Origin of the sequence: Acidiluteibacter ferrifornacis (assembly GCF_009909615.1) — a bacterium.
GTDB classification, from domain to species: Bacteria; Bacteroidota; Bacteroidia; order Flavobacteriales_E; family Vicingaceae; genus Acidiluteibacter; species Acidiluteibacter ferrifornacis.
The window spans coordinates 347,183-404,853 of the sequence record NZ_WWNE01000003.1 but is presented as its reverse complement, the minus strand read 5'-3'; the positions used below and the strand labels follow the sequence as shown (position 1 = coordinate 404,853).

The window sequence follows — 57,671 nt, the reverse complement described above, 5'->3', positions numbered from 1 at the left end:
ATTAGAGAAGGCGACACGAGTTGCAGACTTCTTAGAATTGGGTGAATTGTTTGCAAGAGATGCACTGGAAAGAGAAGAATCTTGTGGTGGTCACTTCCGTGAAGAACACAGAACAGAAGATGGTGAAGCGAAACGTGATGACGAAAATTTTGCATACGTAGCTGCTTGGGAATATACCGGACAACCATCAGAAGCGATCTTGCACAAAGAAGAATTAAAATTTGAAAATGTAGAACTGAAAACTCGTTCTTATAAATAATATACGATCATGGCTGCAGAAAAAGGAATGAATATAACATTAAAAGTTTGGCGTCAGAAAAACGGTCAATCTAAAGGAGCATTAGAAACTTACCAGATTAATGACGTTTCTCCAGATAGCTCTTTCTTGGAAATGATGGATGCCTTGAACGATCAAATCATTATGAAAGACGGTAGTCCCGTAGTATTTGATCATGATTGTAGAGAAGGGATTTGTGGTTCTTGTTCTATGTACATCAATGGACAGCCTCATGGGCCTGCACGTTTGGTGACTACTTGTCAACTGCATATGCGTGAATTTAAAGATGGTGAAACAATTTATGTGGAACCATTTAGAGCAAAGGCATTTCCAGTTATTAAGGATTTAGTAGTTGATAGAAGTGCTTTAGATAGAATTCAGCACGCTGGAGGATATATTTCTGTAAATACCTCAGGAAACACTCAAGATGCTAATGCTATTCCAATTGAAAAGGAAAAGGCGGATAAAGCATTTGATGCTGCTACTTGTATCGGATGTGGTGCATGTGTAGCAGCATGTAAAAATGCTTCTGCATCTTTGTTTATGTCCGCTAAAATCTCTCAGTATGCTTTATTGCCTCAAGGTCAAGTGGAAGCTAAAAATAGAGTATTGGCAATGGTAAAACAAGCTGAAGAAGAGGGGTTTGGTCCTTGTTCAAACACTGGTGCTTGTGAAATTGAATGCCCTAAAGGAATTTCTTTAGAAAATATAGCAAGAATGAACAGAGAGTATTTGTCTGCTTCATTGACTTCGAAGTAAGCGATTACAAACGATTATATTTAGAGCCTCATTCCATTTATGGAGTGGGGCTTTTCTATTTTCAGTTATTAGCTATTTTTACTACAGGATCTCCTCATTAGAAGTAGAAGGCATAAATCTTTTTGAAAAGTGAGAAGATTACTTAGATTAAATGGTTACTTAAAATGCTGAAATTAAGTTTGTAAACGCCAAAATCTTTAATATTACTACGGTTGTGGTACAATCTCCTTTATTTCATCAATTGAATTTTAAAGCAGTAGCTAATTTTTGGCAAGACAACTAATAGTTATTGTCCAATGGTCTGGCCATTAATGTGTAAAGAAGGAAAGTATTCTCATCAGAGAGCAGAGATTTCGAGTGGATTATTCATAATTTTGTCACCTATAATTAATAGTATGCCGCAATACAAAAATTCAGTCCATTCTAAATTGCCAAAAGTAGGTTTGACGATTTTTAGCAAGATGTCACAGTTGGCTAATGAGCACAATGCCATTAATTTATCGCAAGGATTCCCCGATTTCAGCTGCCATCCAAAGTTGATTGAATTAGTTCATCAATATATGCTGAAAGGCAGTAATCAGTATGCTCCAATGACAGGAGTAATGAGTTTGCGGGAAAGAATAGCTGAGAAAACAGAGATGTTGTACACTGCTAAATACAATCCTGAAACAGAAATCACGATTACAGCTGGTGCAACACAAGCCATATATACTGCTATAGCGGCTATGATTAATGAAGGTGACGAGGTGCTCATATTTACGCCTGCATATGATTGTTATGAGCCTGCAGTAGAGCTAAATGGTGGGCGTTCTGTTTTTGTTCAATTAAACGGTCCAGAGTATAAGATAGACTGGGATCATGTTAAGAAGTTGATTAATCAGCGGACTAAAATGGTGATTATTAATACACCACATAATCCAACAGGAACAATATTTAGCATGCAAGACATGCAGAAGTTAGAGAAATTACTGAGCGGAACTGATATTATTGTATTGTCTGACGAGGTGTATGAACATATTTTGTTCGATGGTTATGAACATCAGAGCGTTGCTCGATTTCCGAAGTTGGCCGACAGGAGCTTTATTGTTTCGTCCTTTGGCAAAACTTATCATACCACTGGGTGGAAAGTTGGCTATTGTTTGGCGCCAAAAGAATTGATGGTAGAATTTAGAAAGGCGCATCAATATACCGTGTTTTCTGTGAATACCCCTTTTCAATATGCGTTGGCTGATTTTATGAATGAAGCAGAACAATACCTAACGCTAGGTCAGTTTTATCAAGAGAAAAGAGATTTTTTTCTAGAGGCCATTAAAGGAAGTCGTTTTAAGTTTCATCCTGCTGCTGGAACATATTTTCAATCTTTATCTTTCGCAGATATAAGCGATGAAAAAGATACTGATTTTGCTATTCGATTAACCAATGATTTTGGCGTTGCTTCTATTCCTATTAGTGTTTTTTACAACATTAACCATGATGAAAAAATGCTTCGATTCTGCTTTGCCAAATCCAAAGATACACTGGCTCGAGCAGCCGAAATTTTAAATCGTATTTAATGAACAGTTTGACGGTCTCTTATTTGCAATTAAATTTAGTTTGGGAAAACTCCCGAGCCAATTTAATGCAGATAGAGAAGCAGTTGTCACTATTAGACCGATCAGTTGATTTGGTTGTTTTACCTGAAATGTTCAATTCAGGATTTTCAATGAATTCTTCCCAACTGGCTCAATCGATGGATGGTGAGTTGGTTAAGACAATGACCAATTTTGCAAAAGAATTTGATTTTGCAATCACAGGTAGCTTTATATGTCAAGAAGGTGGGAACTTCTTCAATCGACTATTATTTGTTTTTCCCGATGGCCAAATTGAGAAATACGATAAACGACATTTGTTTAGAATGGCAAACGAAACAGATTATTTTTCTCCTGGCAACAAACGATTAATCGTGAACTATAAAGGATGGAAAATTTTGCCATTAGTTTGTTATGATTTGCGCTTTCCTGTCTGGAGTAGAAATCAGTTTAAAGTAATAGGAAATAGAGTTAATTCGGAATATGATTTATTGATTTATGTGGCAAATTGGCCTGCAGCTAGGGTTACTGCTTGGGATAAATTATTGTTGGCTCGAGCAATTGAAAATCAAGTTTATGTAATTGGTGTAAATCGAACTGGGATTGACGGAAAAGGAATCGAGTATAATGGTCGTTCCACTGCAATTGATCCTAAAGGAGATTATTTAAAGGCCCCATCGAGTGAGGTGGTTATAGAATCTGTGATTCTGAGAAAAGATGCACTAGAAGACTTTAGAATGAAATTTCCGGTAGGTATGGATGCGGACTCCTTTCAGGTTATCACTTCCCATTAAAATCTGACATTACCCTTTGAACCGCAGTGGTAGTGAAAGCCAATATCATTTTTACAGTTTGCTCCAACCGTTCTGGTAAGTCCAATTGCTGCTCTTTTGTCCATTCGCCCAATACATATTGTACTTGTTGTCCGCGTCCAAAGTCACTGCCAACACCAAATCTAATTCTACAATAATCTTGAGTTCCCAGGGTTTGAAAAATACTCTTCAACCCATTATGACCACCATCACTACCTTTAGGTTTCAATCGAAGAACACCAAAATCCAATGCAATGTCATCAGTAATAATAAGGACTTTATCTAAAGGTATTTTTTCTTGTTGCATCCAATAATTCACAGCCTTTCCACTCAAGTTCATAAAAGTAGATGGCTTCAATAGAATAAGGGTTCGGCCTTTGTGTTTAACTTCAGCTACGTCACCTAAACGGTTAGTAACAAAAGAAGCATTGAACGCACTTGCAAGTGCATCCAATGCTTTGAATCCAATGTTGTGACGAGTATTTTCATACTCAGCCCCAATATTTCCAAGACCTACAATGAGGTATTTCATTGTAAGAAATTTTAAAATTATTCAGCGGCAGCTTCAGTAGCCTCTGCAGTAGCTTCAGCACCTTCTTCTTCCTCTTCTTCATCATCAGTATTAACTGCAACTCTAGAAGTTTTAACAGCTACAACTACTGCGTTTGGTGTATCAAGGAATTCAACTCCATCCATTTTGATATCTTGTACCTTAATAGATTGTCCAATTCTTAATTTAGTGATATCTACTTCAATTACATCAGGCATGTCTGAAGGAAGTGCCTTAGAAACTAATTTTCTTAATTTGTCACTTCTCTTACCACCATTTTTAATACCGATAGAGTTACCAACTACTCTTACAGGAATACCCATAGTCATTGGCTTATCTTCAAATACTTCGTAGAAGTCAATGTGGATAGGCTTATCAGTTACCGGGTGGAACTGAACATCTCTAATTACCGCTTTCACTTTCTTACCATCAAAGTTCAATTCAACAAGGTGAACTTCAGGAGTATTGATTAATTTACCAAAAGCAATTTCCTCAACCGTTAGGTGGGTGTTGTTTTCACCACCATAGAGAACAGCAGGAATATTTCCTTCTTTTCTCAATTGATTCAAGGCGCTTTTATTTCTTATGCTATCTCTTACAGAAGCTTCTAACGCTACAGATTTCATTTTACTACTTATTTACAAAAACGTTTATACTACTTTTTAAAAAATAAAGTATCCACTGATGGATTCATAATTGTGAACCTTATAGATCACTTTCGCGAATAAATCAGAAACGGATAATACTTTTATCTTTTTGCTTTCTTGCTTTAGCGGAATAGTATCAGTAACTATTAATTCCGTAAGCTTTGAATTTTCTATTCTATTATATGCTTCACCTGATAAAATAGCATGAGTACAAAATGCTCTTACGCTATTTGCACCTTTTTCTATCATAATATCGGCTGCTTTGGTCAATGTTCCCGCAGTGTCAATCATATCATCAACTAACAACACATCTTTTCCTTCTACATCCCCTATCAAAAACATTTGCTCAATCTTATTGGCCTCTTTTCGTTGCTTATAACAAACGACTACCTCAGTCTGTAAATGTTTAGCATAAGCATAAGCTCTTTTGGAACCACCCATATCTGGAGAGGCCATAATCAAGTTAGGAAGGTTTAAGCTCTTTATAAATGGGATGGAGATTGCAGAGGCAAATAAGTGATCTACAGGAACTTCAAAGAAGCCTTGAATTTGATCTGCGTGTAAATCCATTGTCATTACCCTAGTTACACCTGCTGCAGTAAGCATATTGGCAACCAATTTAGATCCTATTGGTACACGTGGAGAATCCTTTCTGTCTTGACGAGCAAAACCAAAATAAGGAATAACAGCTACAATTCTTCTTGCTGATGCACGCTTTGCAGCATCCACCATTAACAATAATTCAAATAAGTTATCGGTAGGAGGAACAGTACTCTGTACAATAAATACGTCAGCTCCACGAACAGATTCTTCTAATGAAGGTTGAAACTCTCCGTCACTAAATGTGCTAATAGATGCTTTCCCTAAATCAACTCCATAATTCTGAGCAATTTTTAAGGCCAAGTCTTTTGTAGCAGCACCTGAAAAAATTTTAACTTTTGACGACATCTTTATTTTCCTTCTTTTGTGAGCTTATTAAAGGGGTGCAAATTTATCAAATTAATTAAAGCATCACAAAAAATACACGATTGTTTATAAACTTTTTTTTGAAAATGTTTTATAGAGTCAAAAGTATTGAATAATTTCGCACTCTGTTTGAGTCTAAACACATCTTGCCCGGATGGCGGAATTGGTAGACGCGCTGGTCTCAAACACCTGTGCCTTCGGGCGTGCCGGTTCGACTCCGGCTCCGGGTACGAAGAAAAGCTCCTTGTCTTTCAGGCAAGGAGCTTTTTTATTTAGTAATTTCATCAACCACTTTTAGTTTGAATACACTCATCTCTATGAATCAAATTTTATTCTCTTTAGATCTAATTGGTACATTCGTGTTCGCCATAAGTGGAGTAATTTCTGCTTCGAAAAATAAATTAGACCTTTTTGGAGCTCTTTTTTTGGGTTTTATTACTGCAGTAGGTGGAGGAACAGTTCGTGATCTATTATTGGGAGTAGCTCCAGTAAGTTGGGTTAGAGACACCTATTATTTGTTCATTATTATTCTGGCAGTAGCGGTCACCTATTTATTCAAAAGGCACGTATTGAAATTACGGAAGACGCTTTTCTTTTTTGATACTGTGGGAATTGGGGTGTTTACAATTTTGGGATTGCAAAAAGCTTTAATTCTTGATGTTAGTCCAATTGTGGCCGTAATAATGGGCACTTTTTCTGCTGTGTTGGGAGGAGTTATACGTGATATTTTGGTGAATGATATTCCTCTTATTTTTAGAAATGAGATTTATGCGACCGCATGTATTATTGGTGCCTCTGTTTTTTTATTGCTTGAAAGATTTAATGTATCTTTTGAGGTAAATGTGGTAACTACAATTATGATAATTATTACCATTAGGCTAATCTCTGTTAAATATAAAATTGGCCTACCTAAAATTGAATAAGGAAATGTGGTGTTATACCACTAGACTTGCCTTCATGTTCCAGTATTCTTTAATGCATTTAATGGTTTCAACCAAATCGCTATAAAGGTCTGGCTTTGTAAAATAAGTGTTACTTCCTATTTTATAAGCTCTTGCGATGTCAGATTGAATATTAGAGGTTGTGAATATTAAAACTGGTATGTGTTTTAATGTTTCATCTTTCTGGATTTCACTCAATGTTTCCCAACCATTCTTTCTAGGCATATTTAAGTCAAGAAGTATTAAGGTAGGTTGAGTGGGTTGCTTCGCTTTTAAGAATGTCAATAGCTCTTCTCCATCATTAAAAAACTGGTGATCTCCACACCAACTATTTTCTTCAATAGCATTACGCATTAGCAACTGATCATCTAAATCGTCGTCAGTAATTAGTAAGCAAATCTGGTTGGAACTATTATTGTTTTTTAGCATACAGAATCAAAAAATCGTTTAGTAGGTATTTCAAAGATACTTTATTGCTTCAACAAAAATGTTAAAGAGATCCTAATATTGGAACTATCTTTGATAAAGGATTGAAAAAAATTGATTTATGCGTTTAAAATATTTGATTTTATTGGGATTGGTTTTGTCATTAACGGGCTTAATTGCATGGACCAATTCTAAACCGGAACAGAAGGATTTAATTGTTTATAAGTCTTTTGGAGACTACAAAAAGGAGTGGGTTGAAGTCGATTCTCTATTGATGGTAGGCCTTGATAAAACTGCTGCCCGAAAGGTGGAGCAAATCTTAAACAATGCGGAAAAAACTCAAAATTACAATCAAGTGTATAAAGCCACTTTATACATTGCTCGGTTGAGTAATTCGTTTACCGAAGAAAGTTTAGAAAAAACAATCATCGACTTAGAACAAAAAACGAAACAATACAGTTACCCACTTTCGGCTATTTTTCATTCTACTTTAGGCTCGATTTATCTGAATTACTATCAGCAAAACAGTTGGAAATTCAATCAGCGAACCGAGATTCAAGGCGAACCTACGGATGATATTAAAACGTGGGATTTAAAAACCATTGTTAAGCGCATACAGATTCACTACGACGCTTCTTTAACAGAAAGTGAAAAGTTAAAGCGTACACCTATTAATTATTTTGAACCGATTTTGACAGAGCAAACGGTTAATTATGACGAGGAGAAAGAAGTGCAACGATTTCTGTACGATTTGTTGGTCAAAAGAGCTATCGATTTTTATTCATCAGGACAAGCCAGTTTAACTGATCCAATTGATGTATTCACTATTGAAGACTCTGTTGTGTTTTCATCCAATGAGGAATTTGTAAAAGCTGTATTCCAAACCACTGACACTTTTTCGAATGAATGGAAAGCGCTGAAATTATACCAAGAATGGACAGCCTTTTTATTAGAGGAAGATAACTTGACGGCATTGACTGATGCGACTATAAAGCGATTGCAATTTGCAAAAACCTATTTCCAAGGAGATGGAATTGATGCGCTTTATTTTAGAGCGATTGCTTCTTTGCATGAAACATTAGAAAGTAATCCGGAGTCTGCTAGAACTGCTTTTGAAATTGCTAAATACTATAAGCAGATGTACGATTCTGATACAGCAAGTATTCATAAAAATAAATTAAAAGAAGCGGCTACACTTTGTGAAGAGCACATCAAGCTATATTCTAATAGCTACGGAGCAGTTCAGTGTCGTGCATTGCTGAATCAATTAAAAATGCCATCCCATCAAATTGAGTTGGAATCAGCTCAATTGCCAAATACGCCCATGTTGTTTAAAGCAACTTGGCGAAATGTTTCAACTATGTATTACCGAATTGTGGTTTCTCCTTTTGGAAGAATTTCTGAGAATATGAACTACAATGAGCAAAAACGAAAGTTGTTGGATTCGAAAATGGTCCATAGTTGGATAATAAACTTTTCGGGGCAGGAAGATTTGCGACAGCATACGACAGAGTTTTCTCAAAAAGGATTGCCTACAGGTCATTATTACTTGATGTCTTCTTCTAAAGCTGATTTTTCTAATATGGAATCCATTTCTTTTACAGAAATGTGGGTGTCAGAGATGAGTTTTATCCAACAGAACAATACGAATGGAGGAATAGAAATATATGTTCTAAGCCGTAAAAATGGTCATCCGATCGGAGGTGTTGATTTAGAGGTGTATCAAGATAGAAACTATAGCTCGAATTTAGGGAAGGTTGGAAAATTCAAAACAGATGCCAATGGATTTGTGGCAATTGGGAATACTTATAATAGAAGTATTTCTATTGTGTTCAAGAATGGAAAGGATAGCTTGTATTCTCAAAGTATTTACAGTTATAATAATTATCGATCTAATACAGAGAAGTGGAATACTCGTGTTAATTTTTTCACGGATCGAGCCATTTATCGACCTGGTCAAACGGTCTACTTTAAGGGGATTGTGATAGACTCTAAAGAAAAGGAAGTAAAACTAAATACGAGTTATAGTAGCACTGTGGAGTTGATGGATGTCAACTATAAGAAAGTGGCTTCTATTGATGTAAAAGCAAACCAATATGGCTCATTTAGTGGTTCTTTTCAATTGCCTGTAGGCGGATTAACCGGTTACTACCGATTAAAAACAGACCTTGGACAACATGGCTTTTCGGTAGAAGAGTATAAGCGCCCACAATTTGAAGTGAAGTTTGATCCTGCAAAAGGGAATTTTAAGTTGAACGATTCAGTTGCAGTAGTAGGAAAAGCCATCGCGTATTCTGGATCGAACTTAACGGATGCAGAAGTGAGTTATCGCGTAACTCGCCGAGAAATAATACCATATTATCACTATTATGGTTGGAGAAGATTCCCTCCATCACAAAATAATGAAGCAGAAATAGCCAAAGGAAAAGTAAGTACAAATGCGGCCGGAGAATTTGAAGTGAGGTTCTTAGCGAAAGCGCCAACGAATAGCACATCAACATTCACTTACGAGGTGGTGGCAGATGTGATGGATATTAATGGAGAAACCCAGAGCTCGACAACCTCAGTTAGTATTGGAACGAAGTCGTATCAACTACAAGTTGATTTAGGAAAAGAAATAGAAGTGAACCAATTGAAAGGATTCACCTTTAAAACCACTAATTACTCTAATGAGCCAGTAGCTGCCAATATCGAGTATTCAATTGAGTTGTTGAAAGCATCAGAACAAGTTTACAAGCAAAGGTATTGGGAAATTCCTGAGCAGATTCAGTTGGAAGAAACAGCTTTTAGAAGTGAATTCCCTCATTTTGCTTATCGTGAAAATGAAATAGACCCTAGTTTGTTGGGAGTAGAAAAGCGAGTGGTGGATGCGAAGGGTTCTTCCAATGAATTACTCCAACTGCCTTCGGAATTAGCGAGTGGAACCTATAAATTGAACATCTTAGCTACAGATGAGAACGGTGATGAAATAAAGCAGGAGCGGTATTTTACCATTTTTAGTCTGAAGGATAAATGTCCGACAGTGGCTTCCGTTTTTTGGGTGAAGCAACTGACCAATAAAGTAGAGGTAGGTGATAAAGCCCAATTTGTAATTGGCTCCAGAGCTACTGACGCAAAGGTGCTATATGAATTAGTGTTGGGTGATAAAGTGCTCAAAAAAGAGTGGATTGCTTTGAAAAAGGAACAAAAAGTGATTGAAATCGATGTGAAAGAAAAATTTCGAGGAGGTTTTCGTGTGAATCTACTAATGGTTTATGATAATCGCTCATTCAATCAATCGATGGAATATACAGTGCCATACAGCAATAAACAGTTAAATGTTAAACTGAGCACCTTTAGAAATGTAACCGAGCCTGGAAATAAAGAGGCATGGTCGCTAACGGTAACTGATGTAGAGAAAAAGTCGGTGCAAGCGGAAGTGTTGGCCTCTATGTACGATCAAAGCTTGGATGTGTTTCAAGCCAATAGTTGGAATTTTTTCCCGTACAGTAATAACTATAGTCGTTCTAATTGGCAATCGGATCAGTATTTTAGAAGAGTAAGTGCTGCTAATTACTTTGAGCCAAAGGGTAATAACTTACCCTCCCCTTTAAATTATAAAGGATTGAATTTTTTTGGATTTGAAGGAGATCGACAATATTATAATAGAAACTATGGTGTTCAATATGATGCTGCAATGAGCTTTTCCAAAGGTGAAGTATATGCTGAGGAAGTACAGTCTATGGCTGTTAGGTCAGTAAGTGATGCTGATGTGGAGGTTGTTGAGAAAGAGTCGATGACAAATCCTACTTCTGTTCCAACTACACCTCCTTCCATTCGCTCCGACTTCCGAGAAACGGCTTTCTTTTATCCACATTTAGAAACAAATGAAGACGGTACAGTAGATTTTACTTTTACCATGCCCGATGCATTGACGCGATATAAGTTTATGGCAATGGCGCACACCACCGATTTAAAAATTGGAACAACGTTAGAAGAAATTGTAGCTCAGAAAGAGCTGATGGTCATGCCGAATCCTCCGCGTTTCTTTAGAGAAGGAGATACGTTGGTGTTCAAAACTAAAATGGCCAATATTAGCGACAAGGAGCAAGAAGTTGCAGCCACTATTGCCTTTTTTGATGCTTTAACCATGAAGCCGATTAACTTATTGGCCAAAGATAAAGCGAATAAAAAGATGACTATTTCTTCAAAAGGAAATGAAGTAGTGAGTTGGCAAATCACTATCCCGAAAGGGTTGCAAGCTGTGACCTATAAAATCATCGGCGAAAGCAAAACGCACAGTGATGGTGAAGAGCGAACGATTCCTGTATTGACGAATAGAATGTTAGTGACAGAAACGCTGCCATTGCCAATGAATGGAAAAGGAAGCAAGCAATTCACGTTTGATAAGTTGGTGAATAATACTTCGTCTACATTGACTAATGAGCGATTTACAATAGAATACACCTCGAATCCTGCTTGGTATGCTATTCAGGCTTTGCCGTATTTAATGGAGTACCCTTACGAATGTGCTGAGCAAACGTTTAGCCGATTGTATGCGAATACCATTGCAACACACATCGCTAATTCAGATCCTAAAATAAAACGTGTATTTGAAATCTGGAGACAGTATCAGCCGGATGCTTTGCTTTCTAACCTAGAGAAAAATCAAGAGTTGAAAGCGTTGGTGATTGAAGAAACTCCATGGTTGAGAAATGCAAAAGACGAGAGTGAACGCAAACGACGATTGGGTGAGTTGTTCCAGCTGGATAAGATGGAAAGAGAACTGAGTCGAGCTACCAAAAAGCTGGTTCAGATGCAGTATTCTTCTGGTGCTTGGCCATGGTTTGATGGCGGAAGGGAAAATCGATACATCACTCAACACATCGTAAGTGGTTTTGGACATTTGAAGCAGTTAGGTATGATTGATTTCGAAAAGAACACGGAATTAAGACAGATGCTAGATAAAGCAATTGCTTATTTAGACGCTGAATTAAAAGCGGACTATGATAGATTAATCTATCACAAAGCTGATTTAAGTAAAAAACAGATTTCTTCCTTTCAGATTCAGTATTTTTATGCTAGAAGCTTCTTTATTGAAAAGGAAATTTCATCTGTAAACAAAGTCGCATTCGACTATTATTACAAGCAGTCCAAGCAGTATTGGTTAGATTATAGTTTGCAGTTGAGAGGGATGATCGCACTTTCCGCAAATCGCTATAAGGATGTAGAAGTTGCCAAAACAATCATGAAAGCAGCGAAAGACATTGCTATTTACAATGATGAAATGGGCATGTATTGGAAAGACAATCGAAGAGGGTATTATTGGAATCAAGCGCCAATAGAAACTCAAGCGCTGATGATAGAGGCTTTTGATGAGGTGTTAGATGATAAGACCTCCTTAGAATTATTAAAAGTATGGTTGCTGAAACAAAAGCAAACTCAAGATTGGAAAACCACTAAAGCTACGGCTGATGCTTGCTATGCTTTATTGTTGAAAGGAACGGATGTATTGACAATGGAAAATACAGTGAGTTTAATTGTTGGAGATCAGCAATTAGATCCAGCAAATGATCCATCGTTGAAAACGGAAGCCGGTACAGGCTACTTTAAGAAATCGTGGACTGGTGGAGATGTGTCTCCAAAAATGGGAAACATAACGGTTAAAAAATCAAACGAAGGTGTGGCTTGGGGTGCAGCTTACTGGCAGTATTTTGAGGATTTGGATAAAATTACTTTTGCGGAAACACCATTGAAATTAGAAAAAGAGTTATTCATTGAAGTAAGAACTAATTCAGGAAAACAGCTTCAAAAGGTTACAGAAAAGACTCCTATCAAACTAGGAGATAAGGTGATTGTAAGAGTGGAGTTGCGTTCCGACAGAGATTTAGAATTTGTGCATTTAAAAGATATGCGAGCATCAGGATTTGAGCCGATAAACGTAATATCAAGTTATAAATATCAAGATGGTTTAGGCTATTATGAAAGTACAAAAGATGCAGCTACTAATTTCTTCATCTCTTATTTGAGAAAAGGAGTCTATATTTTTGAATATGAGTTGAGAGCTAATATTTCGGGGCAATTTTCCAATGGGATTACGCAGGTGCAATGTATGTATGCGCCTGAATTTACTTCCCATAGTAATGGGGTTCGTGTTACGATTAAATAGTGTTGTTGGTTGATATAATTGCAAATGATATATTTGCTAAAAAATAAAAGCTATGAAGAATATTACACGAATTGGAATAATTGCTTTTTCTACATTTTTAATGTGGTCTTGTGGTGGCGAAACTAGCTCTCAAGCGGAGGAAACAACTGAAGAGGTAGCCAATGTAGAAGGAATGACGATGGTAAATCTTAGGGACCATGGTTTCGAAGGAGCTATTTATGTCCCTAATGAAGATTTCGGAGCTCCTGAATTTGAGCGTACCAATTGGGGTAGTTTACAGATTCGGGTAGGAGACCGTTTTGGTATGGAGTTGCAACAAGAACCAATATCAATTGAAGAGAAAAAAGCTGAATTGATGGATGAGCAGGTTTATACTGTAGAGTTTGTTGAGGATACTCCAAATTTATTGTTTTGGAAGAAGTCTATTCCTGATAGTGGGATAGACCCTGAATTTCAGTTTTTCTATCTGTATGATGCAGATGGATTTAAAGTTGAGATTAAGAGTTTTGAAAGTGAGCAATTTAGTGAGAGTGCAGTAAAGAAAATGATTCAGTCTGCAAAGTCATATGATAACGCGAAGTAAATTAAATATTATAAAAAAGGCGCTTGAATCTATATTCAAGCGCCTTTTTTATGTTTAGTAGTCCTTATACAGCCTGCTTATTCAATTTTATACCAACTAATTTAGCAGCAGTTTGTGCGATACCTTCAGGATCAAATCCGCATTCTTTGTGCAGTTCCATTTGTGAACCATGCTCTATAAATGCATCAGGAATTCCTAATCTAACAACAGTAGAATTCTTGTATTGATGGTCAGCAGCGAATTCTAAAATTGCACTTCCTATTCCACCCATCACACACCCATCTTCAATAGTGATGATTTTATCAAACTTTCCGAATACTTCATGCAACAGCATTTCATCTAATGGTTTTGCAAATCTCAAGTCGTAATGTGCTGCACTAATATTGTTCTCAGCTAGACGTTCGCAAGCTTCAATAGCATAGTTTCCTATGTGCCCGAATGATAAAATGGCCACATCTTCCCCATTTTTAATTCTCTTCCCTTGTCCAATCTTCATTGATTTCAAAGGAGTTTTCCAGTTGGGCATCACCCCATTTCCTCTTGGGTAACGGATGGAAAAAGGCCCATTATTCTTTTCTTGAGCAGTGTACATCATGTCGCGCAACTCTTCTTCATTCATTGGAGAAGCTACAATCATATTTGGAATAGATCGCATATAAGAAATGTCATACGCTCCGTGATGTGTTGGCCCGTCTGCTCCTGCAAAGCCTGCACGATCTAAACAAAATACTACGTGTAAATTCTGCAAAGCTACATCGTGAACCACCTGGTCATATGCACGTTGCATAAATGAAGAGTAGATGTTACAAAATGGAATCAATCCTTGAGTAGCCATGCCAGCAGAAAAAGTAACTGCATGCTGTTCTGCAATACCTACATCAAAAGCTCTTTCAGGAATGGCTTCCATCATTATGTTCAATGAACTTCCTGAAGGCATAGCTGGGGTAACTCCCACTATTTTTTCATTTTTCTCAGCTAACTCTACAATGGTATGTCCGAAAACATCTTGATATTTTGGTGGTTGAGGATTCTTTGGTGTTACTTTTATTATTTCCCCTGTATCTTTATTGAATAAACCTGGTGCATGCCATTTAGTAGGACTCCCATCTTCTGCTGGTTGATATCCTTTTCCTTTTTTGGTCAAGCAATGCAATATTTTGGGACCAGGAATATCTTTCAAATCCTGTAAAACCTTGGTCATGTGGTTCACATCGTGGCCATCGATTGGGCCAAAATATCTAAAATTCAATGATTCAAAATAATTGCTTTGTTTCAATAAAGCTCCTTTCAAACCATTCTCAATTTTCTGAACTATAGCTTGAGCATTTGGACCAAACTTACTCACTTTACCAAGTAGAGTCCATACCTCATCTTTTACTTTATTATAGGTATGAGACGTTGAAATATCAGTTAGGTACTCTTTTAATGCTCCAACATTTGGGTCAATAGACATACAGTTGTCATTCAAGATAACTAGTAGATTTGAGTCTTCTACTCCACCGTGATTTAATCCTTCAAAAGCCAAACCTGCTGTCATAGCGCCATCACCTATTACAGCAATGTGTTGTCTATCTTTTTGTCCTTTTAATCGTGAGGCCACGGCCATTCCTAATGCAGCCGATATTGAAGTAGAAGAGTGACCCACTCCAAATGTATCGTACTCACTTTCTGATCTTTTTGGAAATCCACTTAAACCCTTATAAATCCTGTTTGTGTGAAATTCTGTTCTTCTTCCTGTCAATAATTTGTGTCCATAAGCTTGATGACCTACATCCCACACGAGTTGATCATACGGTGTGTTAAAAACGTAATGGAGAGCAACTGTCATTTCAACCACCCCTAAACTAGCACCAAAATGACCTCCTTTAACAGAGACCACATCCACTATATATTGGCGTAGCTCTTTAGAAATTTGAAGTAAATCTTCTTCTTTAAACTTCCTTAAATCAGCAGGTACTGTAATTTGACTTAGTAATTCACCGGCTTTAAATTCACTCATATTAATCGAATTGAGAGGAGAAATTTGTAATGAAACAAATGTATGAAATATTTGTTTTTAAAGGCCTTATAGATTGAATACATTCGTTTTTGCATTGTTACTATCACAGCTTATGGCAATTGTCAATTACTTGTTTATTCTAGCCAATACCTTATTAAAGTCAATTTTAAAAAGAATGGGGACAATAACTACTGTTATTATCCCCATTCAACCAAACCTAAACCTCTATATAACCGATACAATAACGGTAGTGCTTTTGGATTGTTATATCATTGTTTCTTAAAATTCCTTAATAGTTCTATTATTTCGCTAAACGTATTTTTAATCGATAGACTAAATAGTTCATAACTGGCACTACTATAAGTGTTAAGAATGTTGCGAATGTTAATCCAAATATTACAGTCCATGCTAACGGACCCCAGAAGATTACGTTATCACCTCCCATATAAATCTTGGGATCAAACTCTGTGAATAAGGAGAAGAAATCGATATTTAATCCAATAGCTAAGGGAATTAAACCCAAGACAGTTGTAATCGCCGTAAGTATTACTGGACGTAATCTTGCCTTTCCACCAACAACAATAGCTTCCATTACTTCCTCTCTAGAAAGTAGATCTCCTTTCCCAAGTCCATTTTTCTTTTTTCTTCTCTCAATTAATATATCTGTATAGTCTAGAAGCACTACACCATTGTTTACTACAATTCCTGCAAGTGAAATAATTCCCACCATCGTCATCATGATCACAAAGTTCCATCCAGTAATCACTAGACCTAAGAATACACCAATAAAGCTTAAAAAGATTGCCATCATTATGATGGTAGGCTTAGAAATAGAACTAAACTGAAAGATTAATAATAACATAATCAAACCTAATCCAGTAGCTAATGCACCAAGTAAAAAGGCCATCTGTTTTCCTTGTTCTTCGATTTCTCCGGTAAAAGCGTATTCAACACCCTTAGGAGTCTCAAAGTCGAGCATTTTGTTTTTCAAAATATTCACAATTTCGTTCGCATTTGCTCCTGGTAAAACACCTGAGTATACCGTTACGATACGTTGTAAGTCAATGTGTTTAACGGCACTAAATCCTGATGTGTTTTTCTGTGTTGCAACTGTGCTTATGGGAATTTCTTTAATGGTACCAGTTGCTTGATCTCTAAAGATAATGTTCTGATTAAACAAAGCGCTTGGATTTTTTTTCAAGTCTTCGTTAAATCTAACATAGATATCATAATCATCTCCATCTTCCTTATAAACACCTGCTTTAATACCAAAAATAGAGCTTCTCAATTGATTCCCAACCTGGCCTGCAGATACACCTAATTCTCCAGCTTTTTGACGATCCACTTCAACTTGAATAGCTGGCTTACTTTTATTCACATCAATTTTTAACTCTTCTATACCAGGTACATTTTGAGCATTGATGAAATTTCTTATTCTTTCTGCAACATCAATTAACTCGGTATAATCCTTTCCACTTACTTCAATGTTGATCGGATAGCCTATGGGGGGACCTGCAGCATCTTTTTCTACAGATATAGATACTCCCGGATAAACACCTCTCAATGCATCTTGAACTTTTAGTCGCAGCGTTTCACTATCCTCTCCTCTTCTGTATTTATATTCTCGCATAGTTGCAGTAATTTTACCTCTATGCGGCATTTCTGCTGCTGATCCCCCATCTGTTTGAGGATTTCCTGCACCTTCACCAACTTGAGAAACTACAGATTCGGTCATGAAATTATAACCATCATCGACATATTGCTCATCTCTTAAAACAGCATATACTCTTTTTTCTATGCTTTTAGTAATCTCATTGGTTTTATCTATGTCGGTTCCTTGAGGATATTCGATGTATACGATAATCTGATTAGGCTTGTTGTCTGGAAAAAACTCAATCTTAGTTCTACCTGAACCTACTGAGCCACCAAATAGAAATAAGGAAACAAAAAGCATTACGATTGTTCCGAAAAAGAAGTAATAAGCGTTTTTCTTTCTCAAGGCAAATTTTAAAGAGGATTCATACCAGTTTTCGAAAGTCACCAAAGTTTTACGTTGGAAATTATCTGCCCACTTTTTGAAAACATAGCGATACATTAGAAGCATTATAGCAGTAAAAATCATCAATGTCCCAAGGCCTCTTACTGCTCCACCTACGATCATCATGAATACCCCGAGAACAACTAGAATTATGATGTTTCTAATGAGTTTTTTGAAGGGTAATACTTTTTCATCTACCTCCATAAATTTAGAAACCAGCATCGAGTTGATAAAAATCGCTACAAATAGTGATGAACCCAATACGATGGAAAGGGTAATGGGAAAGTAAACCATAAATTCACCCATTACACCAGGCCAGAATCCTAATGGAACGAATGCTGCTACAGTAGTTGCGGTTGAGATAATAATAGGAACTGCGATTTCACCAATACCTTTTTTGGAGGCCTCGTATCTGCTCATTCCTTCACTCATTAAACGGTATACGTTCTCAACTACCACAATTCCATTGTCAACTAGCATACCAAGTCCCATCACCAACGCAAATAGTACCATAGTATTCATGGTGTACCCTAACAATTCAATGACCATAAAAGACATGAACATGGACATTGGAATTGCGAATCCAACGAAAAGTGCATTCCTAAAACCAAGGAAGAACATCAACACTAAAATTACCAAGATAATTCCAAATATAATATTGTTTACGAGGTCGTTAACTTGATTGATAGTCATCGCTGACTGATCATTCGCAGATGTAATTTGAACATCAGATGGAATGTAGTTCTCTTTTGCTTCTTCAATAATTTTATTGGCCTGCTCGATAGCAGAGATCATGTTTTTACCGGCTCTCTTTTTTACATCAAGCATAACGACTTGCTCTCCCCATTCTCGAGCGTAGGTAGTAGTTTCTTCAGCTTGAAATTTCACAGTAGCAATATCTTTCAAGTATATCGAATTGCCTTTTTCGGACTTTACTACGAAATTTTCCAAGTCCATTGGTCGGTCTATCTCTCCTAAAATTCGAATTGTTCTTCTTTGCCCACTGTTAATTAAATTTCCTGCAGACATAGTAACGTTTCCGTTACTGATTGCATTTTGAACATCTTGAAAGCTTACCTTAGCAGCCATCATTTTGTACACATCAACCGCTACTTCTACTTCTTTTTCTTGAGCCCCTCGAATGTCTACCTGTTTGATTTCTGGTACTTTCTCAATAGCGTCCTCTAGGTACTCTGCATACTCTTTTAATTTTTCAATCGGATAGTCACCAGTAATGTTATAGTTTACTATTGGCATTTCCTCTGAAAGGTTTAAGTCGAACACATTAGGCTCTACTTTGGCTCCATTAAAAGTTGGCCAATCTTCACTAGATTTAGCTGCATCTACCTTATCTTTTACTTTTACTTTTGCATCCTCTACGCTAATATCTTCATCAAACTCTACAGTTATAATTCCGTAATCCTCTTGAGAAGTCGATAGGATTTCTACAACGTTACTTACATCATCCAGCTCGTCTTCTAATGGGTCTACTATAAGTCGTTCTATATCTTCAGCGGTGTTTCCAGGATAGGGTGCACTGATATATATTTTAGTTTCTTTTATCTCAGGAAAGCTTTCTCTTGGTAATCCGAAGTATGAAGAAAGCCCTAGGAATAAGAAAATTGCAATCATCACATAGATAACTGTAGGGTTATCTATTGCCCAAGAAGACAATCCAAACTCTTTTTCTTCTGTATTCACTTCCGAAGGTTGGATTTTTTCTGGTAAATCGTTGTTTTTTATTTCTTCAGACATTTTTTATTGTTTGATGATTTCTACTTCTTGTTGGTCTTTTACAGTTCTTGCGCCTTCCTTTATCACTAAGTCATTATCGGCCAACCCTTCTGTGACTTCAATATAATCGCCACCCTTTTTCCCTGTAGAGATAAAAACCCGCTCTGCAGTAGGTTCAGACTTAGAGGTATTTACCTTATATACATATTGTTTGCCTTCTGAATCTTCGGAAATAATGCTTTGAGGAATCATAATTGCGTTTTCAGCAGTATAATCGTTAATCTTCAAACGAGCAGTCATGTTTGGTTTTATCTTACCTTCCTTATTTTGCAACACGGCTTCAACTCTAAAAGATCTATTATCAGGCTTTATATAATTACTCGCTTGACTAATTACTCCATCAATCGTCTGGTTCAATACAGGGATTTCAACTTGAACAGCTCTTCCTTTTGATATAGCTGAGATAAAAGTTTCTGGCACATCAGACTCTACATACATCTGATTCATGTTGATTACTCTCATCACCCCCATTTGCCCCGGACCTACTACGTTACCTTCTTCAATCATTATTTCATCTACTATACCAGAGAAAGGAGCTTTTATTTGAGTTTTAGCCAATTGGGACTTCAGTTGTGATACTGACTTTTGTTGGGCTTCATAATTGGCCTTAGCTTGTAAAAATTGCATTTCAGAACCAATTTTTTGATCCCATAAACGTTTCTGACGCTCAAAAGTAGTTCGTGATAAGTCCGCTTGTATTTCAGCTTGATTCACTTGTTGAGCCAACCCACCATCTTCTATAGTGGCTAACAATTGTCCACTACTTACTTGTTGACCTTCTTTCACCAAAACTTTCGTCAATACTCCAGCATATTCTGGGTAAAGCACTACATTTTGTTTGGTATCTATATTGCCTTGAACTTCTACATAATGCTTGAATTCTTCAGGTTTGATGGTATAAACAGAGACTAAAGGACGCACTTTGTTATTGTCAAGTTTTGAGATAGCTGTTCCTAACATTTCTATCTGATTGGATAGTTCATGTTCCTGAGCAACCAGTTCATTGTGCTTTTCTTTTAATTCTGCTAAATCATTATTTTCAATAATCTCCTCTACAGATTTACCTTCTTGGGAACCGCCACACGACGCTAATGCTGCACTTATAATGAATGCACCGATTAATTGTTTTGTCTTCATTGTTTAATAGTTATTTAACGCCTTATCTAATTTAGATTTCGCTGAAATGAGTTGTAAAATTGAATTTAGGTAGTCGCCTTGTGTCGACAATAATTGATTGTTTGCTTGAGTTAATTCTAAACTCGAGGAAATTCCTTCTTGATATTTAATTTGTTCTTTGGTAAAAATTCGGTTTGCCAATTCCATATTTGCTTTCTGTGAGTTGTACTGATCAAGTGCATAGGTATAATCAGATCGGCTTGTTATTAAACCCATTTTTAGGTTCTCAGAAACTTGCTTTTTGGCTAAAGTAACCTTCTCAAAGTCCAATTGAGCTTGTTTTACTTTCGCCAGTCTCATACCACTACTAAAGATGGGGACAGAAAGGTTTAAGCCAACATACTGAGCGTTAAACCATGGGGCATCTGAAAAGAAATTAAATTCGTTACTAAAGGAATTCTCCTGAAAGCTATAAGTAGCAGACAAACGAGGTAAAAAAGCGGACTTTTCCTGTTTTACCAGAAGCAAAGAAGCTCTTTCTTGATTCTCTATAATTCGATAGTCGATATGTGATTCAATATTAAAGGTAGAAGAGGCCAAACCTTCTGCGTCAACTTCATTAACGATTTCATCCAATGATTCAGTTAATTCAATAGTATTGGCAATTTCAATACCCATTGAAAACTTAAGTAGATTCTTTGAAATCTGAACTTGACGTTCTGCATTGTCATATGCACTTTTAGTTTGTGAACGCAATAGTTGCAATTGGTCGTAGTCTTGTTCAGCCACGAATCCATTTTCATACAATGCTTTATTATCAGAAACAATCTTATCTATGTTAGAGAGATTTTCTTTCAGAATGGATTTATTTCGCTCGGCAACTAGAACTCCACCATATGCTTGAGTTACTATATCTTTAATTTCAATTGCTGATTTTGCTTGGTCATTGATTGAAATTTCTTTATACACTTTAGCTGCTTGCAGTCCTACAATGTAGCTTCCATCAAAAATCAATTGATTTACATTGATTGCTGCACTCATACTTTGTTCTGTTCCAAAGGTCAACTCTTGAAAAGTTCCTGGCTGCCCACCTGGGAAGGCATCTCCTGGTACTAACTGAACGGGGAGTTTAATGTTATACGTATAACCCGCACTAGCAGAAATTTGTGGTAGACCAATTGCTGTAGTTTCCCACACTTTCTTTTCTGATTTCTCTACATCCAAGGTGGCAGTTCGAGTTTGATAGCTATTTAAGACGGCATAGTCTTGCGCTTGCTTCAGCGTGAATTGAAATGTCTGTGTGCTGTCTTGTGCAATTGCTGTTGCAAACAAGCAAGAAAACAGAGACAATGTAATGAGCTTATTCAGCTTCTTCATGATTAATAGTTATTAATTGTCTTCTTTAAATTTCTGTTTTAAGTATTCCCTTCCTTTCCCATTGGCGATGCCTCTGATGTGATAACGCATTAATTCCAGGTGCAATTCTTGAAAATTAAATTTCCCCGGTAGCGCTAATTGATTAGACATCATTGCTTCTGTCATCACCATGTAGGCTTTGGTTAAAACTTCTGGGTTGAGGTTATCTCTATACAACCCCTCTTCTATTCCACGCTTCAGGTTCATTAACATTTTATTGAACACAAATTCTTCTTTATGTTCCATTAATACTTTCCAAGCTTGGGGGTAATATTTCTGAATATCATACATAATGGAAGGGTGCGCATCCGAAAGACCTTCATTTACTTTACGCCCGATCCCCATTAATTCATCAATGGCATTTTCTCCCTCAATACACTCATTTTCCACATCACACTGTACCGAGCTAATTTGATACTCTATTACTTTCTTTACTAAATCTCGTTTATTGGCGAAAGAAATGTAAAGTGTCTTTTTTGATATTCCCAACTGACGAGCAATATCATCCATGGTAAGACTCTTAATTCCATACTTCAAGAATAAGTCTTTGATACTATCGAAAAGTTTATTTTCTGTAGTTAAATTTTTCACGATGCAAACGTAAGAAACAAAATGAACATCGGAAACGTTTTTTGTTAATAATGTTTCCAATGTAGCAACATTTTATTTTATTTCACATTTTTTAAGGCATTACAAGGAAAGTTATCCTGAGAATTTTCATTCAAAATTTCATCAAAAAAACGTTCCTTTGCGGTTCTATTCGTTAGAATTGAAGCATTTTGAATCTCAATAATTTTTAATCAGATAATTGAATGGCACGTCAAACAGTAAAGGCACTTTTAAACAGCACAGAGAAAGACATCGAAGTAAGTATAAGTGCTTGGGTGAGAACAAAAAGAGGGAGTAAGAATGTAGCGTTTATCGCTGTTAATGATGGCTCTACACCCCACAACCTCCAAATTGTGGTTGATTTAGAAAAAATGGGCGAAGCTGTAGTAGACAAAGTAACTACTGGATCTTGCATCAAAGCCATAGGAAAATTAGTAGAATCTCAAGGTAGTGGGCAAAAGTATGAATTGGAGGCGTCAAGTATTGAAGTATTAGGTGAAGCCGATGCCAATGAATATCCATTGCAACCAAAGAAACATTCATTAGAGTTCTTGAGAGAAAATGCTCATTTAAGATTTAGAACGAGTACATTTAGTGCTGTTAGTAGAATCAGGCATACCTTAATTTTTGCAGTACACAACTTCTTTAATAGCCGTGGATTTTACAATATCCACACTCCTATTATTACTGGTTCTGATGCTGAGGGAGCTGGTGAAACATTCAACGTTTCTACCTTAGATAAGAAAAATCCACCCTTAACAGAAGAAGGTGAGATTGATTACAAAAAGGACTTTTTTGGTAAGTTAACAAACTTAACAGTTTCTGGGCAGCTGGAAGCAGAAGCGGCTGCAATGGCTTTGGGAAAGGTCTACACGTTTGGACCAACTTTTAGGGCAGAAAATTCAAATACCACAAGGCATTTAGCTGAATTTTGGATGATTGAACCTGAGGTAGCCTTTAATGAATTGGAGGATAACATTGATTTAGCTGAAGACTTCATGAAATATTTGATTGCATACACTTTAGAGAATTGTCATGATGATTTGGTTTATCTCGAAAATAGAATCATAGAAGAAGAAAAAAACAAAAAGGCCGAAGATCGTCAACCAATGAATTTAATTGAAAAATTGAAATTTGTGGTGGATAACGATTTTGAGCGTTTAACTTACACAGAAGCCATTGAAATTTTAAGAAATTCTAAACCAAACAAAAAGAAAAAATTTCAATATCCTGTAGAAGGATTTGGAACAGATTTACAGTCGGAGCATGAAAGATATTTAGTGGAAAAGCATTTCAAGAAACCAGTAGTTTTAACCGATTACCCGAAAGAAATTAAGGCATTCTATATGCGTCAAAATGAAGATGGAAAAACGGTTAGAGCTATGGACATCCTTTTCCCAGGAATTGGAGAAATGGTTGGAGGTTCTCAGCGTGAAGAGCGATTAGATCTGCTTGTGAAACGAATGGAGGAAATGCACATAGAAGCGGACGAACTTTGGTGGTATTTGGAGTTGCGTAAGTTTGGAACTGCTCCACACAGTGGATTTGGGTTAGGTTTTGAGCGATTAGTACAATTTGTAACAGGTATGGGAAATATACGTGATGTAATTCCATTTCCTAGAACACCGAAGAGTGCAGAGTTTTAAAAAATTAGTTAAATTTAGTTCCAACCTTTCAACTTTGGAAATATGTTAAAGCAGTCGTTACAACAAAAGATGCTTCAGAAGCTATCTCCTCAGCAAATTCAGCTGATGAAGCTGCTTCAATTGCCTACTGTTTCTTTGGAGCAGAGAATCAAGGAAGAGTTAGAAATCAATCCGGCATTGGATGAAGGGAAGGAAAATGATGAGGAATTCGAGGAGAAAGAAGAAGATTACGAAGAAAGAGATGATGCGACAGAAGCACAAGAAGACTTCGACTTTTCTGACTATATGGATGATGACGGAACTCCTGATTACAAATACAATATTTCCAATCACAGTAAGGATGATGAAGAAAGACAAATACCTCTAAGCGGTGGAAAAACATTTCATGAACGATTAGAAAATCAATTATCATTGCAAAATCTGAGTGATGCTGAGTTTAAAATTGGACAGCACCTAATAGGTAGCCTAGACGATTCCGGCTATTTAAGAAGAGAACTATCAGCCATCGAAGATGATTTAGCTTTCACTCAAAATATTATGACTACAGAAGAAGAACTGCTTAAAGTTCTTCGAATAATACAGCAATTGGATCCTGCCGGAGTGGGCGCTCGTGATTTACAAGAGTGTTTGTTGATTCAAATTCATAGAAAAGATAGAAACAAACTTTCGATTGTTTTTGCCACTCATATTTTAGAAGAATACTTTGAAGAATTCACCAAAAAACATTACGATAAAATCAAGAAGAATGTAGAGATTTCAGACGAGGACTTAAAGGCGGCAATTGAGGAAATTTTACGATTAAATCCTAAGCCTGGAAACTCTATGAATGAATCCGCAAAAAGTGTTCAGGTAGTAGTGCCAGACTTTAATATGGTAATTAAGGATGGAAACATCGAGATTACACTAAATGGTAGAAATGCTCCCGAATTAAAAGTAAGTAGAGAGTATAAAAACATGATGCAAACCTATTCTGAATCCAAAAAGACGGATAAATCACAAAAGGAGGCATTAATGTTTGTAAAGCAAAAGTTAGACAGCGCAAAATGGTTCATTGATGCGATTAAACAACGTCAAGGTACGCTAATCAATACGATGGAAGCGATTGCTGAATATCAGAAAGCTTATTTTTTAGATGGAGACGAAACCAATCTTCGTCCGATGATTTTGAAGGATATAGCCGATATGGTTCATTTAGACATATCCACTGTTTCTAGAGTGGTAAATAGTAAATATGTGAGTACTCCTTATGGCACTTTCCTTTTGAAGTCCTTCTTTTCAGAATCATTGTCTACTGATAGTGGAGAAGAGGTAAGTACAAGAGAGGTGAAGAAAATTTTGCAAGATTTTGTAGATGCTGAAAGCAAGAAAAAACCAATTACTGACGAAAAGCTTTCGCAACTATTAAGAGATAAGGGATACAATATTGCTAGAAGAACAGTAGCAAAATACCGTGAACAATTAGGGATTCCAGTTGCTAGATTAAGAAAAGAACTATAATTAAATGTCGATTCGACTAGCTAATTTTCTGTCCAAACTATTTCATCCTCTTTTCATGCCTGTTTTAGGTATGGCTATTATTTTCAGTAGTCCTACATACTTTAATTACCGTTATCCTTTTCTGTTAAAAGTTATAGTCCTTGGTTTTTTATTTTTAAATACATTCATTTTTCCATTGATATTCAGTTTGCTGCTAAAGCGAAGAGGAGCCATTAAAAGTCTTCAAATGGAGACGTGCAAAGAGCGAAAATGGCCGTATTTTTTTACAACCATTATGTATCTGACCTCGGTTTGGCTTTTTGTTAAATTGAATATTTCCTCCATTATTTTAGACTTTACATTAGGAGCAGCAGTTTCGATTTTTATCCTATTCTTAGCTTCTTTTATTAATTTTAAAATCAGCGCCCACTTGCTAGGGTTAGGAGGATTAATTGGAATGATTCTCGTTCTTTCATTGAAAACTCAAGTAGACCTAACTTCGATCATTTCTGCATTTATTCTTATTAGTGGATTTGTTGGTATTGCTAGATTAATACTAAAAGCACATCAACCAATTGAAATTTACACCGGATTTTTAGTTGGTTTTTTGATTCAGCTGTATTTTGTATAGCAGTAAAAAACAGTAGCGCTTAAACAGGCTTATAACAGTTCTTTTGTGCTCATTCAAAATGAGGTAAGCAATCACAATAATGGATAAAACGCATCTTCAATGTGCTCAATTTCTATTTTGTCTTCTTCCAATAACACACTAATAATATCAAATCGAGCCCCCAGATTGCAATTGGACTGCTCAATAAAGGCGTTGGCTGCGCGTATAATATTCTTTTGTTTTTTTGGTGTTACGGCGTCTTTGGGGTTTTCAAAATAACGAGAAGTTCTTGTTTTGACCTCGACGAAAACTATCTCTGTTTTAGTCTTACAAATGATATCTAACTCCGCTTTTTGAAATGACCAATTGATAGCTTCTATGGAATAGCCTTTATCAATTAATAATTGTTGAGCAATCTGTTCTCCTTGTTCCCCTATGTCATTGTGTTCTGCCAAAAGAATTCTAATTTTGAACTTTAAATTTACTAAAATGAAACCTTTTCTTTTTCTATTATTTGTAATCAATAGTTTCGCTGTAGTCGCGCAAGAAGGTTTTAATGGGAAAATCTCTTGGAAGATAGAACGCGGAAAGGAAACGATTTTCCGAGATATTTATGTGAAAGGAGACAGTGTGAAAGTGGAAGAGTGGAGTAAACTAACTGCTAAAAACAAGAGTATTATCATATTGGACTTAAAACATTCTGTGGCTAATATCCTCAGTGGTGAACGTAAAACCTATTTGGTAGTGAATGCAAATAATGAACCTATAGAAAATATAGAATTCACATTTAAAACAGAAGAGGCAGATAGTCTATTGGGACTTGAAATTACTAAGTGGATTGTCCATGCTTATAACTTGTCTCGAATATCAAATTATTGGTTTTCTGCGTCAGAGTTTTCATTCTACAAGAAAATGCTTCAATTATTACCAGAACTAAATTTTCTCGAAAAACAATTCTTGCAACTTCCTCTTTCAGAAGGAGTAATGCCAATAAAAGCAGAATATTCAAATATAAATAACGTACAAGTGACGATAATGGAAGTTATTAAAATAGAGAGAACGGATCTTCCAATAGAAATGTTTAGAATACCAAAGGGATATAAAGCATTTTAAAAGGTTAGAATTGATTCTCTTTCTCCCACTTTAAGAGTACATTTTCTTCCAAAGTAAAGTGCTTTGTTGGGCTCACAATGCCCTGCGGGGAAATTAAAAGCTACTGGAATATTCAATGTAGAAGTTCTTTTTTTAATTATTTCTAAAGCGCTCATTCCGTAAGGAATTGCATTGTCATTCATATCCGACATTCCCCCTACAACAATTCCTTTCAATCCAGATAGAAAACCAGATTTTTTAAGGTTCATCATCATACGATCAATGTGGTAGAGATATTCATCTAAATCTTCTAAGAATAAAATTTTACCAACTGTATTTACCGTAGAATTTGTTCCACTTAAGCTATAAAGGATTGACAAATTACCCCCAATTAATTCGCCTTCACATTCTCCTAATTGATTGAATTCTTGCGACTCAAATGCGTATTGATCTAATTCACCAAAAAGTGCTTGTTTTAAAGTTTTTGTCGATTCATTTTCGGAACCGTCCTTTGGAAAATTTATAGGCATAATCCCATGAATGGTTTCTACATCCACATTTTGATGAATGTGGCAATGCAAAGTAGTCACATCACTATAGCCAATAACCCATTTCGGATGAGATTTAAATTTCGAAAAATCCAACTGATCAATAATCTGTACCGTTCCATATCCACCTCTAGCGCAAAGAATAGCATGTATATTTTCATCGTCCAAAAATTCTTGCAGACTAGCTGTTCGCTGCTCTTCTGTTCCTGCAAATTGATGATCTACTTCAAATAAATGGTGGGATAATTTAACGTTAAGTCCCCAACTTTCTAATAAGCCAATTGCAGGTTCTAATTCCTCTCTTGAGATTTTTCGAGCGGTAGATACTATCCCTATTGTATTTCCTGAAGTTAGATAAGCCGGTTGAATCATGTGAAATGATGTGTTTTTTTTGCAAAATTGCATCTAAAGTTAAAAGCCAAAGATAATAATCAAAGGAATCAAAGTTTTCTACTTACTCACTTTAAAGTACAATGGGGATAACTTATCTTTGCTCCCTATTAAAAAAAATACATTTTGGAAAAGCCAAAAAAACATCTAATTACAGCAGCCTTGCCTTATGCCAATGGCCCTCTACATATTGGACACATAGCTGGAGCATATCTTCCTTCTGATATTTATACTCGGTACTTAAAATTAAAAGGTGAAGACGCGGTGTTGATTTGTGGTTCAGATGAGCATGGAGCAGCCATCACCATTCGTGCTAAAAAAGAAGGAATTTCTCCTCAAGAAATTGTAGATAAGTATCACGAAATTAACAAAAAGGCTTTTCTAGACTTAGGGATAAAATTCGATATCTACCACAGAACGAGTTCTGAACTACACCATCAAACAGCTTCGGAATTTTTCAAGGTGTTGGATCAGAAGGGAAGCTTTACCAAGCAAACCAATCAACAATATTTTGATCAAACAGCACAGCAGTTTTTGGCAGACCGCTATATTATAGGAACTTGCCCAAAATGTAGTTTTGAAAACGCTTATGGGGATCAATGTGAGAGTTGTGGTTCAACTTTGAGTCCGGAGGACTTAATTAACCCAAAATCTACCTTAAGTGGAGAGCCTCCTATTAAGAAAGAAACCACTCATTGGTTTTTACCAATGGAAAAACACGAAAAGTGGTTGAAAGAGTGGATTGAACAAGGTACGTTAGACGGCCATCCTCATCATGATCCTAAAATATGGAGAAACCAAGTAATTGGGCAGTGTAAATCATGGATTGATAATGGATTGCAGCCAAGAGCAATGACCCGTGATTTAGATTGGGGAGTTAAAGTTCCTGTTGAAGGTGGAGAAGGAAAAGTGTTGTATGTCTGGTTGGATGCTCCAATTGGATATATTTCAGCAACTAAACAGTGGGCAACTGAAAATAACAAAAACTGGGAAGATTATTGGAAAGACGAATCGACCGAAATGGTTCATTTCATAGGTAAAGACAATATTGTATTTCATTGTATTATCTTCCCTATTTTATTAAAAGAGCATGGCGGATTTAACCTGCCAATCAACGTACCTGCTAATGAATTTTTGAATCTAGAAGGAGGGAAATTGTCTACGTCGAGAGATTGGGCAGTTTGGGTTCATGAATATTTGGAGGATTTTAAAGGGAAAGAAGACGTTTTGCGTTATGTATTATGCAGTATTGCTCCTGAGACAAAAGATAGTGAATTTACTTGGAACGATTTTCAGGCTCGAAATAATGGAGAACTAGTAGCTATTTTTGGGAACTTCATCAATCGGGCGGTTGTGTTAACTCATAAATACTATGGAGGGAAGGTGCCAGAAACTTCAACCGATTCAATTAAATATAAAGAGGTGTTTTCTCAGTTGGAAACATTGGTTCAATCCGTAAATGCTAAACTTACAGCGTTTCAATTTAGGGATGCTCAAAATGAGGCAATGGCTATAGCACGACTGGGAAATAAATTTTTAGCAGAAACTGAACCTTGGAAATTGATTAAAACAGATGAAAATGAAGTGAAAACTATTCTAAACATCGCACTTCAAATTGCCGCAAACTTGAGTATTATTTTCGAGCCATTTTTACCGTTTACCTCTATAAAGTTGCAAGAAATGTTGAATATCAAGAGTTTTAATTGGAGTCAGTTAGGCTCTAATAGTTTATTGACTGCTGATCACCAATTGAATCCAGCGACATTATTGTTTGAAAAAGTTGAAGATGAAGTGGTGAATGCTCAAATCGAAAAATTAAAATTGAAAAAAGAAGCGAAAGAAGCTGAGAACAAAAAAATATCTCCAGCAAAAGAGACCATCACTTTCGAGGATTTTTCTAAAATGGATATAAGAATTGGGAAGATTGTGGAAGCCGAAAAAGTAGCCAAAACCAAAAAGCTTCTTAAGCTTAAAGTAGATACTGGGATTGATGTAAGAACGGTGGTTTCAGGAATTGCAGAATCTTATTCTCCTGAAGAAGTGGTGGGTAAGCAAGTTTCTATCCTAATCAATTTAGCTCCACGAGCTATTAAAGGCATTGAAAGTGAAGGAATGATATTGATGGCTGAAAACGCAGCGGGCAAATTGTGCTTTGTATCTCCCGATAAAGAAGGCCTCATAGGAAGTGAGGTGAAATAACTTCAAAATTTGATTTCAATTAGAAATGTTTTATCATTACAGCCTGAAATAAAGGATAATGATTAAGCAATTACTATTTCTTATTGGGTTCTTTTTGATTCAAAGCAATTCTTTTTCACAGTGTGATTCTATATTGATTCACACCAATTTTCAAACCACACCAACCATCTGCAATACAGCAAACGGCTCTATAAGAATCTCTAGATCTAGTGGTGGAACAGCCCCCTACTTATGGGCTCTAAACAACACTGATTTTAGTGCAAATAATAGATTGGATAATTTAACTCCTGGAGCTTATTTGTTATTGACAAGAGATAGTCTTGGTTGTATAGATACAAGTACAGTTTTAGTTGAAAATCGTCCACTGAGGAATGAATTTGGAATTGGTAATGCATTTAGTCCCAATGATGATGGGATTAATGACGAGTTGCGTATCACTATCACTAACAACATTGTAAATGTTGAAATAGTTTTTATCAATCAATATGGTCAACGTGTATTTAAAACCACAACTACCAATGCGTTACAAACATGGGATGGAATTCACAATGGTTTGCCGCTACCAGAAGGTACTTATTTTTATCTGGTAACCGCTAGTACACTCTGTGAAAAAGGTTCTTTTTCTGGTTATATAACTTTATTGAGATGAAAGGCAGAGTTATAGTCGTAAGTTTGTTTTTTATTGTTCAATCTCTATGCTCCCAGCAAATAGCCACCTTTAGCAATTACATTTTAGATCCTTTTTCTTTGAACCCCGCGGTCGCTGGGTTGCAACAGTGTTTTGAAATGAGAGCAGGCAGAAGGGTGCAATGGACAGATTTGTATGGAGCACCAGAAGTCAATTTTTTTAGTATCAATTTCATGCTAAATAAGAGTGAGCGAAATAGTTTTAAAAAGCAAGGGCTTGGACTATATTTTCAAAATCAATCGGTGGGGATTTTTAATATTAATTACCTAAAAATCGGTTATGCCTATCATTTGAGACTCTGGAAGAAATATAAAATGTCAATGGGTGTATTTGGAGGTATGCAGCAGATGGGGTTAGCCGATGCTTCATTTTTGAACACCCAAGATCCAGCCTATAAAAGCAATAGGGCTTATGTAGCTCCAGAAGTATCTCCTGGAATTTTTTTATACACTCAAAAGTCTGGTTTGGGAGTTTCATTGTTTCAAGCCTATCCAAAAGATTGGGGGAAAATAGGAGATCAAGCTCGACTTCGACAGCATTTGTTTGCAACATTTTATCATAAAATAACTTATGGATTCTGGAATTTTATGCCTTCTACATTAGTGCGTATAAACCCTTTCTTAAGTCCGTCTGCCGATATTAACTTTCTTGCGGATTATGATAATGTTATCTCCTTTGGTGCAGGAGTTAGAACTTTTAGGTCGTTACAAGTCAACCTAAATTTTAAATTATGGGATAAGTTCAAAGTTGGTTACACTTATGAGATTCCATTTTTAACAAATAGTCAACAGCTTGGTCCCACTCATGAAGTTATAATAGGATTTGGAAACTGCTTTAAGAATGGACCAAAGCCTAAATTTATTTGCCCAGTTTTTGAATAGTGAGCCAACCTTTTAATTCAATTCAACGTTTTCATAAAAATAGAAAGAAGTTAGAAATAGGTTAGTATCAACTCTCTAATTTCTATATATTTGTTATATAATGTTAAACAACCTTTTTTGATTCCAATTGCTTTTAAGTTGTTGATAGTCAAAATGAAGTTGTGCATTTGTTTTTATTTCAAGCCAACACTTCGATAAGTTATGAAAAGATATTATTCGTTTTTATCTAGCCTACTACCCCTATTTTTTCTCTTAACTGTTATTTACTCACAAAAAGGGTTTGCTGTAAACTCAGCAAAGGCAGCTGTACTTGTTGAAAGTTGGTCTTTTGAAAATAGCTTGAAATTTATAAATCATAATCCCAGCTTAGACTTTGCAAAAAAGTTAAATGCAAACTTAAAGTCTACTCCAGATGCTATGGCACTTCGTGTTGTAGGAGCAGATATTGGGACTAAAAATCCTACATGTAATGGTGCAAATGACGGTAAAGCATGGGTTAATTCTATAACGATATTTGCTGGAAGTCCAGGGCCGTTTACTTATACTTGGACACTGCTTGGTGTGACAGTAGCCACAGGCGATACAGCAAAAAATTTAGGAGGGGGTTCTTATATTTTGAAGGTATTTGATGCCAATGATAATACTACATTTAGCAAAGGTTTTACGATTACCAATCCTATTGATTTAGCTGCAAATATGTTTCCCGTAGACGAAACTTGCTTTGGTTCATGTGATGGAGCGGCATTTACAGGTGCCACTGGAGGTACGCAATTTTCTGGAGGTACCTATAAATACCTTTGGTCAACGAATGAAACCACAGATTTTATAACCGGCTTATGTGTGGGAACCTATACTGTAACAATTACAGATTCTGCAGGATGTACCACAAGCGATAATATTACTGTAGGAGGACCAACCTTAATACAACCCAACGTTACGGTAACTCCGGTAAAATGTAAAGGAGATAATGATGGTACTGCATCTTCTAATCCTAGTGGTGGTGTTGGTCCATACAGTTGGTTGTGGTCTAATTCTGCAACTACTTCCTCAATATCTAATTTAGTTCCCGGAAATTACACCGTTACTGTTACAGATAATACCGCTTGTGCTGTTACCCAAACTGTTTCAATTACTGAACCGGCAACCTTGTTGTCTGCAAGTATTTCAATTGTAAACCCAATTTCTTGTGACGGAAATACAGATGGAATATTGACTGCTAACGGAATTGGCGGCGTTTCACCTTACACCTCATATGTCTGGTCAAACAGTCAAAATACAAAAACTATAATAAATCTTTCAGCCGGAACCTATACTGTAACTGTTACGGATAATAACGGATGTTCGAAAACCGCAATAACCACTTTAGTTAATCCGAGTCCTGTTACTGCATCAATTACGTTACCAGCCACCAATGTTAGTTGTAACGGATTGGCAGATGGTTCAGCGATAGTAGTTCCTGGAGGAGGTATTGGTGCTCCATATACTTTTTTGTGGTCTGATAATCAAACAAATTCTACTGCGACAGGTTTAGCGGCGGGTACTTATACTGTAACTGTTTTTGATGGAAATAATTGTGAAGGTGTTGACCAAATAACAATTACGGAGCCAGCTACACTTGTTGCTTCGATCAAGAATCCTGTTAAAAATATTTCTTGTTTTGGTGGTTCAGATGGTGAAATGGAAGCTGAGGGCACTGGAGGGACATTAAATTATTCATTTCTATGGAGTAATGCTACTACTACAGCTTTAAATTCTGGATTGACTCCTGGCACCTACACTGTTACCATTACGGATGCTAATGGATGTACATCAATAGCTCAAAATACGTTAACTGAGCCTGCACAAGTTAGTGTAAGCATTTCTCAAACTTCAAGTGTTTTATGTAATGGAGGCAATCAAGGTGCTTTGTTGGCAGTAGGTGCTAATGGAACACCTGGTTACAATTACTCATGGAGTAATTCAGTAAATACAGCTGCGAATAGTGGGTTGACAGCTGGGACATACACAGTTACTGTTACAGATGCTAATTTGTGTACTGCAATTAACCAGTTTACAATAGGCGAACCAGCAACAGTGTCAGCAGCTATCAATACATTTAGTCAACCACTTTGTAATGGACAGTCGAATGGTTTTGCTACTGTTACACCAAGTGGAGGAACACCAGGATATACCTACTTATGGAGCACCACAGCTACTACCCAGACGATAAATGGTTTATCTTCCGGAACATATTCAGTTACTGTAAATGACGTCAATAATTGTTCTGCAGTAACGCAAATTACCTTGAATGATTTAAGTACTGTTACGGCTACAATTAATTTGCCAGCTACAAATGTATCTTGTTTCGCTGGGAATGATGGTGTAGCAACAGTTACTCCTGGTGGTGGCGCTGGTGGTTATACTTATTTATGGTCTGATAATCAAACTACCCAAACAGCAAATGGACTATTAGCTGGTAATTATACCGTTACCGTTAGTGATGCAAATGGCTGTACAGCTACTGATCAAGTGGTCATAAATGAGCCTACAGCTCTCGTTGCTTCCATTAAAAATCCCGTAAAAAATATATCTTGTTTTGGTGGAGCCGACGGTGAAATAGAAGCAGAGGCCTCAGGAGGAACTCCAAACTATACGTTTTTGTGGAGCAATGCTACTACTACTGCATTAAACTCTGGATTAGCTCCAGGAACCTATACTATTACAATAACAGATGCTAATAACTGTACATCTACTGCGCAAACAACGATTACTCAACCTTCACAGGTTGGTGTAACGATTTCGCAAACCGCTGCAGTCCTATGTAATGGAGGAAATCAGGGTGCATTATTAGCAACAGGTACAAACGGAACACCGGGTTATAACTATTCTTGGAGTAATGCTGTCAATTCAGCTGCTATAACTGGATTAACCGCAGGCACCTACACTGTAACAGTGACAGATGCCAATTTATGTACAGCAACCAATTCTTTTACTATAAGTGAACCGACTGCACTATCAGCGGCGATCAATACGTTTAATAATCCTCTGTGTAGTGGTCAATCTACTGGTTCTGCTACGGTAACCCCGAATGGCGGAACTCCGGGTTATACCTATTTGTGGAGTAATACAGCAACTACACAAACAATAAATGGACTAGCTGCAGGTACATATACAGTTACTGTAAATGATGTAAACAATTGTACTGCAATAACCCAAATTACTTTAAATGATCTAAGTACTGTTACCGCTAATATTAACTTACCTGCAACTAATGTCTCTTGTTTTGGAGGGAATGATGGTGCTGCTACTGTTACTCCAGGTGGAGGTGCAGGTGGATATTCATACTTATGGTCAGATAATCAAACTAATCAAACCGCTAATGGTTTAATTGCAGGAACATATACAGTTACGGTAAGTGATGTTAATGGATGTACAGCTCAGGATCAAATAGTAATTTCGGAGCCATCTCAACTGAGTGTAAATATCACTGCTTCTTCAAACCCTTCTTGTAACGGCTTGTCAGATGGGAGTGCTACTGCTACTGATAATGGAGGCGGAACAGGAGCGATTGGCTATTTATGGAGTAACACTGCAACAACTTCATCTATTAGTGGATTGGGAGCTGGTACTTATACTGTAACTGTTACTGACGCAAATGCTTGTACGGCAACTGATCAAATTACATTGATTGCTCCACCTTCTTTGAGTATAGCAATTACTTCGCAAATAGATGTTTTATGTAAGGGTAATAATACTGGTTCGTTAACCACTACGATAACGGGTAATGGAACACCGGGATATACTTTCTTATGGTCCAATAGTCAAACTACACAAAATGCAACTAACCTAATTGCAGGAAGCTATACGATTACCATCACTGATGCTAATGCTTGTACTGCAACGGCAACAGGGACTATTACTGAACCTGCAACTGCCTTAACTGGTACGATTACTGGTATCAATGCAACATGTAATGGATTTTCAGATGGAAGCGCAAGTATTGTTGCTTCGGGAGGAACAGTTGTCAGTAATTACAACTATTTATGGTCGAATAATGAAACTACCTCGTCTATTTCAGGAATTACTTCAGGAACATATACAGTTACAGTAACTGATGACAATAACTGTCCTTTTATTGATCAAGTTGTGGTTGGACAGAATTCTGTCATTAATACCTCTACATCAAGCACAAATGTAGATTGTTATGGAGATTCAACTGGAACAGCAAACATTACTGCATTGCCTGCAAACCCGGGATATACTTATTTATGGTCCTCTGGAAGTACCAATACTTCTGTAACGAATTTACCAGCAGGAAAGTTTTATGTAACAGTTACCGACCCGATTGGTTGTTTTGCAATAGACTCTGTCACAATTACTCAAAAAGACAGTATTGAATTCAATATCACTAAATTTGACGCAACTTGTAACTCTTCTACCGATGGTGTTGCATCAGTAAGTGGGACTAGAGGTGGCACCCCAGGTTATTCTTTTGAGTGGAAAACCGGTTCTTTAAATGGTCCAACCATATCAACGTTTAGTACAATATTGAATGTTGCAGCAGGGAGGTATTATATAATAGTATCGGACATAAATGGTTGTTCAAGTGCTGATAGTGTGGATATTTTACCTTCTAACCCGATAAATCTTAGAATAAGTGATACCATTAATGTGAGTTGTAATGGAGGTGCGGATGGAGGTGCCGTTGTAGTTGCTACTAACGGTGCAGGTGGACCTTATACCTATTTGTGGAACAATAACCAAACCTCAGATACACTTAAAAGTGTAGTTGCAGGAACATATACCGTGACCGTTACAGATAACAGTACTTGTACAGGTTCAATATCCATTGCCATTTCAGAGCCTACTCCAATCAATACAGTGTTAACTTCTGATAGTGTTTCATGTTTCGGTTTTACAGATGGTTCTGCAACCGCAACTCCAACTGGAGGAACTCCTCGAGTAACAGCACCGGCTTACGACTTCTTGTGGTCCAATTCTCAAACCACCTCAACAATTAATGGACTAATCGCAGGTAAATATCTTGTTACAATTACAGATGGTAATGGATGTACTAAGAAAGATTCTGTTACGGTTTTTGAACCTACAGTTTTATCAGCCTCTGTAACTCCATCTCCTGCTTTGTGTAAAGATAGTGCAAGTGGTTCAGCGACTGTAACAGCTAATGGAGGGACCCCGTCTTATTCCTATTTATGGAGTAACAATGGGACTAATCAAACTCAAAATAATCTGTTAGCAGGCACATATACAGTAACAGTAACCGATAAAAATGGTTGTTCAATTAGTGTCAATACATTGGTTGGAGAGCCAGCAACAGGTATATCTTCTGTTACTTCCTCTACTAATGCTACCTGTAGTGGTTTCGCAGATGGTACAGTATCAGTAACTCCGTCAGGAGGTACACCTAGTGCACTTCCTCCTGGCTATACATTCTTGTGGTCTAATTCAGCAACTACTCAGTCTTTAACTGGGTTAACATCCAATAGATACTATGTTACCATAACAGATGGAAACGGCTGTACTGCAATAGATAGTGCAGATGTTCTAGATGGTATCTCTATTTTCTTCTCAGTTGATTCTATAAAAATGGTTGATTGTAATGGAGGAAATGATGGTTACATTGAAGTTTCAGGTATCAATGGGACACAGCCTTATTCTTATGTTTGGGCAAACACTACATCAACAACAGGGATTGCGAATAATTTATCCGCAGGGAGCTATACAGTAACTATCACCGATGATAACGGTTGTTTTAAAGACACTACTTTTGTCATTACTGAGCCTGCTCAGCTAGATGTTTCAGTGACTACTAACGATATAAGCTGTAGTGGTAAAACAGATGGAAATGCAACAGCAACTGCTATTAACGGAACTCCAGGTTATTCCTTTGTTTGGTCGAATATGCAAACTGGTTCAACAATAAATAATTTGGCAGCAGGTCCATATTCTGTTACAGTAACTGATACCAATGGGTGTACTGACGTTGCAAACTTTAACATTAATCCTAGTCCTGGTTTCACTATTGTAGATTCTGTGAACCACAATCGATGTTTTGGTGATTGTTTCGGTTCTATAGAAATTATAAATGTATTGAATAGTACAGCCCCATTAACTTATACTTGGAATCCTATACCTCCAAATGGGCAAGGTACCAGTGGTGCTCTTGGGTTGTGTGCTGGAACTTATAATCTTAATATCGTAGATGGAAATGGTTGTGACACCAATTTAACTTACACGATTACAGAACCTACCCAATTAACCACTGTCACCAATTCGACTGATGCAACTTGTAGTGGTTTTGCAGACGGTACAGCAACTGTAACTCCAAATGGAGGAACACCTAGACCAACAGCCCCTGGATATACTTTCCTTTGGTCAAATACATTCACTACTCAGTCCATATCAGGGCTAACCTCTGGAAAGTATTATGTTACAGTGACCGATGGCAATGGATGTACAACCAGAGATAGTGCAGTTGTTCAGGACGGAATCTCCATTTTTGTATCACTTGATTCCATAAGAATGGTAAAATGTAATGGTGGGAACGATGGTTATATAGAAGTTTCGGGAATAAATGGAACAACACCTTATAGCTACTCTTGGTCAAATACGACTTCCACTACAGGTATTGCAGATAATCTATCCGCTGGTGTTTATACGGTTACTATAACTGATGATAATGGATGTTTTAAGGATACGACGATTACAATAACGGAACCTAATGCGATTACAATAGGGGGGACAATAACCAATACGAGTTGCAATGGGACCGCGGATGGTGCTATTGCTGCTTCAGTGTCCGGAGGAATTCCTCCATATAGCTATTTATGGTCAACTTTTAGTACAAATTCTTCAATTTCTAATTTGTCTGCCGGAACCTATACTGTTACTGTAACAGATGATAGTTCTTGTATCGCTACTAATTCATTTACCATTACCCCGAGATCTAATTTTACCTTTGTTGATACCATTTTTAATAATAACTGCTTTGGAGACTGCAATGGTTCTATTGAAATATTTAATCTAGCAGGTGGAACTGCTCCTTACACATATACTTGGAGTCCTGTTCCAGCAAACGGTCAAGGAAATAGTATCGCATCAGGATTATGTGATGGCACTTATGATTTAACTATATCAGACGCGAATGGTTGTGACACCTCTATAAGCTACACTTTGGTATCTCCAAGTGATATATTGGTTAACACTACTTCAACCAATTCCAACTGCTTGGTATGTAATGGTACAGCTACAGCTACTCCATCTGGTGGGACACCAGGATACACATATACTTGGTTCGACGCTTCTTTTGGTCCGATTGGGCAGACGGGATCAATCGCAAACAATTTATGTGCAGGAGTCTATAACGTAGTTACTAGAGATGCTTTTGGTTGTTTGGATACCGCCTCAGTAATAGTTGTAGATAATAATGCACCTGTGATATCAACTTCTGCCACTGATGTTTCTTGCTTTGGATTCTCAGATGGAACAGCTACAGTAACTGGGCCATGTAATCCAGGTGTAAGTTGTACAGTTGAATGGTTAAATAATACAGGGGTCCCAATCGGACAGACAACTGCCACGGCTACTAATTTAGCTTCAGGAATTTACATAGTAGAGGTTACTGCTATAGCTGGTTGTAAAGCATATGATACAGTTTCTGTTGGAACTCCAACTCAGATCATCGCTAATCCCGGATCTACTCCTGTTAGCTGTGCTGCTGCAACTATTTGTGATGCAACTGCATTTGTTGCTCCTACTGGTGGAAATGGGCCATACACCTACTTTTGGTCTACGACGGCTACTACAGATACAATTAAGAACTTATGTGTAGGGACTTACACCGTAACGATTACAGATAATAATAATTGTTCAATAACGACTACAATAAATGCAGTTCTAGGTGGATCATATGTAGTTACAATGAATACTATTCCTGAGACTTGTGATAATTCTTGTGATGGGGAAGCATCTGTATCCATACCGGCCGCATCATTCAATCCTCCCTATTCATATAATTGGAGTCCTGTCCCTGCTGGTCAGCAAGGAAACTCTTCATTAAATGGTCTTTGCAGTGGCACTTATAACGTGACAGTGACTGACGGTTCAGGGTGTACTTTTACAGCTAGTAATACTGTGGGAACACAGTTCCAAATCATTCCTAATGATAATTTTACCAATGTGAGTTGTGGAGCAACATGTGATGGAACGGCCACAGTTATTCCTACTGGCGGTTCAGGGACATATAACTACACATGGACTCCAGTGCCTGCGAATGGACAAGGTAATAATACGGCAACAGGATTATGTGCAGGACCAATAGAAGTACTAATAGAAGATCTTGTCAATGGATGTGATACAATTGTACAATTCAATATCTCCAATTCAATAAAAATATTACCTAATGAAGTTGTTGCAAATGCTAAATGTAATGGTGATTGCAATGGAACAATATCCTTAGCACCAACCGGTGGTAATGGATCAGCATACACTTATGTTTGGACACCTGTTCCTCCGAATGGTCAGGGGACTCCAAATGCTAATGGGCTATGTGCTGGCACATATTCGGTGGTTATTTCTGATAATGGCGGTTGTGATACTACTTTAAATATTACAATCACAGAGCCTCTTGCAATAAGCTCAGGAATTGCGAAGATAGATGCAACTTGTAACGGAAGTTGTGATGGAGTAGCTTCGGTTACCCCAATTAATGGTGTAGCTCCTTATAGCTATGTATGGTCTAATTCGTTAACAACTGATACTATTAAAAATTTATGTGCGGGAACATATACCGTAACAATTACTGATGACAATGGTTGTCAAATAACTGACCAGGTCATCATAACTGAAGATGCACCAATTTTGGCAACTACCAGTTCAACACCTAGTACTTGTGATGTTTGTAGTGGTACAGCAACAGTAACGCCTTCGGGCGCAGGTCCGTTCACCTATGATTGGTTTGATAATATAGGTACTCCGCTAGGCGTAACTTCTCAATCAATCATTAACCGTTGTGCAGGATTATATTCAGTAGAAGTAACCGATCAAAATACAAATTGCACCAATAGATTTATTATCCCAATAAGTGATTTTGGAGGAGAAGTGGTTACTATGAGTTCTACTAATGAATCGTGTATTGGATCATGTGACGGAACCGCAACAGCAAGCTTCACTTGTTCAAGCCCGACTTGTTCAATTGAATGGTTCGATGGTGCAACTGGATTAACAATAGGTCAAACTACAAATACAGCAATCAACCTATGCGCAGGTAACTACTATGTACAAGTTGATAATGGAGTTGGATGTGTTACAATAGAAACCATTGCTGTAGGTTCCCCAAACCCACTTAGCTTAACTGCTACTTCAACTGATGCTACATGTGCTAATAGCTGTGACGGTACTGCTACTGCTAATGCTATAGGAGGAACTGCTCCCTACAGATATGTGTGGTCACCAGCACCTGGTTCGGGGCAAGGAACTGCAAATGTTACCGGATTGTGTGTTGGTACTTATAATGTACAAATATTTGATGCTAATGGATGTGACCTTTCAACTACAGTAACTGTAGGGTCACCACAAGCTGTGGCAGTTTCATTTACTTCTGTTGATCCAGACTGCGGATTAGCTAATGGAAGTATAACTGCCACGATTAATGGAGGTTCAAGTCCATATTCTTTACAGTGGTTTGACGGAGCTAATACTTTGTTGGTTGGTCAAACTAACCCTGTAATTACGGGTTTAGCAGCAGGAAGTTATACTTTAAGGGTTAGAGATAATTCAAGTTGTGAAGACTTTTTCACTTATAGTCTATCCAATACAAATGGACCATCTGTAACTCTGGACTCTACAACAAATATTTCATGTAACGGCTTAAATGATGGTGAGATATTCATTAGTGTATCTGGAGGTACAGCACCTTATCGCTATTTATGGTCTCCTAATGGTTTAACATTCGAAGATATTACTAGTCTTAGCGCTGGTTCATATACTGTTAGAGTAACAGATGCAAATGGATGTATAACATTCGAAACCTATACTATTTCATCTCCTCAAGCAATAACTGCAAACTTTAATACCAATGATGCTGCATGCGGATTGTGTGATGGTAATGCAGAAGTAACTATATCAGGAGGAACAGCTCCCTATCAATATACATGGAGTAACGGATCAGATAGCACAAAAGCAGTGAACTTATGCGCGGGAATCTATGTTTTGAATGTGAGAGATGCCAATGGATGTGCTGAAACTTTTAATATTAATATCAATAATGCAGGAGGTCCAAGTAACGAAATTATTAGTGTGACTGATGCCACTTGTAGAAATACATGTGATGGAACAGCAACCGTAACTCCAATTGGAGGTACTGCACCATATTCATACTTCTGGCCTCATAATGGAGCAACGACTAGCACATTAAATAACCTATGTGCGGGTTCATACTTTGTACAAATAATAGATGCAAACGGTTGTATGAGAGTAGCAAATGTAGTTGTTGATGAACCAAACGAACTTGTATTGAATAGTACAATAACACCTGCGACATGTAATAATTTCCCTTGTGATGGTTCAATATTATTGAATGTGACCGGAGGAACGGCACCTTATTCATTTAATTGGGGACCAATAGTATTACCTGATACCAATTACGTAGATGGCCTATGTGCTGGTAGCTATTCAGTAGATATCTCCGATGCGAATGGCTGTATACAGACTTTCACATTTGTTGTTTCAAATACAACAATTCCAATTAATCCTGTACCAACCGCAACCGATGTGAGTTGCTTCGGAAGTTGCGATGGAACACTTACAGCAAACATAACTTCAGCACTAGTTGACTACCAATGGTTCGATGCAAATAGTTCTGCAGTAGCTGCAGTAAATTCAGACGCGTCAGGGTTGTGTCCGGGGAGATATACTTTAGAGCTAACAACCATTCCTGATGGATGTAAATATTACGAAACAATCGATATTAATGAACCTTCTCCACTAATTTTAACTCAGCCGGTCGTTAGTAATATGAATTGTGCCACAAACTGTGATGGTCAAGTCTCTATAAATGCAATCGGAGGAACTTTACCATATCAGTTTGTATGGGATGACCCGAATAACCAAACTGCTAACACTGCAACTAGTTTGTGTGCAGGAACATATAATGTGGTTGTTACTGATGACAATGGATGTTCTGCAACTACTAACGCAACTATTACTGCTCCTAGTCCTATTGTGATGACTGTGGTTTCTAAAACAGATGTAACATGTAGTAGCAACTGTGAAGGAACAGCAGAAATTTCCGTAGCAGGAGGAATAAGCCCTTATAGTATTTCATGGAGTGGAGGACAATCTTCAAATATTGTTACCGGGCTATGTTTTGGGCCAAACTTAGTTACCATAACTGACGCTAATAACTGCGAGTTTGTTGATACAGTGTTTATTGCTGCACAAGACACAGTAGTTGCATTACCTGGTGCAGACTCTGTAATTTGTGATTATGGTAATATTGTCTTGAAAGGAGCTACATTAGGGACTGGAGTTGTAGATGCAGATTGGTATAATTACCCATCATTCAATCTATTCACAACTTCATTGGATACTACATTTGAGCGTTCATTAGGAATGTATCAATTCGCATTGATCGCAACTAACGGTTTGGGATGTAATGATACAGCAATTAAAACAATTCAGGTTACCCCTAGTCCAATAATTGACGCGGGAAGAAATGTTAGAATCTTTGATGATGAAATTGCTCAGATTGATATTCAAGGTGAAAATGCAACCTATAAATACCTATGGGTGCCGGGTATTAACCTAAGCGACTCAACCATCGCCAATCCAACTTCTGATACGCGAGAAACGATTACCTATACGTTATATGTAACAGATACAAATGGATGTATTGGAAGTGATTCTATGAAGGTTATCTATCAAGAGCCGATAACATTCCCAACTGGATTTACTCCTAATGGTGACGGAACTAACGATGTTTGGAACTTATACTTTATTGCAGATTTCCCAAACACTACCGTTACAATTTTCAACCGATGGGGTGAAAATATCTTTGAATCCAACGGGTATACTAAACCGTGGGACGGAACATACAAAGGGGAGGCACTACCAAGTGGAACCTATTACTACATCATTGATTTAAATGATCCTCAATTTGAACCAATGACAGGACCAATTACGATAATAAGATAATTATGAAAAAATATTTAAGTATCCTCTTTATTCTAGGTATTGGTATATGTACTGAGGCGTTTGGTCAGCAAATGCCTCAGTTTACCCAATATCAATTAAACGATTTTATAATGAATCCTGCTGTTGCGGGTTCAAAGTCTTATTTTGAGGCAAAATCCAACAATAGGTATCAGTGGGAAGGAATTACAGACGCTCCACGGACCTTTACTTTAGGTGTTAATGGACCTCTTAGTAAAGAAAACATGGGAGTTGGTGGGTATGTATTTGTAGATGTTACAGGCCCAACAAAGCGTACTGGTTTTAATTTAGCATATGCCTATCATATTCAATTAGGAACTAATATTAAACTTTCATTAGCCGCAAATGCAGGCGTCGTTCAGTATACATTAGATGGATCTGAGATTATACTTGAAAATGATAATGATAATGCGTTTAACAATAGTTTGCAGTCGACTTTAAAACCAGATGTTGGCTTCAGCTTTTATCTATATGGTAACAATTTCTATTTTGGTGGATCAGCACCGCAATTAATAAAAAGTGATCTAAAATATGATGACACTCCAATACGATCTGGAAAAATTGCTGACCATTATTTCTTAATGGCCGGCTATAAATATGAGATCAATGAAAAGTTCACTTTAGACCCAGGAGCGGTTTTGAGGTATGTAAAACCGCTTCCTTTACAGTATGAATTTACTTTAAAAGCGACGTATAATGATATGTTGTGGGCAGGACTCTCTTATCGCAAAACAGACGCTTTAGCTTTATTAGTAGGTTATACGATGAATAACACATTATCCATTGGCTATTCTTATGATTTTATTCAGTCTAGTATTGCGACTTATAGTACTGGCTCGCACGAGTTAATGATAGGGATTAGATTTAATGAAACAGGAGTAAAAAAAGTGCCGACCGAATAATCTAGCGCTTAATAGATACACCTTTAAAATTATTTTCTCTCATAAAGATTAATGTTTTCTCTAGAGCGTATCTCATATTATTATCAGCTTTTATACTGTCATGAAAAACAACTACCGAACCTGGCTTTAAGTTCCTTTTTACATTATTAAAGCATGCCTCAGGTGATCTATTTTTGTTGTAATCTCCACTTAAAATCGACCACATAATAATATGATAATTTAGTGATTGAATTAGTTTTATTTGAGACTTTTTAATTCGACCATATGGAGGTCTGAATAAATTTGATGAAATAAATTCACCTGCATTTTCAATATCCTTTAGGTAAGTTCCATCGTCTGTGTTCCAACCCTTCAGGTGTTTGTGAGTATGGTTTCCTACTGCATGACCTTCATCTAAGATTCTTTGGTAGATTTTAGGATGCTTTAAAACATTATCCCCAATACAGAAAAAAGTGGCCTTAACGTCGTACTCTTTTAACTTTTCCAATACCCATGGAGTGACTTCAGGAATAGGTCCATCATCAAAGGTCAAGAAAACTTCATTCCCATCAGGAGTTTCATCCCAATTGAGTAGCGGGTAAATTTTCTTTAATACTTTTGGGATGTTAGCAATCATTTTAAGCAAATAATAATTCAAAAACTTGCTCTATTTTAGCTACAAAAACAAGTTCTATTTTATAGTTTTTTTGTTCGATACCCTTTTTGTTGTATTTCGAAAGGAATATCTTCTCAAAGCCTAGTTTTTGACCTTCCATAATTCGCTGCTCAATTTTACTAACAGGTCGAATTTCTCCAGATAGGCCTACCTCAGCAGCAAAGGTATACTTAGAGTTAATGTGAATGTCTTCACTTGATGATAGAATGGCACTAATCACTGCAAGATCAATTGCGGGATCGTCCACGCGTATTCCACCCGCAATGTTTAAAAATACATCCTTGATTCCTAGTCTAAATCCACATCGCTTTTCTAATACAGCAAGCAACATGTTTAACCTTCTTAAATCAAAACCAGTGGAAGAACGTTGAGGAGTTCCATATGCAGCGCTACTAACTAGTGCTTGAACCTCAATTAACAACGGACGAATCCCCTCTACTGTGGCAGCAGTTGCCGACCCACTTAATGGTTCATCTCTACTCCCAATCAACAACTCTGAGGGATTGTGAATAGGCATAAGTCCCATACTATTCATTTCATAAATTCCGAGCTCATTGGTGGATCCAAAACGATTCTTTTGTGCCCGAAGTAATCGATACATAAAGTTTCGGTCTCCTTCAAACTGGAGAACAACATCAACCATATGCTCTAAAACCTTAGGACCTGCGATGCTTCCATCTTTGGTGATGTGGCCTATTAAGAAAACGGGAGTAGCTGTTTCCTTTGCAAATCGCATCAGTTCGGCAGTACATTCTCGAATCTGAGAAATACTACCGGCCGAAGATTCGATTAACTGAGAATGAATAGTTTGGATAGAGTCAACAATAACGATGTCAGCTTCTAGTCCGGCTAAATGCAATAAGATGTTTTGCATGGAAGTTTCCGTGAATAGATAACATTCCTGATTGAGAGAGCCAATACGCTCTGCTCTCATTTTAATTTGCTGTTCGCTTTCTTCACCTGAGATATAGACAATTTTTATTCCTTTCATTTGCATAGCAAGTTGAAGCAATAATGTCGATTTGCCAATTCCCGGCTCTCCAGCAAATAAAATCAATGATCCTGGAACAAGGCCTCCTCCTAAAACTCTACTTAATTCACCATCAGTTAAAGGATACCTTGTTTCCTCGTTAAAGACTACTTCGGTAATTTTGGTGGGTTTAATCGTTTTTTTTGAAGTAATTAAAGCACTTACACTATTTGAAGGAGCTTCCTTTTGAATTATTTCTTCCACATAGGTATTCCACTCGCCACAAGACGTGCACTTCCCAACCCATTTAGGTGATTGCATGCCACAATTTTGGCAAAAAAATGCCTTTTTTAACTTCGCCAATTTATGTTGTTTTAAAAAGTAATATCAATATCTCTTCGTTTACTTTTCTTATTTGAACCACAAAGGTTTTTAATGTTCACATCCGCAGTTTCATATCCTAAATTCAATGCTTTCTGATAATCTAAACAAGCCTCTTCTTTATTTCCTATTTCATATTTTGCCTCTCCACGATAGAAATAAGCCTTACCTAAATTTGCATCTCTAGAAGCGATTACTTGATCAAACCCTTTGATCGCTTCTTCATATTCTTTCAACCCCAAATAACTCAATGCTAAATTAATTTGTCCATCTACCAATTCTGGTTCCTTCTCTAAGGCAATTTTAAAATCCTGCATCCCTTCTTCATAACGATTCAATTCACCTTTTGCTGCTCCTCTATTATAAATAGCTGCGGCGTAATCTGGTTTCAATGAAATGGCCTTATTATACGCTTCAATTGCTGCATTGTATTTAAATAATTCAGCTAAACAATATCCCTTATAATAATACATTTCAGCAGAGTCTGGTTTCATCTTTATAGCAATATTGATATCTGACAATGCCTCTTTATATTCCTCTAAAAAAACATAGGCCGCTCCTCTATTAAAAAATAGAATGGGATTTTCTCTATCATACTTGATCGCTTTACTGTAAAGTTTTACAGCCTCTGAAAATTTATCTTGTTTGTGTTTTGCATCAGCTAACAATTTCAAATAAACAGGGTCTTTTGAATGTTCTGAAAGATAGGCCTCTAGAGTAGATTCAGCTTTTGAGAACTGTTCCGAATTATACTCATTTGTAGCAATCTCTAATGTTGTTTGAGCAACCGAATTATTTAATGCCAAGAAAAAAGATAAAACGGTAATGGTAAATAGAAAATTCTTTTTCATCGAAAAAAGGAATTGAGGTTATATCCTACGAATCTAAGAAAAAGCAGTGTAAATCTATAATCGATTAATCCTTGAATTGCTTTATTTTTTGCTCGATAGAGGTAGTAGAGTGTCCATCTAAGAAATCCACTATTTCCACTTTTCCACCATTCTTTAGCACGATATCGTGACCTGCAATTTGTTCAATCTTGTAATCTCCCCCCTTAGCTAAAACGTCAGGGATAATTGCTTTTATTAATTCATAAGGCGTTTCTTCATTGAAAATAACAATAGCATCTATCATGGACAAAGCAGCCAAAAGAAACGCTCTGTCTTTTTCGTTTTGTATTGGACGATTTGGCCCTTTATTCAATAATTTTACTGAAGAATCTGAGTTCAAGCCCAATATGAGCTTATTGCCTAAATCTTTAGTCTTAGCTAGGTACGAAATGTGTCCGGGATGTAGAATATCAAATACGCCGTTTGTAAAAACTACTTTCTGATTCTTTAATCTCCAAACCTTCACTAATTTTAGAACGTCATCAAGAGACTTTACTTTATTGGAAATAATATCAATCTGTCGCAACATCTTTCTTCTGGTTAATAACACGAATCATAATAATTGAGATAACGCCCAACACGATGATCATCATGGTTTGTGCCGTCCAAATAATCCAACCTAAAGCCAAAGCAGATGTTTTTACTACACCATAAAGCGTTAAGGTTTCCATAACCGCAATGGGGTAAACTCCAATTCCTCCCTGAACAAAAACTATCGAAAGTCCTCCTAAAACAAAAGACGCTAATACTCCTGCAATGGGTACATCTGCAGTATCAGACAAAGCGAAAAAACACACATAGTGCATCGCCAAGTACATGATCCAAATAAAAGCGGTATGCAATAAAAATAACCCCTTCTTCTTCATAGTAGCGATTGACTTCACTCCTTCTAGAACCCCTTTAAATAATTCTCTAATTTTTACAAGAATTGGATTTTTAGATTTAGACATTAAAAGAAAAAGAAAGACACCTCCACCAATAAATAAAATCGACCCAAACAAAATTAATTTCTCCACTGAAAACTTATCACCTCCTTGAGCTATTGTTTCTGACAATAGGTCTCTAAGCATATCCAATTCCATAAAGATAACTGAAATAGTAATTAAAGCTAGAATTATCAAATCAGCAACACGCTCTGCTACAATGGTTCCAAGTAGTTTGTGAAATGGTATTCCTTCATATTTTGCCAAAAGTCCTGGACGAGTAATTTCACCTAATCTGGGAAAGGCCAAATTGGCTATGTACCCAATCATCACCGTGAAAAAGCTATTCCAAAACCCTGGAGTTTTCCCCAATGGCTCGATAGTATATTTCCATCGAATAGCACGAGAAACGTGACTTAAAATTCCAAAAAGTACGGAAAGTATAAGTACAAAATAGTTGGCATGAGTGAATGAGTATGATAAATTGTCTCTTTCTTCTAGTGTTAGTCCATTGTATACATACCAAATTAGAAACACTCCAAAGGCCAACGGGATGGCTAACTTTAGAAAGGTGAGGATGTGTTTTTTCAAAGGAGTTATTTTAATCGATTAGTAGATTCGTCAGGAAAAATTACAGAAGGACGGAACGATTTAGCAGCTTCAAACTCCATTATACCGTAGGATATTATGATAACGATGTCTCCTACTGCGACTCTTCTGGCGGCAGGCCCGTTTAAGCAGATTTCACCTGAACCTCTCAACCCCTTGATAATGTATGTTTCTAAACGCTCGCCATTGTTTATATTAACAATCTGAACTTTCTCTCCCTCTATCATATTGGCAGCATCCATTAAGTCTTCATCGATAGTGATACTACCAATGTAATTCAAATCTGCCTGAGTAACTTTTACTCTATGAATCTTGGATTTTAATACCTGTACTTGCATAAGGGTGCAAAATTAAGCAATAATCGGTAAATTGTCGATTAAACGAACAGAACCAACTTTGACCGCAATAAATAAATGAAGATCACTCGATATGTCAGAAACCATAGGGCTAAGAAGCGTTTTTCTGTTTACCACTTCCAAATATTCCACTTCGAACTGGGGAAATGAATTAATAATGTTAATCGATTGATTGACCAATTCAGCTGAATTCTCTTGGGAATAATTTTTAGAGATAAAGTTTAATTGTTTAAAAATTACAGCAGCATCTGAAGCTTGCTGATTAGTTAATAGTTTGTTTCTTGAACTTAAAGCTAACCCAGAACTTTCTCTACTTATTGGGCATCCCACTATGTTAACGGAAAGCTTTTCTAATTCTACAAGTTTTTGAACAATTAATAGCTGCTGATAATCTTTTTCTCCGAAGTAAGCAGTATCAGGAATCACAATATCGAATAGTCGTTTTACAACTATAGCCATTCCGTTAAAGTGTCCAGGGCGATGTTCTCCTTCCAATACGTCACCAAGCGTGCCGAAATCATAGACTTTATCAACCTCTGAAGGGTAAATTTCGTCAACTGATGGAGTAAAAACTATGGGGCAGCGGACTTCTGAAAGCAATTTTAAATCGGCCTCAATTGTACGAGGGTATTTTTTTAAATCTTCAGGATTGTTAAATTGTTTAGGATTGACAAAAATACTACAAACCACAAGGTCATTATTTGTCATGGCGCTATTAATCAAACTTATATGACCACTATGCAAAGCTCCCATAGTAGGGACAAATCCAACTGTTTTCCCCATGCTTTTTTTCTTTAAGAGAAAGGAATGGAGCATTTCTGCGGATGTAAACTGTTTTATCATTCAATATTTTTAATAAAAATCCTTTATAATTAACCTTTTAGAGCAAGCGAAAAAGTGGGGCAAGGTAAACCTCTTGTTGAAAAATCGCAATAAAATTCGTACTTTTGTATCGCTTTTGTTAATTAATCCATCCTTTATGACTAAGAAAAGAATACTTTTTATCTCTCAAGAAATAACACCATACACAGAAGAAACAGAAATTTCAAAAATAGGAAGATATCTTCCTCAAGGAATTCAAGAGAAAGGAAAAGAGATAAGAACATTCATGCCCCGTTTCGGATCTATTAACGAACGAAGAAACCAACTTCATGAAGTTATTCGACTTTCCGGAATGAATTTGATTATTAATGACAATGACCATCCGCTAATAATTAAAGTAGCTTCAATTCAGCCAGCAAGAATGCAGGTCTATTTTATTGATAATGAAGATTTTTTTCAAAGGAAAGCTGGAGTGGTTGATAAAAAGGGAAATTTCTTTGAAGATAATGATGAGCGATCAATCTTCTTTTGTAGAGGCGTTTTGGAAACGGTCAAAAAATTAGGGTGGGCGCCAGACTTGGTACATTGTCACGGCTGGATGACTAGTTTAATCCCAATGTTTTTAAAAACATCCTATAAAGATGAACCTCTGTTTGAAAACACTAAAGTTGTTTATTCAGCATATGATGATGAGTTTGATGAATCATTAAACAATTCTTTTGCGAAAAAGTCGTTAATGGAAGGGATTGAGGAAAAGGATGTGGCACTTTATGAAAATCCCACACACGAAAATATCACAAAAGCAGCAATCTCTTGGGCTGATGCTTCAATAATTGGTTCGGAAGAAACCTCTGAGGAAATCGTAAGATTTGCCGAAGAGTCAGGCAAACCGTTTTTAACTTACCATTCAGAAGACAGATATGTAGAGGCTTTCTCTGCTTTTTATGATGAAATTTTAACCGAAGAAGAAGTTTTAGCAGAATAATGATACAGCACATATTTTCAAAAGATAACATGCGGAAAGTACATTTACTTTCCGCTCTCTTTTTTTTAGGACTAACTGTAAACTCTTGCAAGAAAGAAGGAGAACTAACGCCTGAATTTGAAGAAAATAACGCGAGCGTTTATTTTCATGACACCAATACCATAAAATCCTTCACAGTTAAAGATGACTCTATTTTAACTAGTAAAACAACCCGATCTCTTATTGGGATTTATCATGACTCTGTATTTGGAGAAGTGAAATCCTCTTTTTTTTCACGACTTTCAATGGTAGGTACCAACTTAAATTTTGGAGCCCCATCTGTTCTCAGAGTTGACTCTGTAGTTTTTGCACTTAAGTATTCCCAGTATTATGGAACTCAGGACGCTCAAAATATCGAACTTTTTGAACTTACAGAAGATATGAATGATGACGGGAGTTATTACTCCAATGATTCAATTGCGTTTTCTAGCTCACCGATTGGTAATACAACTTTTACTCCAACGCTAGATAGTACATATATATCAGGACAAGCTTTTCCTCCTTTACTGCGGATTAGGGTTGATAATAGCATTGGGCAACGGTTTTTAAATGAATCAGGGCAATCCACGTTTACTAGTCAGGAGAACTTTAAAGCTTTCTTTAAAGGTATTCATGTAAAGGTTACCTCGTTAAATAATAATAACACCACTCGAGGAGCTATTACTTATTTTGAACCTACTTCAGTAGTGTCTGGTCTATATGTATATTATTCAGATTTTTCTTCAGGAAGTCCAGTTTCTAAAATAGAAAGGTGGGCTATAGCTACCGATGATCAAAGATTTACTAAGTTTGAGCATAACTATTCAGGAAGTGTAGTTCAATCAGTATTAGATGGCTCCTCAAATGATGGCAGTGTAACTTATTCTCAAGCAATGGCAGGAGTAAAAACATTAATAAAGATACCTTTTGTTAAGAATCTCACGGAAGTTTTAGAAAGGCCAATCATTAATCAAGCAGAGATTGTAATTCCTGCTGTTCAAAGTACTATTAATCAATATGGGTATCCTTCAAAAATGATTTTGATTGCAGCAGATTCATCTGGTTCAGGGGGGGTGTTTTTGCCTGATTTCTTTGTAAGTGAGGCGTATTATGGAGGAGTTTATGACGAATCAACCAAAGACTATAAGTTTAATATAACAAGACATATTCACAATGTTGTCAATAAAAATAGAGCAGATTATGGTTTATACTTGCTTGTTTCTGGAACGTCGGTTTCTGCAGGAAGAGTAATTATAAAAAATCAAACGAATAATTTAGAAGGAATTAAGTTAAATTTGACTTATTCAACAACAGAATAAAACAAAGTATATGTGTGGAATCGTTGCTTATGTTGGAGAGAGAGAGGCTTATCCAATATTAATAAAAGGACTTAAAAGATTAGAATATAGAGGGTATGATAGTGCTGGAGTAGCACTATTAGGCACTAGAATCAATTTATATAAAAAGCAAGGTAAAGTATCTGAATTAGAGAAGTATGCTGAGGGAAAGGAAACTGCTTCTACTATTGGAATTGGGCATACTCGTTGGGCAACCCATGGTGCTCCAAATGATGTAAATGCGCATCCTCATACTTCAGGAGATAGTAATTTGGCGTTAATTCATAATGGGATTATTGAGAACTATGATTCATTAAAAAAGGAATTAATTAATAGAGGACATCAGTTTTCAAGTGAGACAGATACGGAAGTTTTGATTCATTTGATTGAGGAAGTGAAGAAGATTGAAAAATGTTCCCTTTTAACCGCTGTTCAATTAGCATTAAAGGAAGTAATTGGAGCCTATGCAATTGTAATTTTATCAAAAGAAGATCCTGATACACTAATTGTTGCTAAAAAGAGTAGTCCCTTAGTAATTGGAGTTGGAGAGGGTGAATTTTATGTTGCTTCCGATGCTACACCGATTATAGAATATACAAAAAATGTATTGTATTTAGAAGATGAAGATATCGCTGTATTAACAAAGGGTGAAAAAATTCAACTGACAAATATTAAAAACCAACAAAAAACAGCTAATACAATTGAGTTGGAAATGAAAATTGAAGCCATTGAAAAGGGTGGATATGAGCATTTTATGTTAAAAGAGATATATGAACAACCTACTTCTATTAGGAACAGCATGCTTGGCAGGTTAAATACTGTGAATGGTGAAGTAGTAATGGGGGGTATTGAGGAGTACGAGCATAAATTTATGAATGCTAAACGCATCATATTTGTAGCTTGTGGTACTTCCTGGCACGCAGGTTTAGTAGGAGAGTATATGATTGAGTCATTGGCAAGAATCCCTGTTGAAGTAGAATATGCCTCTGAGTTTAGATATAGAAATCCTATTATTAATTCAGATGATATTGTAATTGCTATTTCGCAGTCAGGTGAAACTGCCGATACACTAGCTGCATTGGAAATCGCCAAGGAAAAGGGAGCTTTAATTTATGGAATTTGTAATGTGGTAGGATCCTCAATTGCACGCGCAACTGACGCAGGTTCTTATACCCATGCAGGACCTGAAATTGGCGTGGCATCAACTAAAGCTTTTACTGCCCAAGTTACTATTCTAGCATTGATGGCTTTAACTTTAGCTAAGAAAAAAGGGTCAATCAGTGAAAGTAGATATAGAGAGTTAGCTTTAGAGTTGAATAATATTCCAAATATTGTAGAAAAGGTATTAGAAACGAACGTAGCTGTAGAATACATTTCAGATATCTACAAAGATGCAAAGAACTTTTTATACCTTGGTAGAGGTATTAACTTCCCTGTGGCATTAGAAGGGGCATTAAAGTTAAAAGAGATTTCTTATATCCATGCTGAGGGGTATCCTGCAGCAGAAATGAAGCATGGCCCAATTGCATTGATTGATGCAGATATGCCTGTAGTGGCTATTGCAACCAAAAAGAACTCTTACGAAAAGGTTGTCAGTAACATTCAAGAAGTGAAAGCTAGAAATGGGAAGATTATAGCAGTGGTAACTGAAGGAGATACTGCTGTTAAAGAAATTGCCGATCATGTGATAGAAATTCCTGATGTAGACGACTTCTTTGATCCATTGATTACAGTTATACCTTTACAACTTTTATCGTATCATATTGCAGTTATGAGAGGTTGCAATGTAGATCAACCTCGTAATTTGGCAAAGAGTGTTACTGTAGAATAGAATACATATTGATTTGAACAAAAAAAGCCGCTTGAAATTAATTTCAAGCGGCTTTTTTTATGAAGGTGTATTTCTTTTATCCAAATGATTCAGGAACAAATTCTTGAGTTGGGTTCATTATAATCACCGGAATTTCTTCCTTGTTTCCTATTACTTCTTGCTCGCCTCCACCTTTAAATAAGTCAGGCAGAATACCTCCTTCCTTACTATTTACAATAGCAATAATATCTGCATCAACTTCTTTAGAGTATGAAATGACTTGTTGTAAGTAGTTTGTTGTAGATGGAGCAACTTCTACTACATATGGAATCTTTCTTTCATCCAAGTAGTGTTTGGCAAAAGTTAGTTCTCTATTTACTTTGGTTCTCAAGAATTCATCAGATTCATTGGAAGCGAAAATATGAACGGTACTACCAAAGTGTTTGGCAATACTTGTGGTAATAGATAGTTTTTGTTTTGTCTCTTGCGCAAATCGAATAGGCAATACTATTTGTTTGTAAAGGCCTTTTGCTGTTTTTCGTTGAACAATAACAAATGGCACCTTCGAATTGTTAATCACTTTTAATGCATGACTTCCTGTAATATGCTGTAGACCCTTTACTCCATGAGTTCCCATAATAATCAACATGGCTCCAATTTCTTCTGCAACTTGACCAATATCTTCAAAGATGCTACCCTTTTTTACAACATATTTTGTTGTCACACCATAGTCTGCGTAGGCTTCTTGGCACCATGCGTCCAATTTATCCTTTGCTGCAGATAACGCTTTGTCACTGCTAACTACGTGTAATAGATGGACTTCTCCATCAAAACTTTTTGCTACCATCGCAGCATGATTAATTGCTGTTTTTGCAACATCTGTAAAGTCAGTTGGGACTAGTACTTTGTAAATAGAGTTACTCATATTTGTTTGATTTTATGTTGAGGACGTATTCAAAGATAATTATAATTAGAGAGTTTAAAAATATTATCTTGAAAAACTACTATCAATTAATCATTGAAATAGATGGGATATCAAAAGCCCCTTTTTGGTCATTATACCCAAAAGGGGCTTTTAAAAAAGTTGGATAGGCTTACAAGCTATTTTCTAACTCGATGTCAAATTGAACTAGATCTACAAATTGCTTGACTCTAACGTCTATTTCTTCTTCTGTTAAGCTCTCTATTCTTTCTGTTCCAAACTTTTCTACAGTAAATGAAGCTAATGCGCTACCAAAGATAATAGCTCTTTTCATATTGCCAAATGAGATGTCTTTTGACTGTGCAAGGTATCCGATAAAACCACCAGCAAAAGTATCTCCTGCTCCAGTTGGGTCAAATACTTCCTCTAATGGTAATGCTGGGGCAAAAAACACTTCATTTTGGTTAAATAATAATGCTCCGTGCTCTCCTTTCTTGATGATTAAGTATTTTGGGCCCATTGCCATTATCTTTTGAGCAGCCCTTACTAGAGAATACTCACCAGATAATTGTCTTGCTTCCTCATCGTTAATGGACAATACATCCACTAATTTGATGGTTTCTTTTAAGGCCTCCAACTTTATGTCCATCCAGAAGTTCATTGTATCTGCAACAATTAGTTTGGGACGGTTTGGAAGGCTTTCAATAACTTGCTTCTGAATTTCAGGATCAAGATTTCCTAACATCAAAAATTCACAGTCTTTGTATGATTCTGGAACAATCGGCTTAAATGATTCCAAAACATTTAGCTGAGTGTCTAAAGTATCTCTTGTATTCATGTCATTGTGATAACGACCAGACCAAAAGAACGTTTTTTCGTCTTTTTTAATCTCAATTCCATCTGTATTGATTCCTCTATTTTGCATCATAGTCAAATACGATTCAGGGAAGTCTCCACCCACTACAGAAACCACGTTTACATTTTTAACAAACCTTGTGGCTGCTAGGCCGATATAAGTGGCAGCACCACCAAGGATTTTATCTGTTTTCCCGAAAGGGGTTTCAATTGCATCAAATGCAACGGTTCCAATAGCTAATAAACTCATGAATTATTTTTTTTGTATTTTTTTGCAAATATATTGTTTAATTGAAAACTTTATATAAATTTGCAGCCCCAATCGAAAGAAAGATTGAAATAAAATTTAAATAACAGCGGTTATTTATTCATTTTTGATAATTTTGAATCCAGAATTTACTCCGGTAAATAAAAAAATAAATTCCTCCTTAGCTCAGCTGGTTAGAGCATCTGACTGTTAATCAGAGGGTCCTTGGTTCGAGCCCAAGAGGAGGAGCAACAGAGCTGCACATTTTGTGCGGCTCTTTTTGTTTATAGGGTTCTGTATTTTTTTGATTTATGCCCAACTACGTTTATATATTATATTCGAAAAGCATTGATAAGTATTACGTTGGTAAAACAGAGAATCCAGAGGGGAGATTGAGATATCATAATTCAGCATTAAATCAGATTTGGACGAAACGCGGAAAGCCTTGGGAATTAGTAAAGTTCATTGAATTTGAAAATTCAACACTTTCGTCAAAAGCGGAGCGCTTTATTAAGAAACAGAAAAGTAGAAAGTTCATTCAGGAAATAGTTGAATTAGGATGGAAAGGTTAGCGCATCTGATCCCGATGGGTCGGGAAGT

General features: G+C 36.7%; 40 protein-coding genes and 2 tRNA genes (1 of these 42 cut by a window edge). 22 read left to right on the top strand and 20 right to left on the bottom strand.

Going from position 1 to position 57,671, the window contains the following annotated elements:
• The 4 genes from GQN54_RS01955 to GQN54_RS01940 form a co-directional block, all read left to right on the top strand.
• Positions 1 to 259: the 3' portion of a fumarate reductase/succinate dehydrogenase flavoprotein subunit gene (locus tag GQN54_RS01955; protein WP_160631416.1), read on the top strand. 1,748 nt of this gene lie to the left of the window's left edge; the window shows 259 of its 2,007 coding nt (coding positions 1,749–2,007); its start codon lies off the left edge, out of view; the stop codon is at positions 257 to 259.
• 9 nt (positions 260 to 268) lie between these two features.
• Positions 269 to 1,036, top strand: coding sequence for a succinate dehydrogenase/fumarate reductase iron-sulfur subunit (locus GQN54_RS01950; protein ID WP_235932942.1), 768 nt, complete (start codon positions 269 to 271; stop codon positions 1,034 to 1,036).
• 296 nt (positions 1,037 to 1,332) lie between these two features.
• On the top strand, positions 1,333 to 2,589 hold the full coding sequence (locus tag GQN54_RS01945; protein ID WP_317163928.1) for a methionine aminotransferase: 1,257 nt from the start codon (positions 1,333 to 1,335) through the stop codon (positions 2,587 to 2,589).
• The gene (locus tag GQN54_RS01940; protein ID WP_160631414.1) at positions 2,589 to 3,398 is read left to right on the top strand and encodes an amidohydrolase; all 810 of its coding nucleotides are present in this window, start codon (positions 2,589 to 2,591) and stop codon (positions 3,396 to 3,398) included. The genes GQN54_RS01945 and GQN54_RS01940 overlap by 1 nt, the downstream gene beginning before the upstream one ends.
• Here GQN54_RS01940 and pth read toward each other — a convergent pair.
• Genes pth through GQN54_RS01925 form a run of 3 tightly spaced genes read right to left on the bottom strand, consistent with a single transcriptional unit; the run spans position 3,385 to position 5,561 of the window.
• Entirely contained in the window at positions 3,385 to 3,948 is a 564-nt protein-coding gene (gene pth / locus GQN54_RS01935) for an aminoacyl-tRNA hydrolase (RefSeq protein ID WP_160631412.1), read from the bottom strand. The two genes, GQN54_RS01940 and pth, sit on opposite strands and share 14 nt — an antisense overlap.
• Positions 3,949 to 3,965: 17 nt before the next feature.
• A complete protein-coding gene (locus GQN54_RS01930) occupies positions 3,966 to 4,592 on the bottom strand; it encodes a 50S ribosomal protein L25 (protein WP_160631410.1) in 627 nt (208 codons plus the stop codon).
• Between the two features lie 36 nt (positions 4,593 to 4,628).
• Positions 4,629 to 5,561, bottom strand: coding sequence for a ribose-phosphate pyrophosphokinase (locus GQN54_RS01925; protein ID WP_160631408.1), 933 nt, complete (start codon positions 5,559 to 5,561; stop codon positions 4,629 to 4,631).
• Between the two features lie 166 nt (positions 5,562 to 5,727).
• Here GQN54_RS01925 and GQN54_RS01920 point away from each other — a divergent pair.
• Both GQN54_RS01920 and GQN54_RS01915 read left to right on the top strand, forming a co-directional pair.
• A tRNA-Leu gene (locus tag GQN54_RS01920) sits at positions 5,728 to 5,809 on the top strand.
• Positions 5,810 to 5,896: 87 nt separating this feature from the next.
• Positions 5,897 to 6,502, top strand: a complete 606-nt coding sequence (locus GQN54_RS01915) for a trimeric intracellular cation channel family protein (RefSeq protein ID WP_160631406.1) — start codon at positions 5,897 to 5,899, stop codon at positions 6,500 to 6,502.
• Between the two features lie 12 nt (positions 6,503 to 6,514).
• Here the strand turns inward: GQN54_RS01915 and GQN54_RS01910 are convergent, their stop codons facing one another.
• Positions 6,515 to 6,949 (bottom strand): response regulator, encoded by a 435-nt coding sequence (locus GQN54_RS01910; protein ID WP_160631405.1) that lies wholly within the window; start codon positions 6,947 to 6,949, stop codon positions 6,515 to 6,517.
• Between the two features lie 118 nt (positions 6,950 to 7,067).
• Here GQN54_RS01910 and GQN54_RS01905 point away from each other — a divergent pair, with 118 nt between their 5' ends.
• Both GQN54_RS01905 and GQN54_RS01900 read left to right on the top strand, forming a co-directional pair.
• A complete protein-coding gene (locus tag GQN54_RS01905; protein WP_160631402.1) occupies positions 7,068 to 13,094 on the top strand; it encodes an alpha-2-macroglobulin family protein in 6,027 nt (2,008 codons plus the stop codon).
• A 52-nt stretch (positions 13,095 to 13,146) separates the two neighbouring features.
• A complete protein-coding gene (locus tag GQN54_RS01900; protein WP_160631400.1) occupies positions 13,147 to 13,677 on the top strand; it encodes a hypothetical protein in 531 nt (176 codons plus the stop codon).
• 64 nt (positions 13,678 to 13,741) lie between these two features.
• On the opposite strand, the gene dxs is transcribed toward GQN54_RS01900, so the two are convergent.
• The 5 genes from dxs to GQN54_RS01875 all read right to left on the bottom strand — a co-directional run bounded on the left by dxs (position 13,742) and on the right by GQN54_RS01875 (position 22,691).
• A complete protein-coding gene (dxs, locus tag GQN54_RS01895) occupies positions 13,742 to 15,676 on the bottom strand; it encodes a 1-deoxy-D-xylulose-5-phosphate synthase (RefSeq protein ID WP_160631398.1) in 1,935 nt (644 codons plus the stop codon).
• A 301-nt stretch (positions 15,677 to 15,977) separates the two neighbouring features.
• On the bottom strand, positions 15,978 to 19,469 hold the full coding sequence (locus GQN54_RS01890; protein WP_160631396.1) for an efflux RND transporter permease subunit: 3,492 nt from the start codon (positions 19,467 to 19,469) through the stop codon (positions 15,978 to 15,980).
• A gap of 3 nt (positions 19,470 to 19,472) precedes the next feature.
• On the bottom strand, positions 19,473 to 20,645 hold the full coding sequence (locus GQN54_RS01885) for an efflux RND transporter periplasmic adaptor subunit (protein ID WP_160631394.1): 1,173 nt from the start codon (positions 20,643 to 20,645) through the stop codon (positions 19,473 to 19,475).
• Between the two features lie 3 nt (positions 20,646 to 20,648).
• Complete coding sequence (locus tag GQN54_RS01880) at positions 20,649 to 22,001, bottom strand: TolC family protein (RefSeq protein WP_160631392.1); 1,353 nt, start codon at positions 21,999 to 22,001, stop codon at positions 20,649 to 20,651.
• A 12-nt stretch (positions 22,002 to 22,013) separates the two neighbouring features.
• Positions 22,014 to 22,691, bottom strand: a complete 678-nt coding sequence (locus tag GQN54_RS01875) for a TetR/AcrR family transcriptional regulator (protein ID WP_160631390.1) — start codon at positions 22,689 to 22,691, stop codon at positions 22,014 to 22,016.
• Between the two features lie 161 nt (positions 22,692 to 22,852).
• Here GQN54_RS01875 and asnS point away from each other — a divergent pair, with 161 nt between their 5' ends.
• The 3 genes from asnS to GQN54_RS01860 are packed head-to-tail and all read left to right on the top strand — an operon-like array spanning position 22,853 to position 26,402.
• Entirely contained in the window at positions 22,853 to 24,295 is a 1,443-nt protein-coding gene (gene asnS, locus GQN54_RS01870) for an asparagine--tRNA ligase (protein WP_160631388.1), read from the top strand.
• Positions 24,296 to 24,337: 42 nt separating this feature from the next.
• Positions 24,338 to 25,792 (top strand): RNA polymerase factor sigma-54, encoded by a 1,455-nt coding sequence (gene rpoN, locus GQN54_RS01865; RefSeq protein WP_160631386.1) that lies wholly within the window; start codon positions 24,338 to 24,340, stop codon positions 25,790 to 25,792.
• 4 nt (positions 25,793 to 25,796) lie between these two features.
• On the top strand, positions 25,797 to 26,402 hold the full coding sequence (locus tag GQN54_RS01860; RefSeq protein WP_160631384.1) for a PA-phosphatase: 606 nt from the start codon (positions 25,797 to 25,799) through the stop codon (positions 26,400 to 26,402).
• Positions 26,403 to 26,473: 71 nt separating this feature from the next.
• Here GQN54_RS01860 and GQN54_RS01855 read toward each other — a convergent pair whose 3' ends face one another.
• A complete protein-coding gene (locus GQN54_RS01855) occupies positions 26,474 to 26,836 on the bottom strand; it encodes a YraN family protein (protein WP_160631382.1) in 363 nt (120 codons plus the stop codon).
• Positions 26,837 to 26,870: 34 nt separating this feature from the next.
• Between GQN54_RS01855 and GQN54_RS01850 the strand changes: the two genes are divergently transcribed.
• The gene (locus GQN54_RS01850) at positions 26,871 to 27,494 is read left to right on the top strand and encodes a DUF4412 domain-containing protein (RefSeq protein WP_160631380.1); all 624 of its coding nucleotides are present in this window, start codon (positions 26,871 to 26,873) and stop codon (positions 27,492 to 27,494) included.
• On the opposite strand, the gene GQN54_RS01845 is transcribed toward GQN54_RS01850, so the two are convergent.
• Positions 27,491 to 28,393 (bottom strand): S66 peptidase family protein, encoded by a 903-nt coding sequence (locus GQN54_RS01845; RefSeq protein WP_160631378.1) that lies wholly within the window; start codon positions 28,391 to 28,393, stop codon positions 27,491 to 27,493. The two genes, GQN54_RS01850 and GQN54_RS01845, sit on opposite strands and share 4 nt — an antisense overlap.
• Positions 28,394 to 28,537: 144 nt before the next feature.
• On the opposite strand from GQN54_RS01845, the gene metG reads away from it, so the two are divergent.
• The 5 genes from metG (at position 28,538) to GQN54_RS01820 (ending at position 45,291) form a co-directional block, all read left to right on the top strand.
• Positions 28,538 to 30,610, top strand: a complete 2,073-nt coding sequence (gene metG, locus GQN54_RS01840; RefSeq protein WP_207554787.1) for a methionine--tRNA ligase — start codon at positions 28,538 to 28,540, stop codon at positions 30,608 to 30,610.
• A gap of 58 nt (positions 30,611 to 30,668) precedes the next feature.
• The gene (locus GQN54_RS01835; RefSeq protein WP_160631376.1) at positions 30,669 to 31,259 is read left to right on the top strand and encodes a gliding motility-associated C-terminal domain-containing protein; all 591 of its coding nucleotides are present in this window, start codon (positions 30,669 to 30,671) and stop codon (positions 31,257 to 31,259) included.
• Positions 31,256 to 32,179 (top strand): PorP/SprF family type IX secretion system membrane protein, encoded by a 924-nt coding sequence (locus GQN54_RS01830; protein WP_160631374.1) that lies wholly within the window; start codon positions 31,256 to 31,258, stop codon positions 32,177 to 32,179. Before GQN54_RS01835 ends, GQN54_RS01830 begins: the two co-directional genes overlap by 4 nt.
• Before the next feature lie 201 nt (positions 32,180 to 32,380).
• Complete coding sequence (locus GQN54_RS01825) at positions 32,381 to 44,371, top strand: T9SS type B sorting domain-containing protein (protein ID WP_160631372.1); 11,991 nt, start codon at positions 32,381 to 32,383, stop codon at positions 44,369 to 44,371.
• A gap of 2 nt (positions 44,372 to 44,373) precedes the next feature.
• A complete protein-coding gene (locus GQN54_RS01820) occupies positions 44,374 to 45,291 on the top strand; it encodes a PorP/SprF family type IX secretion system membrane protein (protein ID WP_160631370.1) in 918 nt (305 codons plus the stop codon).
• Between the two features lies 1 nt (position 45,292).
• On the opposite strand, the gene GQN54_RS01815 is transcribed toward GQN54_RS01820, so the two are convergent.
• The 7 genes from GQN54_RS01815 to panC all read right to left on the bottom strand — a co-directional run bounded on the left by GQN54_RS01815 (position 45,293) and on the right by panC (position 50,918).
• Positions 45,293 to 45,907 (bottom strand): polysaccharide deacetylase family protein, encoded by a 615-nt coding sequence (locus tag GQN54_RS01815; protein WP_160631368.1) that lies wholly within the window; start codon positions 45,905 to 45,907, stop codon positions 45,293 to 45,295.
• 1 nt (position 45,908) lies between these two features.
• Entirely contained in the window at positions 45,909 to 47,279 is a 1,371-nt protein-coding gene (gene radA / locus GQN54_RS01810; RefSeq protein WP_160631366.1) for a DNA repair protein RadA, read from the bottom strand.
• Positions 47,280 to 47,290: 11 nt separating this feature from the next.
• Positions 47,291 to 48,148, bottom strand: a complete 858-nt coding sequence (locus GQN54_RS01805; protein ID WP_160631364.1) for a tetratricopeptide repeat protein — start codon at positions 48,146 to 48,148, stop codon at positions 47,291 to 47,293.
• Between the two features lie 64 nt (positions 48,149 to 48,212).
• Positions 48,213 to 48,716 carry a D-glycero-beta-D-manno-heptose 1-phosphate adenylyltransferase gene (rfaE2, locus tag GQN54_RS01800; protein ID WP_160631362.1) on the bottom strand — a complete coding sequence of 168 codons (504 nt, stop codon included), beginning with the start codon at positions 48,714 to 48,716 and terminating at the stop codon, positions 48,213 to 48,215.
• Positions 48,700 to 49,701 carry a lysylphosphatidylglycerol synthase transmembrane domain-containing protein gene (locus GQN54_RS01795; RefSeq protein WP_160631360.1) on the bottom strand — a complete coding sequence of 334 codons (1,002 nt, stop codon included), beginning with the start codon at positions 49,699 to 49,701 and terminating at the stop codon, positions 48,700 to 48,702. The genes rfaE2 and GQN54_RS01795 overlap by 17 nt, the downstream gene beginning before the upstream one ends.
• A gap of 5 nt (positions 49,702 to 49,706) precedes the next feature.
• Positions 49,707 to 50,057 carry an aspartate 1-decarboxylase gene (panD, locus tag GQN54_RS01790; RefSeq protein ID WP_160631358.1) on the bottom strand — a complete coding sequence of 117 codons (351 nt, stop codon included), beginning with the start codon at positions 50,055 to 50,057 and terminating at the stop codon, positions 49,707 to 49,709.
• A 12-nt stretch (positions 50,058 to 50,069) separates the two neighbouring features.
• A complete protein-coding gene (gene panC / locus GQN54_RS01785; protein WP_160631356.1) occupies positions 50,070 to 50,918 on the bottom strand; it encodes a pantoate--beta-alanine ligase in 849 nt (282 codons plus the stop codon).
• Positions 50,919 to 51,054: 136 nt separating this feature from the next.
• Between panC and GQN54_RS01780 the strand changes: the two genes are divergently transcribed.
• Genes GQN54_RS01780 through glmS form a run of 3 tightly spaced genes read left to right on the top strand, consistent with a single transcriptional unit; the run spans position 51,055 to position 55,068 of the window.
• Positions 51,055 to 51,882: a glycogen/starch synthase gene (locus GQN54_RS01780; protein WP_160631354.1), complete on the top strand. Its 828-nt coding sequence runs from the start codon at positions 51,055 to 51,057 to the stop codon at positions 51,880 to 51,882.
• A gap of 29 nt (positions 51,883 to 51,911) precedes the next feature.
• The gene (locus GQN54_RS01775; protein WP_160631352.1) at positions 51,912 to 53,219 is read left to right on the top strand and encodes a DUF4270 family protein; all 1,308 of its coding nucleotides are present in this window, start codon (positions 51,912 to 51,914) and stop codon (positions 53,217 to 53,219) included.
• Positions 53,220 to 53,229: 10 nt separating this feature from the next.
• Positions 53,230 to 55,068 carry a glutamine--fructose-6-phosphate transaminase (isomerizing) gene (gene glmS / locus GQN54_RS01770; protein WP_160631350.1) on the top strand — a complete coding sequence of 613 codons (1,839 nt, stop codon included), beginning with the start codon at positions 53,230 to 53,232 and terminating at the stop codon, positions 55,066 to 55,068.
• A gap of 76 nt (positions 55,069 to 55,144) precedes the next feature.
• Here the strand turns inward: glmS and GQN54_RS01765 are convergent, their stop codons facing one another.
• On the bottom strand, positions 55,145 to 55,972 hold the full coding sequence (locus tag GQN54_RS01765) for a universal stress protein (protein ID WP_160631348.1): 828 nt from the start codon (positions 55,970 to 55,972) through the stop codon (positions 55,145 to 55,147).
• 169 nt (positions 55,973 to 56,141) lie between these two features.
• On the bottom strand, positions 56,142 to 57,074 hold the full coding sequence (locus GQN54_RS01760; RefSeq protein WP_160631346.1) for a PfkB family carbohydrate kinase: 933 nt from the start codon (positions 57,072 to 57,074) through the stop codon (positions 56,142 to 56,144).
• A 172-nt stretch (positions 57,075 to 57,246) separates the two neighbouring features.
• Between GQN54_RS01760 and GQN54_RS01755 the strand changes: the two genes are divergently transcribed.
• Together GQN54_RS01755 and GQN54_RS01750 are read left to right on the top strand one after the other, a co-directional pair.
• Positions 57,247 to 57,320, top strand: a tRNA-Asn gene (locus tag GQN54_RS01755).
• Between the two features lie 62 nt (positions 57,321 to 57,382).
• Positions 57,383 to 57,643, top strand: a complete 261-nt coding sequence (locus tag GQN54_RS01750; protein ID WP_160631344.1) for a GIY-YIG nuclease family protein — start codon at positions 57,383 to 57,385, stop codon at positions 57,641 to 57,643.
• Positions 57,644 to 57,671: the final 28 nt, after the last annotated feature.

Bases quoted from the DNA above. Each gene is read 5' to 3' on its own strand.
- GQN54_RS01950 (WP_235932942.1), top strand. From the start codon at position 269: ATGGCTGCAGAAAAAGGAATGAATATAACATTAAAAGTTTGGCGTCAG.
- GQN54_RS01945 (WP_317163928.1), top strand. From the start codon at position 1,333: ATGGTCTGGCCATTAATGTGTAAAGAAGGAAAGTATTCTCATCAGAGA.
- GQN54_RS01940 (WP_160631414.1), top strand. From the start codon at position 2,589: ATGAACAGTTTGACGGTCTCTTATTTGCAATTAAATTTAGTTTGGGAA.
- pth (WP_160631412.1), bottom strand. From the start codon at position 3,948: ATGAAATACCTCATTGTAGGTCTTGGAAATATTGGGGCTGAGTATGAA.
- GQN54_RS01930 (WP_160631410.1), bottom strand. From the start codon at position 4,592: ATGAAATCTGTAGCGTTAGAAGCTTCTGTAAGAGATAGCATAAGAAAT.
- GQN54_RS01925 (WP_160631408.1), bottom strand. From the start codon at position 5,561: ATGTCGTCAAAAGTTAAAATTTTTTCAGGTGCTGCTACAAAAGACTTG.
- GQN54_RS01915 (WP_160631406.1), top strand. From the start codon at position 5,897: ATGAATCAAATTTTATTCTCTTTAGATCTAATTGGTACATTCGTGTTC.
- GQN54_RS01910 (WP_160631405.1), bottom strand. From the start codon at position 6,949: ATGCTAAAAAACAATAATAGTTCCAACCAGATTTGCTTACTAATTACT.
- GQN54_RS01905 (WP_160631402.1), top strand. From the start codon at position 7,068: ATGCGTTTAAAATATTTGATTTTATTGGGATTGGTTTTGTCATTAACG.
- GQN54_RS01900 (WP_160631400.1), top strand. From the start codon at position 13,147: ATGAAGAATATTACACGAATTGGAATAATTGCTTTTTCTACATTTTTA.
- dxs (WP_160631398.1), bottom strand. From the start codon at position 15,676: ATGAGTGAATTTAAAGCCGGTGAATTACTAAGTCAAATTACAGTACCT.
- GQN54_RS01890 (WP_160631396.1), bottom strand. From the start codon at position 19,469: ATGTCTGAAGAAATAAAAAACAACGATTTACCAGAAAAAATCCAACCT.
- GQN54_RS01885 (WP_160631394.1), bottom strand. From the start codon at position 20,645: ATGAAGACAAAACAATTAATCGGTGCATTCATTATAAGTGCAGCATTA.
- GQN54_RS01880 (WP_160631392.1), bottom strand. From the start codon at position 22,001: ATGAAGAAGCTGAATAAGCTCATTACATTGTCTCTGTTTTCTTGCTTG.
- asnS (WP_160631388.1), top strand. From the start codon at position 22,853: ATGGCACGTCAAACAGTAAAGGCACTTTTAAACAGCACAGAGAAAGAC.
- rpoN (WP_160631386.1), top strand. From the start codon at position 24,338: ATGTTAAAGCAGTCGTTACAACAAAAGATGCTTCAGAAGCTATCTCCT.
- GQN54_RS01860 (WP_160631384.1), top strand. From the start codon at position 25,797: ATGTCGATTCGACTAGCTAATTTTCTGTCCAAACTATTTCATCCTCTT.
- GQN54_RS01850 (WP_160631380.1), top strand. From the start codon at position 26,871: ATGAAACCTTTTCTTTTTCTATTATTTGTAATCAATAGTTTCGCTGTA.
- GQN54_RS01845 (WP_160631378.1), bottom strand. From the start codon at position 28,393: ATGATTCAACCGGCTTATCTAACTTCAGGAAATACAATAGGGATAGTA.
- GQN54_RS01835 (WP_160631376.1), top strand. From the start codon at position 30,669: ATGATTAAGCAATTACTATTTCTTATTGGGTTCTTTTTGATTCAAAGC.
- GQN54_RS01830 (WP_160631374.1), top strand. From the start codon at position 31,256: ATGAAAGGCAGAGTTATAGTCGTAAGTTTGTTTTTTATTGTTCAATCT.
- GQN54_RS01825 (WP_160631372.1), top strand. From the start codon at position 32,381: ATGAAAAGATATTATTCGTTTTTATCTAGCCTACTACCCCTATTTTTT.
- GQN54_RS01820 (WP_160631370.1), top strand. From the start codon at position 44,374: ATGAAAAAATATTTAAGTATCCTCTTTATTCTAGGTATTGGTATATGT.
- GQN54_RS01815 (WP_160631368.1), bottom strand. From the start codon at position 45,907: ATGATTGCTAACATCCCAAAAGTATTAAAGAAAATTTACCCGCTACTC.
- GQN54_RS01805 (WP_160631364.1), bottom strand. From the start codon at position 48,148: ATGAAAAAGAATTTTCTATTTACCATTACCGTTTTATCTTTTTTCTTG.
- rfaE2 (WP_160631362.1), bottom strand. From the start codon at position 48,716: ATGTTGCGACAGATTGATATTATTTCCAATAAAGTAAAGTCTCTTGAT.
- panD (WP_160631358.1), bottom strand. From the start codon at position 50,057: ATGCAAGTACAGGTATTAAAATCCAAGATTCATAGAGTAAAAGTTACT.
- panC (WP_160631356.1), bottom strand. From the start codon at position 50,918: ATGATAAAACAGTTTACATCCGCAGAAATGCTCCATTCCTTTCTCTTA.
- GQN54_RS01780 (WP_160631354.1), top strand. From the start codon at position 51,055: ATGACTAAGAAAAGAATACTTTTTATCTCTCAAGAAATAACACCATAC.
- GQN54_RS01775 (WP_160631352.1), top strand. From the start codon at position 51,912: ATGCGGAAAGTACATTTACTTTCCGCTCTCTTTTTTTTAGGACTAACT.
- glmS (WP_160631350.1), top strand. From the start codon at position 53,230: ATGTGTGGAATCGTTGCTTATGTTGGAGAGAGAGAGGCTTATCCAATA.
- GQN54_RS01765 (WP_160631348.1), bottom strand. From the start codon at position 55,972: ATGAGTAACTCTATTTACAAAGTACTAGTCCCAACTGACTTTACAGAT.
- GQN54_RS01760 (WP_160631346.1), bottom strand. From the start codon at position 57,074: ATGAGTTTATTAGCTATTGGAACCGTTGCATTTGATGCAATTGAAACC.
- GQN54_RS01750 (WP_160631344.1), top strand. From the start codon at position 57,383: ATGCCCAACTACGTTTATATATTATATTCGAAAAGCATTGATAAGTAT.